Below are 57,671 nucleotides of genomic sequence, written 5' to 3'. Positions count from 1 at the left end.
GTTCAGCTGCTGCAGGTGGTGATCCCGCGGTTCGAGCAGTTGAAGAAGGAAGGCCAGTCCGGCCAGGCCAAGCTCACGCAGTACACCCGCTACCTGACGGTTGCGCTGGCCGTGCTGCAGGCCACGGGCATCGTCGCGCTGGCCGTGCGCGGGCAGCTCTTCCCGGGGTGTCAGCAGGAGGTCATCCCGGACAACTCGGTGCTGAACATGGTGGTCATCGTCGTCACCATGACCGCCGGTGCGGCACTGCTGATGTGGATGGGCGAGCTGATCACCGAACGCGGGGTCGGCAACGGCATGTCGCTGCTGATCTTCACCTCGATCGCTTCCCGCATCCCGGCCGAGGGCGGCAACATCCTGAACAACAGCGGCGGCTTCGTCTTCGCCGTGATCTGTTGCTTCGGTCTGGTCATCATCGCCAGCGTCGTGTTCGTCGAGCAGGCGCAGCGCCGCATCCCGGTGCAGTACGCCAAGCGCATGATCGGGCGCCGGATGTACGGCGGCACCTCCACCTATCTGCCGCTGAAGGTCAACCAGGCCGGTGTGATCCCGGTGATCTTCGGTTCCTCGCTGCTGTACCTCCCGCAGTTGCTGGGACAGCTCGCGGGCAACCAGAACACCTGGTGGTCGCGTTTCATCCAGACCTACATCGTCGATCCGTCCAGCTGGGTACACATCCTGCTGTACATGACGATGATCATCTTCTTCGCCTACTTCTACGTCTCGATCACGTTCAATCCGGAAGAGCGTGCCGACGAGATGAAGAAGTTCGGTGGTTTCATCCCGGGGATTCGTCCGGGCAGGCCCACCGCCGAGTACCTGAGTTTCGTGCTCTCGCGCATCACGTTGCCCGGCGCGCTCTACCTGGGCATCATCGCGGTGCTCCCGAACTTCTTCCTCGGGGTCACCGGTGGTCAGGGCGGTGCGCAGAACTTCCCGTTCGGCGGCACCGCGGTCCTGATCATGGTCAACGTGGGGCTGGACACCGTCAAACAGGTCGAGAGCCAACTCACGCAGCGCAATTACGAGGGCTTCCTCCGGTAGGCTCGAAGAGTCCTGGCGATGACGCCGTGGCCGCTGCCCGCTCGGTGGTCGATGACCCCGGGCGGCGCGGTTCCGCTTCGAGTGGTTTCCCACAGTTCGGGCGGTAATCATGGCGAAATCGGCCACGTCGGTTACGGTGTCGATCGCTCGATGTCCGCGTCGGCGGGATCGCCGCCGGGGGAGTTACTCCCCGGTGGCGCCGCGCGGTGCGGACGGCGATGACAGACGGGACGAAAGTGCCCGCCAAACGGTGGCGTGAGCCATCATCACGGATTCGGAGGCAGACCCTTGGTGCGATTGGTTCTGGTCGGCCCGCCAGGTGCGGGCAAAGGCACCCAAGCGGCCGTGCTGAGTGAACATCTCGCGGTCCCCCACATCTCCAGTGGCGATCTGTTCAGGGAGAACATCGACAACGTCACGCCACTGGGCAAGGAGGCCAAGAGCTACCTGGACGCCGGTGAGCTGGTACCGGACGAGGTCACCAACGAGATGGTGCGTCAGCGTCTTGCCGCCAGTGACGCGGCCGAGGGCTTTCTGCTCGACGGATTCCCGCGCACGACGCCGCAGGCCGACGTGCTCAGCGACATCCTCTCCGAGAACGGGATGGAACTCACCGCGGTGGTGCAGTTCGAGGTTCCCCGGGAGGAGTTGGTCCGGCGTCTGCTGGACCGCGGTCGCTCGGACGACACCGAGGAACTCATCCGGCGCAGGCTGGACGTGTACGACTCGGAGACGGCGCCGCTGTTGGACTACTACCGGAACAAGCTGATCACGATCGACGCGTTCGGGCCGGTCGAGGAAGTCACCTCGCGAGCCCTGGAGGCCCTGCGCGCTCGTGCCTGAGTGGTTTCGCTCCCCGGTTCGATCCGTTGCCCGTAGCCGGGCTGCCGGTCCCGGGGAGATGATTTCGTGGCCGGACCTCGCGTGAACTCGTTCCGCGAACGGCGGTGTTCGGCGCGACGGTACTCGGACCGCGGGGGTCGGTGACGTGTGGCGGAGCCGGAGAGGTCTCCGAGGCTCCCGGACCGCCCGACTCCCGCGGTGGCCGGGCCGCGGTGGGGGAGTGGCCCGGGACTCGGTACCGGGGCGAGAATCGTTCTTGTAAGGCCGTTGAGTTGACGAGAGGGGCAGCGGTGCTGCGTCGCGGTAAGGGCATCGAGCTCAAGAGCAGTGGTGAGATTCAGGCGATGCGCGCGGCCGGGCTCGTCGTCGCGCGCGCCCTCGCGGCGGTGACCGAGCAGGCGAAACCGGGGGTCAGCACCGCCGAACTCGACTCGGTCGCCGAGGGCGTCATCCGTGACGCGGGTGCGATTCCCTCCTTCAAGGGCTACCACGGTTTCCCGGGGTCGATCTGCGCCTCGATCAACGAGAAGATCGTGCACGGCATCCCCTCGACGACAGAGGTGCTCGCCGACGGCGATCTGATCTCGGTCGACTGCGGAGCGATTCTGGACGGGTGGCACGGTGACTCCGCCGTGACCATCCCGGTCGGTTCGGTCGGTGAACGTGAACTGGCGTTGTCCGCCGCCACCGAGCGGGCGATGTGGGCGGGTATCGACAAGGTCGCCGCCGGGAACAGGCTGACCGACATCTCGCACGCGGTGGAGTCCGCGGCCAAGTCGGCCGCCGCCTCGGACGGAATCGACTACGGGATCATCGCCGAGTACGGCGGGCACGGCATCGGAACCCGCATGCACATGGAGCCCTTCCTCCCCAACCTGGGCAGGCCGGGCAAGGGGCCCAAGCTCCGGGAGGGAATGGCACTGGCCGTGGAGCCGATGCTGACTCTCGGTCCGCCGGAAAGCGAGGAGCTCTCCGACGAGTGGACCGTCGTGACAGCCGACGGCTCCCGGGCCGCGCACTGGGAGCACACCGTGGCGATCACACCGGACGGACCCTGGGTGCTCACCGCCGAGTGACATCGCGTGTCACTCGGGTCGCGTAGCTGGTTGAAGTGGCGGAACCTCTCGCACGGCTCTCGCTGTGGGTGCCCCGACATCGGGTAGGTACTGCACAACGTCGGGCCTTCCTCGCGAGAGCCACACGGGAGAACCCGCGGTCGGTCCTGCTGCGAGGGTGGTGGTAGCCCGCCCGCGGGAGTGGCGGGAGCTCGGCATCGGGGAAGCACCGCGGGACCGGCGATTTCGCGAGAAATCGACGCCCACCCGGGCCGGACCACCTCACGCACCGGGGTCCCTCGCTCAGCCGCGCGGCGATTTCGCGGGAAATCGACGCTGCCGGGGCCGACGGCTCACACGATCGGGTGGCGGCAGGTGTAGTGCAGCATCGGCGGGACACTTCGCCACGTGGTGTGCGTCAGCACCTCGCCGAAACCGGCCTCCAGACGATCCCGGAAGCGGCGCCCCCCGGGGCTGTGGCGCATCGGCAGGTAGGTCATGGCGGTGAACACCCCGTCGGGGGCCAGGCTCCGACGACACTGCCGAAGGACGTCGTGCTGCTCGTTCTCGTCGAGCAGTGACCAGGGAATGCTGGTCACGATCACATCCGCGCTGTCGATCCCGAGCTTGGGCAACGTCGATCGCAGTTTCCGCGCGTTCCCGTGCACCGTTTCCATCTCGGGGATCCGCCGGCGCAGGTGGCGCACCATGTGCTCGTCGAGTTCTATCCCCACGTGTCTGCCCGCGGCGGGGAGTCTTTTCCTTATCTCGACGCTGAGCGAGCCGGTCCCCGGGCCGAGCTCGACGACCACCGGTTCGCCGCGATCCGGCACGACGCGTCCCACGCTGTCCGCCACCGCGTTCGAGGTGGGGGTTGCCGCGCCGACCGTTCCCGGATGACGGATCGCCGCTGTGAAGAACCGTCGGTAATCACCGACAGGTGCCTTCCGCAGCCAACGCGTCGGTGAGAAACGGCCGTGGTGCTGGGTCGTCACCTTGTGTCTCCTCGGTGTGCCTGACCGGGGTGTCTCGCCGGACGACCTTCGATCATACCGGCACCCTCCCCGGAAGCGCTTCCTCCGGAGCGGCTGCCCCGTTCCGCTCGCCTCGGGCGTCCTCGAGGACACGGGGTCCGGTTGGTATCGGTGGCGGTGACACGCGTGGCTGTGGGACTCGTCTCCTTCGTTGAGCGGCGAAGGAGCAACGAGCGGTTATCACTGAATGTGTTTTCGGCGGCCCGCGGAGTGGCTGTCGGCTCGATGTCCAGCCCCGATTTGGGTGGCATTCGCGCGTGCGCGTACAGTGGAGTATCGGCGCACTCGTGGCGCCGGTTCGTCATGCCGTTCTGTTCGCAGGGGGCGTGGTCCGCTGGGGCGGGCAGCAGCGCGGTTTCCCGATCGCGGGACCGTGATTCCTGTGCATGTCCTCCGGGCCAGCTTGTCCGTGGGTGGTTGGGCTGCCGGACCGCGTCGGAGTGGGTCTGCCTTTGGTGCCGGCTCCGGCGTCAGCGGTAATAACGGTACGAGCTACCGAGAAGATGAACTGTCACCGTCACGAAACGCGGAGGACATGGGCAAAAAGGACGGGGCCATTGAGGTCGAGGGTCGGGTGATCGAGCCGCTCCCCAACGCGACCTTCCGTGTCGAGTTGGAGAACGGCCACAAGGTCCTCGCGCACATCAGTGGCAAGATGCGCCAGCACTACATCCGCATCCTGCCCGAGGACAAGGTCGTCGTGGAGCTGTCTCCCTACGACCTCTCCCGTGGGCGCATTGTCTACCGCTACAAGTGACCTCCACGGTGTCCGGGGTTACGGACACGCGTCGCGATCAGGAGAGCACGGCCGTGAAGGTCAAACCGAGTGTCAAGAAGATCTGCGATAACTGCCAGGTGATCCGTCGTCACGGACGGGTTCTTGTGATCTGCAACAACGGACGTCACAAGCAGCGTCAGGGCTGACCGGCAGCGACGCGGTCGCTACCGAGACAAACGAACCAGGCGATACAAGGGACCTCCCTGTGACCTGCCGACTCGGGAGTTGGGTCGGTTCACCCCCGGAACCAGGCCGGGGCTTCGTGTGGGTACGGGTTCCGGACGGGTTTTCGGTTTCGAAACGACTCCGCCCGGGCGAGCCCCGTGCACGAGGACGGTCGGGGAGTAGACCTGGAATGAAGAGTGAGGAGCACCTGCCAGATGGCAAGGATTGCCGGCGTTGACCTACCGCGCGAGAAGCGCATCGAGGTCGCGCTGACCTACATCTACGGCATCGGCCGCAGCAGCTCGCAGGAGATTCTGCGCAACGCGGATATTTCGATGGACACCCGCGCGAAGAATCTCGACGACGAGCAGCTCGCCAAGCTGCGTGAACACGTTGAGAACAACTACCGGGTCGAGGGTGACCTCCGTCGTGAGGTGCAGGCCGACATTCGCCGGAAGATCGAGATCGGCTCCTACGCCGGGATGCGGCACCGTCGCCACCTGCCGTTGAACGGGCAGCGGACCAAGACCAACGCCCGCACCCGCAAGGGGCCGAAGAAGACGGTCGCAGGCAAGAAGAAGGCCAGGAAGTAAGCCTCGCGAGGAGATAAGCAGTAATGCCACCGAAGGGTCGCGCCGGGACCGTCAAGAAGGTCCGGCGCAAGGAAAAAAAGAATGTAGCGCACGGACAGGCGCACATCAAAAGCACTTTCAACAACACGATCGTGTCGATCACCGACACCGTCGGTTCGGTGATCAGCTGGGCCTCCGCCGGTCACGTCGGCTTCAAGGGCTCCCGCAAGTCCACGCCGTTCGCCGCGCAGATGGCGGCCGAGAACGCCGCCCGCAAGGCTGCCGAGCACGGCATGAAGAAGGTCGACGTGTTCGTCAAGGGGCCGGGTTCCGGACGTGAGACGGCGATCCGTTCGCTGCAGGCCGCCGGCCTCGAAGTGGGAACCATCCAGGACGTGACCCCGCAGCCCCACAACGGCTGCCGCCCGCCGAAGCGTCGTCGGGTCTGAGAAGCGGGAGAGGAGTAGAAACGCAATGGCCCGTTACACCGGTCCCGCGACCCGTAAGTCCCGTCGGTTGAAGGTTGACCTCGTCGGCGGCGACCAGTCGTTCGAGCGTCGTCCGTACCCGCCGGGGCAGCACGGCCGTGGGCGCATCAAGGAAACCGAGTACCTGCAGCAGCTGCAGGAGAAGCAGAAGGCCCGCTTCACGTACGGAGTGCTGGAACGTCAGTTCCGCTCCTACTACGAGGAGGCCAACCGCAGGCCCGGCAAGACCGGTGACAACCTGCTGCAGATGCTGGAGAGCCGGTTGGACAACGTGGTCTACCGTTCGGGTATCGCTCGTACCCGGAGGCAGGCCCGTCAGCTGGTCAACCACGGTCACTTCCTGGTCAACGGCAGGAAGGTCGACATTCCGAGCTACCAGGTCGCCAAGTTCGACATCATCGACGTCAAGCCGAAGTCGTTGAACACGACGCCGTTCATCATCGCCAAGGAAACCCTGGGCGAGCGGCCCTGCCCGGCCTGGCTGCAAGTGGTGCCCTCGTCGTTGCGCGTGCTGGTGCACCAGCTGCCGGAGCGTGCGCAGATCGATACACCGGTCACCGAGCAGCTCATCGTCGAGCTCTACTCGAAGTGATACCGGGCGGAGCGGCTACCGCATCGATGGCTGCTCCGCGGCCCGGTACGGGTGGGGACGCGACGCGTCCCCACCTCGCCCACTGTTCGCAGCGGGCACGCCATCCCTTCGGCGTAAAATGGCGGGCGCCGTGTGGAAAGGAAAAACGACAGTGCTCATCTCCCAGCGACCCTCACTGTCCGAGGAGCCTATTTCGGAGACGCGCTCCCGGTTCACCTTCGAGCCGCTGGAGCCCGGCTTCGGTTACACCCTCGGCAATTCGCTCCGCCGTGCCCTGCTGTCCTCGATCCCGGGTGCGGCCGTGACCAGCCTGCGTATCGACGGTGTGCTGCATGAATTCACCACGATTCCGGGGGTCAAGGAAGACGTTACAGACGTCATCCTGAATATCAAAGAACTCGTGGTCAGTTCCGAGGACGACGAGCCCGTCACCATGTATCTGCGCAAGCAGGGACCCGGTGACGTCACCGCCGCCGACATCGTCCCACCGGCAGGTGTGACGGTACACAATCCCGATCTCCACATCGCGACCCTGAACTCCAAGGGCAAGCTGGAGATCGAGCTCGTGGTCGAGCGGGGTCGCGGCTACGTCCCGGCGGCACAGAACAAGGAGTCCGGTGCCGAGATCGGCCGGATTCCGGTGGACTCGATCTACTCGCCGGTGCGGAACGTTTCGTTCGACGTCACCGCGACTCGTGTCGAACAGCGCACGGACTTCAACCGACTCGTTCTCGATGTCGAGACCAAGCCGTCGATGACCGCGCGGGACGCGGTCGCCTCGGCAGGCCGCACCCTGGTCGAACTGTTCGGCCTGGCACGTGAGCTCAACGTCGACGCAGAGGGCATCGAGATCGGTCCGTCGCCCGCCGAGGCGGACACCATCGCAGCGTACTCCATGCCGATCGAGGATCTCGATCTCACGGTACGCTCGTACAACTGCCTCAAGCGCGAGGGTATCCACACCGTCGGCGAGCTGGTCTCGCGCAGCGAGGCCGACCTGCTCGACATTCGCAACTTCGGTGCGAAGTCGATCGACGAGGTCAAGATGAAGCTGGTCGGTCTGGGTCTGACCCTCAAGGACAGCCCTCCGGGATTCGATCCCTCCGCCGCTGCCGCCGAGTACCCCTCGGAAGGCTGGTCGGAGGAGCCGAGCATCTCCCAGGGGATGTCCGCCGGCGGTTTCGACACCGGTCTCGACAGCGGTTACGAAACCGGCTTCGACAACGGTTATGACGACGACGGCCAGGACTACGCGGAGACTGAGCAGCTCTGACGGCTGCGCTTCGCGGACTGGTTTCCGGCCGCACCTTGAGAGGAGCAACCGATGCCCAGCCCAACGAAGGGTCCGCGTCTTGGCGGGTCGCCGTCGCATCAGCGGCTGATCCTGGCGAACCTGGCCACCGCGCTTTTCGAGCACGGGCGGATCACCACGACCGAGGCGAAGGCCAAGCGGGTCCAGCCGCTGGCGGAGCGTCTCATTACCAAGGCCACCAGGGGTGACCTGCACAATCGTCGCGAAGTGCTGAAGACGATCCGTGACAAGGACGTTGTTCACAAGCTCTTCGCGGAGATCGGACCGTTCTTCTCCGACCGCCCCGGTGGCTACACCAGGGTGGTCAAGACCATGCCCCGCAAGGGTGACAACGCTCCGATGGCCATCATCGAGCTGGTCAACGAGAAGACGGCCACTTCCGAGGCCGAAGCAGCTCGCGGCACCAAGTTCGCGAAGGACCAGCAGGCCACGGCGGAGCCCGCCCAGCAGGGCGAGGAGACCGCCGAGGTCGACGAGTCCGCGGACGTCGACGTCGCGGAGTCCGCTTCCGACGCCTCCGAGACCGAGGGCACCAGCGACGAGGACGCCGAGAACAAGGACCGGTCCTGATTCCGTCGCGTGCCGAGGCCGCCGACGAACCCGCCGCTCCCGAACGGGAGGGCGGGTTCGTTCGCGTTCGTGTCGAACTCGCCTACGACGGCACCGATTTCTCCGGCTGGGCGCGCCAGCCCGGGTTGCGGACCGTGCAGGGACTGCTGGAGGACGCGCTGTGGAAGCAGCCGCCGGGCAGGGAGCTCGTGGGCTCGGTCGTAGTGGCCGGGCGAACCGACGCGGGCGTGCACGCCGACCGTCAGGTGGTCCACGTGGACGCTGTGCCGCTGGCGGCCGGGGATCGGCACCGGCTGGAGGTCGACGAGCACGGTGTGCCCGATCTGACGCGGTTGTGCGGTCGCTGGAACCGGATTCTGCCCGGTGACGTTCGGGTGCTGCGGGCCGAGGTCGCTCCCGCCGGCTTCGACGCGCGGTTCGCCGCGATGCGCCGGCACTACCGCTATCTGGTTTCGGACGCGCCGTGGGGAGTCGACCCGCTGCGGCGGCGCGACACCCTGGCCTGGAACAGGCCGCTGGACGTGCGGCGGCTGAAGCTGGCTTCGAACGACCTGGTGGGGCTGCACGATTTCGCGGCCTTCTGCAAGCAACGCGAGGGTGCGACCACCGTCCGGCAGTTGCAGCTGTTCGAGTGGGAGCGAGTCGACCGGCACCTGTTGGAGGCGACCCTCAGCGCGGACGCCTTCTGCCACTCCATGGTTCGGAGTCTGGTGGGGTCTGTGCTGATGTCCGGTGATTCCAGACGCGGTACCGAGTGGCCGGCGGAGATGCTGCGTGAGGGGAGCAAGACCAGCGCGGTGGCTCCGGCGCACGGCCTGACGCTGACCGGGGTCGACTATCCGCCCGACGACCAGCTGACCGAGCGGGTCAGAACCACCCGGGCGCGGCGTTCGCTGTGACCGTCGGTTTCGCCGGAGATCGACGCCGCCCGGTCCGTTGGGTTCTTCCCCGCCCACACAGCGCCGCGATTTCGCGAGAAATCGACGCCGCTCGGGCAGTGTGTGCCTCTCCCACGCGGCGATTTCGCGAGAAATCGACGCTCACACCCTTCCCAACGCCGTCCCGACCCGCCGCACGAGTTCGTTCGGCGCCTCGAACAGCTCCCGCGCGGTGACCACGAGCACCCGCCAGCCGCACTCCGCTATGCGTTGTCTGCGCATTCGGTCGCGGCGGTACTGTTCCGCGTCCGCGTGCCAGGCCCCTTCGTACTCCAAGGCGACCTTGGCGTCCTCGTATGCGAGATCCACTCGCGCCACGAACCTTCCCCGGTACACGATGTTCAGTTGCGGGGTCGGTGGCAGGCCCCGTTGCACCAGGAGCACGCGCAGCATCGACTCCGGAAGCGACTCAGCTCTGCGATCCAGCAGTTCGAAAGCGGCTCGAGCCTGGCGAATCCCGTAGTGGTTTCGCCCGCCGAGGAAGCGGCGGAGCTGGTTTTCCTCGACCATTCCCTCGTGCAACATCCGGTCGCAGTTGGCCACCGCCCACCTGAGCGGATAGCGGGCGAGCATCTCGAAGGAACTCCGGCAGGGGGAGGCGAGCCTGATTCCGTTCCAGGCGGAGTGCTCATCGGTCGATACGCTCCGCGCCCAACATCTCAACCCCGCTCTTCGGTTCACGTACTTGTCGTTGACGAGTACTTCGACCGCGTCGTTGTGGTCGGCGAGTCGCGTCCCGTGCAGCGTGGCGGCCGACCTCCCCGTGATCACCGCGTCGGACGGCAGGAGCCGTGCCGCTGCCTGGCACCTCAGTTCGTGGCTCAGCGGAACCTCGGCCGGGGTGTAGAGACCGTGGAGTACCCGGCGGTATGCCCCGGACTCCCGTAGCGCGCGGTCCGTTATTCCGGCTTCCAGCGCTTCGGCGCGGGTGAAAAGTACCGGCTCCCGGGGTGCCGGTTCCGGGCGCGTTGTCGATGCGATGTCTGCCATACCCGCCAGTATCGAAGCGACGAACCTCTCTCTGCCCGGTGTTTTCCGGGGGATGTGGACCACTGGAGGTGGTGTGGACACGCTTGCCGCGATTTCGCGAGAAATTGACGCCCCCAAAGCGTCAATTTCTCGCGAAATCGCCGGGGAGGTGAGGTCAGTCGCCGCGCCGAATGGGTCCCAGGAGCTCCCGTTCCGCGTGGTTGGTCACGAGCCGGATCGGGCTCCACAGCATGTTGCCCAGGGCGATGATCCCGTCGTCCTGCAGCGCGGTCAGCTGCTGCACCTGCGGCGGGTGCAGGTGCCAGATCCGCCCAGCCAGCTGGGCCTGGTTCATCGGGATTCGCTGCAGCAGCACCAGATCGGCCGTGTTCGCGGCGGTACCGTTGCCCACCTGCGGATGCAGGTACGGCAACACGTACATGGTGGTCTGCCACGCCGAACGCGGCGGGAACAGTTCCTGGGGAACGGCTCCGCCGTCGTGGATCACCAGCAGCGGGGCGTCCTCGCTGGAACGCGGCAGGTCGAACGGGGTGAGCCGTCGGATCTGCACCAGCGGCACCGGGCTGCCGTCGGGGGTGTGCCCGGCGGCGGTCGCCAGGTTCTCCCAGGAGTCCGGCCGCCCGGTCGCGATGATCACCCAAGCGCCGGTGGCCATGGCGCGCAGCGCGATCTGTCGAGCCAGGTAGAGCCCGCCCACCGTGACCATCCTGGTGGGCTGCGGACGAAGGATCGAGGTGGAGATGGGTTCGCCGTGCGGTCCGGAACCGATGATCATCCCGCCGCGGTCACCGGAGGGGCTGACCGTGTCCAGCGTTTCCGGGGGAACCAGGAACTCCGGAACCCTGTCGCGCAGATCGTCGGGTGTGTCGATGGTCCTGCTGCGGCTCATATCGAGCCTCCCAACGGCAGAGTCGCGTTGAATCCGGCCAGCTGCACGCCGCCCAGCGGGGTCAGCGTGACCCCGAGTCGATTGCTGATACCGCGCAACTGCTCGTCCGCGGTGTCCAGCTCGTCGGGAGTTCGGGCGCTGACCCTGACCAGGCTGCGCAGCCCGACCTCACTGCTCTCACCGGTGGGGGATATGGACATCGCCACCGTGGAGGACAGCGCACGAACCCCGGTGAGCGCGTTCAGGTTGTTGCTCATCTGCGAGGGCCAGCCGGTGATCGCGTAGCTGGAGTGACCCACTCCGCCTGCCGTGACCCCGTCCCAGCGTTCCTTCAGTCCGACCGAGCGCTGCGATCCCAGCACCGACTGCAGCTCGGCCGAGGCGATCCCCGCCTGCAGCAGTTCGTCCGGATCCAGCGGCCGGGTCGGTACCGATTCCCGCTCCAGGGCGCTGCGCACTCGGGACAGCGCACCGATCAGCGCGCGGTGCGCACCCACTATGCCGCCGCCTCGTTCGCCCACGGCCTTGGCGCACCGCTTCGGATCCAACCGCACCGTCACCCACGTGGTACGACGAGCCGCCGCCGGTAACGGTCCCAGCACCTCCATGTACGAGTTCAGCGCGGGCGATTTCGAGGGCAGCGCGGCACTGCCGGGGTAGCAGTGCCAGATCACCTGGATCGCGTCGAGGACCACGCCGCGGTCCTCCAGGCAGTGGGTCAGCGAGCCGAGCGGGAGGTTCGGTGCCTTACCGATCTCGGTGACCAACGACGGTGTGGGTTCCACCATGAGCACGGCGGTCCACTTGCCGTCGTTGAACGCCATGCCGACGTGGTTGCGGTCGTGGTCCTGGCCGTGTGCCACGACCAGGTCGGGAACGACCAGCCGCAGCAGTGAGACCCGATGGTTCTCCTCCGGGCCGATCACCCCGTCGCCGTTCTCGTCCCCACCGTCCGTCAGACCCGGCGTGACTGGTGTGACCACGCTGGTGTGGTTGCGGAACTTGTAGCCCAGCACGAGCCCGAACATCTGGGTGAACCACCGGCCGCGCCTGCGCAGCAGGGCGATGATCACGGCCAGTCCGGCCACTCCCGCCGCGACCGGCCACAGTGTCCGATCGATGCCGACGAGGACCAGTGCGGCCGCGATACCGATCTCCATGACGACGAGGTTGGCTACCGGCAGCGCCCCCAGACTGGCACCACTGGTCCGTCGCCTTGTCTGGATTCGTGCCCGCGTCGCGTTGGTGGGCCCGGTGCCGGACGATCCCGATGCTTTCGGTGGCGCCGAATGCTGTGTGGTCACGGACATCCGTTGGGTCTCTCCCCCTCGCAGGTAGATGCGTCTGCCCACTGTGGGTGCGGGCGAGTGTAGGTAGCGGTAACCGATCGAAGAGAATACTGCGGTGAGTCGGTCGAACCGGACCCACGCGGCAACCTTTCCCGGCTACCCTGCTGAACGGTACCTCGCACGGGAGAGCTTTAGGCGAAGAATGGCATCAACACCCACCACCAAATCACAAGTCCAGGCGTACAGGTTCGTCATACGCCGTATGGAATCGGCGCTCGCCCGCAGGGACGCGGTGATGCTGCACGATCCGCTCGGTTCGCACAAACGCGCCACCATGGCGGGTGCGATCATCGCCTGTATCGGGATGATCGGATTCCTGGTGTGGGGGTTGTTCGGCGGCCAGGGCACCGTCCCGAAACCGGGATCGGTGGTCATCGCGAAAGGCAGCGGCAGTGTCTACGTCGTCACTTCCGACGATCAGGCCGACAAGCGCCTGATTCCGATGCTCAACATGGCCTCGGCGAAGTTGCTCGTCATGGCCAAGGGCAACGGTCAGGGGCAGGCGATCGAGCCGACCAAGGTCGACCAGGCAGCCCTGGCGGAATTACCCCGCGGACCGAAGACGGGAATGCCCAACGCGCCGGACTTCCTGCCCGAGCCGGGACAGGCGGCCACTCCGGCATGGGCGATCTGCGACGTGGCCGAGCTGAACAAGGCGTTGGACACCGAGGACATGCTCGGCACCGCCGAGGTGGAGACCACCGTGCTGGGCGGAGTGACCGGCCGGGGCCGGGAAATCGGGCGTGACGAGGCGCTCTACGTGCGGGACTCCGCCTCGCGGCGGACGTATCTGGTCTATCGCGTGCGCTCCGACAACAGCACCGGAGCCAGGGTGGTCAAAGCCGCTCTGCCTGCCGAGGAACCCGCGGTGACGGAGATGTTCGGTCTCGACGACGCGGTTCCGCGCATCGTCAGCACCAACATGCTCAACGCGATCCCCGAGGTGGACTCGCTCGCGGTGCCGGAACTGTCGGAAACCACTCCGGAGTACGACAGTGGCGGTTACGGGGTGGGTGATGTTCTCGAGCGCAGTGTGCCGGGGGACTCCCCGCAGTTCTTCGTGCTGCGCCAGAGCGGCAAGCAGCACATCACTCGTGGTGCTGCCGCGGTGCTGCACGCTTCCAGGTACAGCTCCAAGGAGATTCCCAACGCCACGGGAATGCTCACCGACATCGGTGGCGCCGACGCGGCCGACGAGCTCGACGTGGACCACTTCCCGGTGGGGGTTCCGCAGCCGCTCTCGTTCGCGGACGCCAACCGTTCCTGCCTGAGCTGGTCCGACGCGTCCGGGGAGCAGCGGGTCACGGTCACCGTCGGTTCGGGTACGCCCGCGCCCAAGGCGCCGGTGAAGCTCGCCCAGTTCGACGGCACGGGGCCGCGCGTGGACTACTTCTACATGCCGCCGGGCAAGGCGGCCGTGGTGCGCGGGAGCACCGGACCCGAAACCGCCGAGGGCGGTCCCCTCTACCTGGTCTCCAACCGAGGGGTCACTTACGGGATCAAGGACGTCGCCACCGCCAAGGGGCTGGGCGTCGTCAACGGCACCGGGGACATCGGAGCGGCCCCCGCCTCGATCCTGGGGACGTTGCCCTCCGGTGACTTCCTGGATCCGGCGCAGGCCAGCTTCGTCTACGACTCCATACCCGTCGAATCGGACGCCGGTGTCAACCGGGCGCCGGAGGAGGAACAGCAGCGGGCCGACACCGGAGCCACCGCCGACTAGCTCCACGGGCGGCCACCGCCACGGATGGTCACCGCCTCGGGCAGCAACGCGGCCCGGAGCCGAGCCGGTTCCGGGCCGCGAGTTCGTTCGGACGCTTCCTGGCGAGGCTCCGCCGAGCGAGCGATCCGCCTACCCGACCGGAAAACCTCGATCAGGAGGTTTCCGACACCACCGGGGACTCGCCCCGGTTCCGTGCCCGAACCCGCCGTACCGCGTTGAGCAGGAACGCCGTGAACAGCACTGTGGCCAGCCCGCCGATGGTTCCTCCCATCGCCACCGCGATGGCGGCCCAGTTCCGCTCCGGGAAGACGTGCGCTTCCAGGCGTCGTGGCTCGACCGGGGCGGCAGCCGCGTCGTGCTCGGCGGGGATGACGTCGTTGAGCGCGGCCATCGGGTTGATCATCCCGTAGCCGATGATGTCGTTACCGCCCTCGCTGCCGCCGTGGTGCTGCGCGGTTTCGGTGATCCGGTGCATCACCTGAGCCGCGGAGAGCTCCGGGTTCTTCTCCTTGATCAGCGCGGCCAGCCCGGAAACGTAGGGGGCCGCGAAACTCGTGCCCTGCAACGGCTGTGGTTGGCTGCTCGAGTCGCGGGCGACGCGGTTCACCAGTCCCTTGCCGCCGATCCCCGGATCGAGCGAGATCAGGTCCTCGCCGGGTGCCGCGACGTCCACCCACGGCCCGGGAATGGTGAATTCGGACGGTGCGCCCTGCCGGTTCACCGAAGCCACGGTCAGCACGTAATCGTCGAACCAGGCGGGCAGCACAGCGGTGCTCGGATCGCCGGGCTCGTTCCTCTCGCACTTGCCGCCGACGTTGCCCGCCGCGGCGACCACCACGACGTCCTGCTCGTAGGCCTGTCTGACGGCTTTGCGCAGTTCCCAGTTCGGCTTGTTGGGCGAGAGGGCGCGGGAGAGCGTCTGACAGGAGGCCTGCGAGATGTTGATCACGTCGGCGCCCTGTGCCACGGCACTGGCGACGGCCTGGGCCATGGTCGACGTGTTGCCGACCGTCTCGCCGGACTGTTCCTTCTGGTAGATCGAGGACGACTGTCGGATGGACAGGATGTCGCTCTCCGGTGCGACGCCGACGAAGCCCGTCTCCTCCGAGTCGCTCGCGGCGATGATGCCCGCCACCACCGTGCCGTGCCCGTCGCAGTCCCGCAACGCACCGCTGGGGATCTTGGAACCGCCGTTGCGGAGCCGTGATCCGATCCTGGGATGTTTGTTCACACCGGTGTCGATCACGGCGACCGTTTGTCCTGCCCCGGTGAGTCCCTGCTCGTGGGCACGGCCGAAACCGAGCACCCGTTGGCTCCAGGGCTGTCGTCTGATCCGTGATCCGCTCTCGTTGGCGGCCAGGCATGCCTGCTGCCGGCTGAAGCCGTTGTCCGGTGAGAGTCTTCCGGAGGACACCGACAGATTCGTGCCCGCTGGGACCGGGGGAAGTCGCAGCTCCTGCTCGTTCTCGGCTCCGGTCTCGTCCTCGTCCTGAGCGGTGACCGGTTGCACCGGGCCGCACACCAGGAGAGTGGCGGTCGCGGCCGAGATCGCCAGCGCACGCCGGAGGTTGCCACGGTGCACAGTTGTGGTTGAACGCATCACGCTTCCTTCGCGGCGGCTGTTCGGCGAATCGACGGAAGCTCCATCAGAACAGGCTGATGTTGAGATCGCGGATCGTCATGTACACGTCCATGACCCCCAGCGCCAGCGGAAGTACCAGCGCGATCAGCACCGCCTCGATGATGTCCACACTGCGGCGCTGCACCGGTGAGAACCGCCGGTTGGGGAAGACGACGCCGAACACGATCGCCGCCACTCCCAGCAGCAGCAACGGCCAGAACAACCAGGTGAGCTTCTGCTGCGAGGTGGTCACCGTGGGAAGCACCAGCCAGATGGTCATGCCCAGCGCGGCGATCAACCCGCTGAGCAGCAACGCGATCGCCTGGCTGCCGTTGGCGTAGTTGCGCCCACGCAGCATCAGCACGGCCGAGACCACCCCGGCCAGCAGCGGGCCCCAGATGTTCGGTGCGGTGGTGGCGATCATCGCTCCGAGCGCGGCCGTACCGCCACATCCCACGATCAGGCCGGTCATGTACTTGTGCGCGAGACCGGACTGCCGCTGGATCTGGTGGTAGTCCGGGAAGCCGCCGTCCTCCTTGAGGTCCTCGGCGTTGCCGGGAACGTGCGGCAGCGGCAGCTTGGCCAGCTGGATCGTGATCCGGGGGAGCATGGAGATCCCCGCGAGCCCCACCGCCGCGGCGCCCGAGGCGACTCCGGCGGCGGTCGCGGCGGGAACCAGGGTGGCGACGAGGAATCCGATCACGGCGAACAGCGAGATCGTCGCGGCGGCGATGAAGTGGATGATTCCCGCCCCGATCACCATGAGCGACACCGAGGCGAATATGAGCACCAGCGCGCTGGCCAGCAACAGTTTCGGCCGCATGTCCTGGCCGGGGACGATGTTGAGCCCCGCCACGAAGGCCATCGGCAGTCCGCCCGCGGCGGCCAGCACCGTCCCGGTGGTCGCGGCTCCGTAGGCGCGGGCGACTATCGCGCCTATGCCGGTGGCGAAGATCGCGACCGCGAGCCCCACCACGGCGGCGATGATGTGGAAGATGATCCCTTGCGGCACGGCGGCCATTCCCAGGGCCACGGCCGAGGCGATCATCGCCAGCGCGCCCGCCGCGTGGCCGGTTCTGGCGGCCGTCTCCTTGGTCCAGGGGCGGTAACTTCCCGGTTCCGCCTCGGCGAGCGCGTCCACCACGTCGTCGTACAGCGGCGGTGGTGGATCGTCGGACTTGCGTCGCAGCTGGAGCATGTCGCCGTCCACGATGCCGAGTGCCGCGAGAGTCTGGCTGGTGTCCAGCGGTGCGTCACCCAGCTTCGCCAGGCACCAGCCGCCGTGACGTGCTCCGCCGTCCGGGGTGGCCTCGTGTGCCATGTCCAGCAACATCGGCAGCAGGTCCGCCACCGAGACGTCCGCGGGTAACGCGAGGTCTATGCGCGTCTTCGGCGCGACCACCGTCACGCGGCTGAATACCGTGGTCCCGGTCGCCACTTGGGCCCCCTAATCCCTCGTCCTTCGATATCGATCCGTGTGTGCTCTACGCGCTCGGTTCGATCCAACCAAGCGGGGTGGGATTCCGCGAAATCACCCCACTCGGACGCGTGGTCCTCTTAGTATGGCCGTACGAACCGGGGCGCGGGTTCGGTTTGCCAGAACTGTTCCGCGCCGGTTCCGTGAGGATCACCGTGAGCGGGCTGTCCTGTGGCCGCCTCGTCGTTTCCGCCCCCGCGGCGGGGTGCGGCCCGGCCGGTTACAGAATGCTGCTTGCGCAGTTGACGACAGATCGCCGACAACATGGAAGGGTGCTGCTGTCCGGTGAGCACGCTGCAGTTCAAGCGACCGCCACGCATGGCCGCTCCAAAGCCGCCGGGTGGCGAGGTTCATCTCGAGTCCCCTCCCGAGATTCCGCGAGCGGTCCCCGGAAACATCGTGCAGAAGCTCCTTCCGGCCGTCATGATCGTGGCATCTCTCGGAATGATGGTCTTCATGCTTCAGCGGGCCAGAAGCAACCCGATGATGATGATGATGCCGATGATGATGCTGGTTTCCACTGTGGGCATGATGGCCGGTGGTAATCAGGGCGGTGGGCAGAGCAAGGCCGAGATGAACGAGGACCGCAAGGACTACCTGCGGTATCTCGGACAGATGCGGGAACGGGCCAGGCAGGCCGCGGACGAGCAGCGGCTGGCTCGGACCTGGGTTCATCCCGAACCGTCGACGTTGTGGTCGATAGCCACCAGTCGCCGGATGTGGGAACGTCGCGCGGGCGACAGCGATTTCTGCCAGATCCGGGTCGGCCTGGGGTCGCAACGGTTGGAGACCCGACTCGTGCCGCCGCAGACCGGTCCCGTCGACGAGCTGGAGCCGATAACCACCCTGGCGTTGCGTCGGTTCGTCCGTGCTCACTCGCTGGTGTCGGAACTGCCGGTGGCCACCTCGCTGCGCGGTTTCGCGGCCATCGGGCTGCAGGGGGAGCGCGAGACCACGCGCGCGCTGACCCGGGCGCTGCTCGCGCAGTTGGCGACTTTCCACACCCCGGACGACGTGGTCATCGCCGTAGCCAGCGGTGGTCGTTCCAGGGTGGAGTGGGACTGGGTCAAATGGCTGCCGCACTCGCAGCACCCCGAGCTCACGGACGGGATCGGCCAGCAGCGGTTGATGGCCGGTTCGTTGCGTGCCATCGAGGAGATGCTCGCCGACCAGCTGGACGGCAGGCCCCGGTTCAACCGCAACAACGCGCCGCCGGACGGTCCGCACGTGGTGATCGTGCTCGACGACGCCGAGATCAGCCGTGAGGAGCAGATTCTGCTCGAAGGCGGCATGACCGGAGTCACACTGATCGATCTGTCCGATGTGCTCGGTGCGCTGACGACCAAGCGGGGGATGCGCATGGTCGTCGAACCCGAGCGTGTCGGTGCTCGTAGCGGCAACAACGTCGAGTGGTTCGGTGTGCCGGACGCCATGACCAAGGAGGAGGCCACCGCGCTGGCGCGGCAGCTGTCCCCCTACCGCATGATGTCGGCCCGTACCGGCCAGACCGAGACCGAGAGCAGCGGGCAGGAGCCGCTCACCACCCCGCTCAACTACATCGAGCAGCTCGGGCTCAGCGGCGACCCGATCTCGTTCGACCTCAACGAGGCGTGGCGGCCCCGTCCCATACCGGAGCGCTACAAGGTCGCCATCGGCCCGGGCGAGGACGGTCAGGTCGTTTCGCTGGACATCAAGGAGACCGCGTCCGGCGGCATGGGCCCGCACGGGCTGTGCATCGGCGCCACCGGTTCCGGTAAGTCCGAGTTCCTGCGCACCATCGTGCTCGGCCTGATGGCCACGCACTCCTCGACCGCGTTGAACTTCGTGCTGGTCGACTTCAAGGGTGGTGCGACGTTCAACGGGTTCGAGGCGGCTCCGCACGTCTCGGCGACCATCACCAACCTCGCCGACGACCTCACCCAGGTCGACAGGATGCAGGACGCGCTGGCGGGCGAGCTCAACCGACGCCAGGAGGAGCTGAACAAGGCGAAGGTCAAGAACGTCTGGGACTACGAGGAGGCCCGCCAAGCCGGGTCGGACCTGGCGCCGATGCCCGCCCTGTTCGTGGTCATCGACGAGTTCTCCGAGCTGCTGTCCACCAAGCCCGAGTTCGCCGAGCTGTTCAACATGATCGGGCGATTGGGACGTTCGCTGCAGGTGCACCTGCTGCTCGCCTCGCAGCGCCTGGAGGAGGGCAAGCTGCGGGGGCTGGACTCGCACCTCTCCTACCGGATCGGGCTCAAGACCTTCAACCAGGCCGAGTCCCGTGCCGCGATCGGTGTTCCCGACGCCGGTGACCTGCCCGCCACCGGTGGCCACGGTTACCTGAAGCATCCGGGCGGTATGGAGCGGTTCCGCGCGGCCTACGTCTCCGGTCACATGCACCAGGGCGGGGGCAAGCGCCGTACGGTCGCCGCTTCGCCGGTCACGGGTGAGAAGCGTCCCCGGTTCTTCGTGCCGGACTACATCGAACCGCCGGCCGAGCCGGACCAGTCCGCGCAGCCGGAGCCGGAACCCGAGTCGGACCAGTCGGGCATGGTCGACAACGACGGCGACGGCCTGCCGGACAGCGACTTCCAGCTCGTGATCAACAAGGTGCAGGGGCAGGGGCCGCCCGCGCACCAGGTCTGGCTTCCCCCGCTGGACGCTCCGCCCACACTGGACTCGGTGCTGCCGCCGCTCTCGGCGACCGAGGAACGGGGGTACACCCCGGTCGGCAACGTCGGAAACGGGAAGCTGCAGGTTCCGGTCGGCATCATCGACATGCCCTACCAGCAGCGCCAGGACCACATGGTGGTCGACCTCGGCGGCGCCAACGGGCACGGTGCCGTGGTCGGCGGGCCGCAGTCGGGCAAGTCCAACCTGATGCGGACCCTGATCTGCTCGATGGCGCTGACCCACACACCGCGGGAGGTGCAGTTCTACTGCGTGGACCTGGGTGGCGGTTCGATGGCCGCGTTGCAGAACCTGCCGCACATCGGTGGTTTCGGCGGTCGTCGTGACCAGGACGTGGTGCGCAGGACCATAGCCGAGATCAAGCAGCTGGTCGCCGAGCGCGAGGCGCGGTTCCAGCAGCTCGGCGTGGACTCGATGGCCGACTTCCGCAAGCGCAAGGCGGCGGGCAGCGTAACCGACGACCCCTACGGTGACGTGTTCCTGGTCATCGACGGTTGGGGCGCGTTCCGCAACGACTTCGAGACGTTGGAGCAGGACGTGCTCGACCTGGCCGCGCAGGGGTTGACCTTCGGGGTGCACGTGTTCGTCTCGGCCAACCGCTGGGCCGAGATCCGCCCCGCCCTCAAGGACCTGATCGGTACCCGCTTCGAGCTCAGGCTGGGCGATCCCAGCGAGTCCGAAGTGGATAGAAAGGTGGCGGTCAACGTTCCCTCCGGAAGGCCGGGACGCGGACTGCACCCGAGCAAACTGCACTTCCTCACCGCCATCCCCAGGGTCGACAGCGAGAACCTCGGTGACCGGGTCGGCTGGGAGGCCTACAACCAGGACCTTTCCGACGGTGTCGCGGACCTGGTCACCAAGGTGCGCAATTCCTGGCAGGGCAGGCCGGCACCGAAGGTGCGGTTGCTGCCCGACGTGCTCCCGCACGAGCAGCTGCCGGCACCCGAACAGCAGCCCAAACAGCGGTTGGTGCCGATCGGCATCAACGAGGACGGGCTGCACCCGGTCTACCTGGACTTCGACGCGGAGCCGCACTTCTACGCCTTCGCCGAACGGGAAGCGGGCAAGACGGCACTGCTGCGCACCATCGTGCGCGGTATCACCAACCGCTACAGCCCCAAGGAAGCGCTGATCCTGCTGGTGGACTACCGGCGAACCATGCTCGGTTTCCTGGACACGGGGCACCTGATGGAGTACGCCGTCTCCGCCGACCAGCTCAAGGGCAACATCAACGACGTCTGCAACGCGCTGAAGAAGCGGTTGCCGGGACCGGACGTCACGCAGGAGCAGCTCAAGAACCGCTCCTGGTGGTCCGGTCCGGAACTGTTCGTGGTGGCCGACGACTACGACCTGGTGGCTCCGCAGGGCAACAACCCGATGCAGCAGCTCGCCGAGTTCGTCCCGCAGGCCAGCGACGTCGGCCTGCACGTGGTGCTGGCGCGCAACTCCGGTGGTGCCAGCAGGGCGTTGTTCGAGCCGATCATCGGCAAGATGCGCGAGTCCTCGGCACCGGGGTTGGCCATGAGCGCGAACAAGGACGACGGCCAGCTCATCGGCAACATCAAGTCGCGGCAGTTGCCGCCCGGCAGGGGGACTCTGGTCAGCCGGAGTCTCAAGGGCGGTCCGCAGTTGATCCAGACCGCCTACATCCAGCCGGATTAGAACCCCTTCCGGACACCTCGGGGTGGCTCGGTTCTCGAACGCGGGCCACCCCGAGGACAGGGGGATCGGCTGGCCGTGAACACCGTCGGGAACGAGCGGAGAACTTCAATGGAGTGCTGATCGTAACCGGTGGTCGACCGGCGCCGGTGTTGAAAAACCGGCGGCACCGAAGGAGTTGTGCTTGACCCTGCACGTCGCGGTGGACTTCGGTACCTCCAGTACCTGCACCGTCGCCTCGCTCGACGGGGCCGAACCACACGTGGTGGTCGTCGACGGTCATCCGTTGCTTTCCTCGGCGCTGTTCGCCTCGGCCGACGGCACGCTGTTCGTCGGTCAGGAGGCGGAGCGGCAGGCCGCGGTCGATCCGGCCCGCTTCGAGCCGCACCCCAAACGCCGCATCGACGAGGTCGAGCTGTTGCTGGGCGGCACCGTGCTCGCCGTGGGCGACGCCATCCGCGCGGTGCTGACCCGGGCGGTCGACGAGGCCCGGCGCTACGCGGGCGGAGTGGCCGTCGATCTGCTGGTGCTGACCCACCCCGCCGACTGGGGGACGGTGCGCACCGGCAGGCTGCGCCACGCGGCGGCCGGGCTGGCCACCGAAGTCGTGCTGCTGCCGGAGCCGGTCGGGGCGGCGGTGTTCCACGCCGCGGGCCACGGGTTGCCCGACGGCGCCGCGTTGGCCGTGCTCGACCTCGGCGGTGGGACGGTGGACGCGAGCCTGGTGCGCCGGACCGACGAGTCCTTCCGGGTGCTGGCGACCCGTGGCAAGCCCGATTTCGGTGGGGCGGACATCGATCAGGCGCTGCTGGAACACGTCGGAAGTACGGTCGAGCCGGCCGATCCCGCGGGCTGGCGACAGCTCGTCGAGGGCCGCGAGATAGCCGACAGGCGTCGCAGACGGGTGCTCCGGCAGGACGTGCGCGGCGCGAAGGAGACGCTCTCCCGACACAGCTACACCGATGTCCCGCTGCCACCGCCGTTCTCGGACACCCTCGTCACCAGGTCCGACCTGGAGTCGCTGATCGTGACCTCGTTGAACGGCGTTGCCGATCTCGTCCCCGGTGTGCTGGCCGACGGAGGTGTGACCGAGCGGGAACTCGCCGCCGTCTTCCTTGTCGGTGGTTCCAGCAGGGTGCCGATGGTCGCGCGGTTGATCCACGAGCGAACCGGGATCGTGCCGACCACGCTGGATCAACCCGAGACCGTGGTGGCCCGCGGCGCGCTGCGTGGCGTGCGGGAGGACCCGACTCGTGAGGTCACGCGTGCGCTGCGCGTGCCCCCGGGCTCCGGGCGGTTGACGAGCGGTTCGCCGGTCGGGAGAGGCGCACCGGTCCCGCCACCGCACTCCGGCGGTCCGCCCGTCCCCGGGCACCAGCCCACCGGTTCCGCGCCGGGAGCTTGGTCGAGCGGAACCACGACACCGCTTTCCGGCGCGACCGTCTCCGGTGCGGCCGACCACGGCGGCACCGGTTTTCCGGGTGCACCCGGGTTTTCCGGTGCCCCCGGCGGGAAGACCTCGCCCCGAAACACCGAACCGGCACGACGCGGGGGCTCCTCCCGGTGGAAGTGGTTGTTCGCGGTCGCGGCGGTGCTCCTGGTTCCGGGGGTGGTGGCCACGCTGGCGATCACGCTGTTCCTGCCCGCGGCGGGTGGTGGTCATGTGGCTCGTTACGGCTACGAGTTCGAGTACCCGGTGGGTTGGGGACAGGGTGGTGGCGACCCCGAGCTGTGGGAGACGCGCATCCGGCCGCCCGACTCCGGGGGTGACGAGGTGATCTCGGTGCGCGCGGGCAGACCGGGCTACGACGTTTCGGCGAATCGTCGGCGGTCCGTGCGCGAGTTGCGGGAGAAGTTCGACGGTTCCGACAGTGAACTGTCCGATTTCGAACCGGACACCCGATTCGCGGGTGAACGGGTGGTTCACTATCGCGAACGATTGTCCGGTTCCGTTGTGGACTGGTACGTGCTGCACCGTTCGAGAACCAGGATCAGCATCGGCTGTCAGTACGACCCCGCCGGGAAGCGGCGCGTGACGGCCGGTTGTGAGCGGGTCGTGCGCAGCGTCTCGGTGCGCTGATCCAGCTCCCTCGGGTTTCGTTCCCGGTCGTGGCGTCCGGAACGGGTTCGCGCGGGAGTGGTGCGCCCGGGGCGTTTACATGAGCAACGTGATCCGCGGAAAACCACGACACCGGTGGAACCGTTCTGGCAATGTCTGCGTCGGAAGTTCGACCGATCTTTCAGCGACGGATTGAAGGGGGATTCCCAAATGGGTCAGGGATTCGGGGCCGATGTCGAGCTGATGCAGCGCTCCGCTGCTCAGGTCGAGGAGGTCCGCAACAACGTCGACCAGGCGATCTCCAAGCTGCAGGGCGAGATCGACCCGGTCATCGCCTCCTGGGAGGGCACCGCGAGCCGGACCTTCCAGAAGCTGATGGACCAGTTCCGGCAGAACGCCGACGTCATCACCACGCGGCTGCAGGAGATCAGCGAGAACATCAAGTCCTCGGGTCAGGACTACGCGCAGCGCGACGAGGAGCAGGCCGCCGAGGTCTCCAAGATCGAGGGCATGCTCAACGGCTGAGCCGGTTTCCGGGTTTTTCGAGTCCGATAATCTTCACAGAGGGGAACAAGTCTCATGAGTTCGATCAAGGTTGACTTCGGTCAGCTCAGTGCCGGTGCCGAGAGCCTGAACCAGGCCGCGACCAAGATCCAGGCGGAGCTCGACGAGCTGGAGCAGATGCTCAAGCCGCTGATCAGCACCTGGGAGGGCGCCGCGCAGGAGCAGTACTACGCCGCGCAGAAGGACTGGGACAACGCCGCGCAGAACATGCGTGAGATCACGGCCAAGATGGGCATGGCCATCAACGCGGCCAACGAGTCCTACCAGGCCGGTGAGCGTGCCAACGCCGCCAAGTTCGGCGGCTGAACCGCGCCGACCCGGCCACGTGCCCCCTGGATCGCAACGGGTCCAGGGGGCACGTCTTCGCCGTGCCACCCGTCCGATATCATGGCGGTGGTGCTGAGATAGGCCGAAGCTGGTCCTTGCCGCCGCTGTAGCTCCCACGCGGGGCGTGGCGGGTGTTCGGGGACCCGTTTCGACCCGCTTGTCAGCCACCGAGTACTCTCATCCGTTGTTGTGCGGTGGGTGTGTACGACCGCGAGATGACTCGGTGACCGGCCGAGGTGGAAAGCCCCGGGGGCGGCTCGCACGAGGTGACGGTCTCGATCGCTCGTGGGACGTACCGGTTCCCACGGGGTGAATCGGATCGCGATACGCCCCGACGTGATGGGCGACGGGACACGACTGCCGCACCGAGACTCCAACGCGAACGACGACGAGGTAGACCCGTGCGCACGTACAGCCCGAAGGCCGGCGAGGTGACCCACGCCTGGCATGTGATCGACGCCGAGGACGTAGTGCTCGGCCGGCTGGCCACCCAGGCCGCCACGCTGCTGCGTGGCAAGCACAAGCCGACCTATGCTCCGCACATGGACACCGGCGACTTCGTCGTCATCGTCAATGCCGAGAAGGTCGTCCTCACCGGTAAGAAGCGCGACCAGGCCTTCGTCTACCGGCACAGCGGTTATCCCGGCGGCCTGAAGAAGAACTCCTTCGGCGAGATGCTCGACAACAAGCCCGAGCGTCTGCTGGAGCAGACGATCAAGGGCATGCTGCCCAAGGGGAAGCTCGGTCGCGCGATGGCCAAGAAGCTCAGGGTCTACGCCGGGCCGGATCACCCGCACCACTCGCAGCAGCCGCAGCCCTTCGAGATCGAAACGAAGGCCAAGAAGTGACCGAGGGATACGAGGAAGAGCACGTGAGCACTCCAGAGACCGACGAAGCCCCGGCTCCCGAGGTCCTCGATTCAGAGGTCCCGGCCGACGAGCCGGCCCCTGAGGCTTTCGCTCAGGGCGTGGCGCCGTTTCCGTCCAGCAGGCCCATCCAGACCGTCGGGCGTCGCAAGAAGGCGATCGTGCGGGTTCGGTTGGTCCCCGGCACCGGCCGTTTCATCCTCAACGGCAAGCCGATGGACGAGTACATGCCCAACCGGGTGCACCAGAACATCGCCCGTGAGCCCATGGAGCTGGTGGAGCGCACCGAGGGCTTCGACGTTTTCGTGAACCTCAGGGGCGGTGGCCCCTCCGGTCAGGCCGGTGCGCTGCGCATGGCGCTCGCCCGTGCCCTGGTGGCCTACCAGCCGGAGGACCGGCCCACCCTGAAGAAGGCCGGCATGCTCACGCGTGACCCGCGGGCCAAGGAACGCAAGAAGTACGGCCTCAAGAAGGCCAGGAAGTCCCCGCAGTACAGCAAGCGGTGACTTTTCCCGGGTTCGCCCGATTCGGCGAACCCGGTTCGCCCCGCCCGCCCCTCGCGGTGGCAGGAGCGGGGCGGTGCCGACATCCTGTGGGAGCAGTCTCGGTAGTCCGTCGGGCACCGGGGCTGCTCCCGTGGTGTTTGGTCGGCGGAGTTCGGTGTTCGAGTGCGCGGTCGCACCGGGCCGAGAGGTTCCGGACGAGCCGAGTCGGACGTCGTCGTGAGGCAGCGGGTCGGGTGGCGCGGTTGGCCGCTCCACGCGTCCCGGGGCTCCGCCAGGCGCCGCACCGGTTCGGTCGACCATCCCACCAAGTCTCAAACAGGCCCTACATGTGCCGTGAGCATCAGGAGGAAGCGGTTGTCCCGTCTGTTCGGCACCGACGGGGTGCGCGGTCTGGCCAATTCCGATCTCGGCCCGGAGCTGGCGATGTCCCTGGCGAGCACCGCTGCCCGGGTGCTCTACGACCGGGACGACTCACGTCGACGGATCGCCCTCGTGGGGCGGGACCCCCGTGCCAGCGGTGAGATGCTGGAGGCCGCGGTAACAGCGGGGCTGACTTCCGCCGGGGCCGATGTGGTGCGTGTCGGGGTCCTGCCGACACCCGCGGTCGCGCGGCTGGTGGCCGACACCGGGGCGGACCTGGGTGTGATGATCTCGGCCTCGCACAACCCGATGCCGGACAACGGGATCAAGCTGTTCGCGGCGGGCGGGAACAAGCTCGCCGACGCCCTCGAGGACGAGATCGCGGAGCGGATGGCGGAGAACCCGGGCCGTCCGGTGGGCGAGCACGTCGGTCGCGTGCGGGACATGCCCGAGGCGCTGGACCGCTATGTGGACTACCTGCTGGCCGCCACGCCCGGCTCGCTGCACGGGCTGCGGGTGGTGGTCGACTGCGCTCACGGCGCCGCCTTCCGGGCCGCTCCCGAGGCGTACCGACGCGCCGGTGCGGAGGTCGTGGCGCTGCACGCCGAGCCCGACGGACTCAACATCAACGCCGATGTCGGCTCGACCCGACCGGAGCGGTTGCGGGCCGCCGTGGTCGAGCACGGCGCCGATCTGGGCATCGCCCACGACGGGGACGCGGATCGCTGCGTGGCGGTCGACGCCGCCGGTGAACTGGTCGACGGCGACCAGCTGCTGGCGATACTCGCGCTGGCGATGCGGGACTCCGGGGAGTTGACTGGGCAGACCGTCGTCGCCACGGTCATGAGCAATCTCGGGCTGCATCTGGCGATGCGCGAGCACGGGGTGGAACTCCGTACCACCGCGGTCGGGGACCGCTACGTGCTGGAGGAACTCCGGGACGGTGGGTTCTCCCTCGGCGGGGAGCAGTCCGGGCACATCGTGCTGCCGGACCACGCCACCACCGGTGACGGACTGCTGACCGCACTGCGGTTGATGTCGCGGATGGTGGCCTCCGGGGCTCCGCTGGCCGAGCTCGCGGGCACGATGACCAGGCTGCCGCAGAGCCTGGTCAACGTTTCCGTGTCGGACAAGACCACCGCGGTCAACGCTCCGGCGGTCTCCGAGGCGGTCGCCGACGCCGAGTCGGAGCTGGGTGAGCAGGGCAGGGTACTGCTGCGTCCCTCCGGAACCGAGCAGCTCGTGCGGGTGATGGTGGAGGCCCCCACGGCCGAGTGCGCCAAGCGAACCGCGGAGCGACTGGCCGAGGTCGTTGGCTCGATCAGATGAATATGTGATCAAAGTCTCGCATTCGGCGCCCAGTTGTGAGAGCCTCGTCACATGGGTGCCATTGTTGTCACCATGTTGGTCGCGCTGTTCGCGATCAGCCTGGTCGCAGGTCTTGTCGTGTTGTCCGCTCTCGCCGTCGCGGGTGCCAAGGCAGCCACCTTGGCGCACGACGGCAGTAACTGGCTGGTGGAGCACTGGCCACGCCGTGCCAGGCCCTGACCCCGTCTTGTCGATCCCTGATTCGCCGGGCCGAGTTCTGACTCGTCGTTCTGGTCTCTGAACTCGTGGCGCGGTGAATCGACTCCCGTATCCGACCGCTCGGTAACCGGTGGGCGTGATCCGTCATGCGTTACTTCGTCGGAGATCTGCTCTACGTCCTGCTCCTTCCGCTCGTCGCGATCGCTCTCGGGGCGATCGCCGCGGTGGTGCTCGTGTCACCACCGACCTGAGCAACAGTTCTGTTGGCTCGAGTACCGCCGGTTCCGGCGTGCCGCTTCGCGGCGGCCGGTTTTCGTAGTAGCCGGTACTCGCCGCTTTGCGTGTGCAATGACGTCGCTGAACCCTCACGGCGACACCGCACGGTCTGGGATGATCCACGGTGCGCCGTACGGTCACGTTCTCGTGTTTCGCGTTACGGACGCTGGTCGGAACGAGCGGTTTAGGGGGACGACGTCATGGGCCGGTCGAACGGCTCCGCCGATTACGACGGCGAGGCGATGAAGCGGGTCGCCAACAGCACGCGGAACCTGGCGGACGCCTTCAACGCGGGAACGAACCTCGCCGAGTCGATCGATTCGGGAGAGGGCACTTTCGGCCAGGTCGGCAAGGACATCGGCGTCGGTGCCGTTTTCGAGACCGCCTGTCAGGGGTTCGCCGGTTCACTCGGCAAGGCGCGGGATCACTTGAAGGGGCTGGCCGGGGACGTCGAGTCCTCCTTCAGTGACATGGAATCACGGGACCAGGCCCAGGCCGAGAACGTGTCCAATGCCGGGGAGGGGGCGTAAACCGTGAGTGGTGCTGACAAGTCGAACTTGAGCAGACCTCCGTCGCCGGACGACAGTTCTTCGAACGACGCCCGGACCGGCAACGGTTCCCCTTCCGGCCAGGGGAATTCGGATTTCCACCTGGACAAGCTGAACGATCTCGAGAAGGTCATGCGCGACGGCGCATGGGGCAGGGTCTTTCGGAGATGGCGTGCCCACGAGGGCGCGGCCAAGAAGTATCCCGGCGACGAGTACGCGGTTTACGGCACCGGAGCCACCGAGACGCACGATCTGCCGAAGTTGCGCGGCATCAACTGGGGGATGCTGGAGTCCGCCTCGGGCAAGCTCTCCGAACTCGCCGGTAATCGGGAAGCCTGGCTGAACCACCTCGACTCGCTGGAGAAGGGGATCGACCAGGCGTGGCAGGGTTCGGCGGCCGACGCCGCGCGGCAGCGGTACACGGGTGTCAAAGGGCCGCTGAACAAGTACTGCGACGACCTGAACGCGACCGGCAGAGCGCTGCACGAGGCGGCGAAGGTTCCCAAGAACCGCATCGGCCCCGGTGGGCTGTCCGACTTCAAGGACAAGAGCAGCTTCTACAAGCACTACGGCGAGAACGACGAGTCCGAGAACATGCTCCAGGACCTCGACGGCATGGAGAAGATGGTCCGCGAGGGCTTCGAAGCGAGCAAGGACGAGCTGGACGAGATGGGCGAGTTCGGAAAAGCGCTCATTCCGCGGCTCAGACAGAAAGTTGACCTCAGCCAGGAGGGAGCTCCCGGGGACAACAAGGCGGACAAGCAGGTCATGGTCGAGGTGACCTGGGATGATCTCCGGAAGCCCGGTGCACCGGGTTGTCAGGACGGTGGTGGCACCGTTGCCAACAAACGCATCAGGTGGCTGGACGACTTCTGCGGCTGGTACGCCCACGACGTCAAGGCGCTGCGCAAGGAGATTCACGACGCCTACAAGCACACCGAGAAGGCATTCTCCGCGCTGCGGGACCAGCTGACCAAGCTGGACGACGACACCTTCGACAAACTCGGCGAGCGGGGATCACAGCAGGACAGCGGCCTGCGGGAGAGTGGACAGCAGGGCGAGCGGCGGGCTCCCTCCGACGCCGGAGTGAGCAGTCGGTCCCAGGGCACCGGCGGCACCGGAGGTGCTCCCGGTGGTGGTGGCGGACCAGTCGGCACAACGGGCGGTGCGGGTGCGCCGGGCGGGCAGCGAGCCGGAATGCCCGAGCAGCCGGAGACTCCCTCGCCGGAGGAGATTCGCTCCCAGCTGTCCGAGCAGGGTGGGGAGACCGCTTCGGCGGCTCCGAACGGAACCGGCGGTGCCCGGGCCGAGCCGGAGCTGGATCAGGTGACCATCGGGGAGGGTGCCGAGCGGATCGCCGTTCGCGAGGCCGACTCGCAGGGCCTTACCCAGCTGACGGTGCTGGACGAGCAGGGCCAACCCCGGAACTACCGGATCCCGTTCGGTGAATCGGGCGGTGCGACGGGTTCGGATTCCGTCGCACCGGCAGCGATGGAATCTTCCCGTGCTCCCGGCCAGCAGGGTGTGCCGCCGACTGCGGGCGAGTCCACGAACGTTACCGGAGGTTCGCGCGAGCCGACCGTCATCCGGCCGAACGAGGACGGCACCGCTGTCATCCGTGAGGGTGACCGCACCATCGGCGTGGCACGCGATGCCGAGGGCGGGCTGCGCGTCACGGTCGATGACGGGAACGGCCAACCGAGAACTCAGACCGTCGACTTCGGTCAGGATCGATCGGCGACTCCGACCGATGCGGTGACGGCCGCCGAGCGTGCTGCGGAACAGGGTGCCGCCGAACGGGAAGCGTTCCAGCCGCCGACGGGCCGGCCGCAGGTACCCCAGCAGCAGGTGCCCCAACAGGACGGGGTGCCGGGTGAGGACGCCAGACGGGAAGCGCCACGGTGGGAGAACGCCGCCGAGACGGACGGAACACCGCGTACGAGTGCGGCGAACTTCGCCGGTGACCCCGCGGCGGAGGTACAGGGTTCCGAGGGGACGCGGCAGAGCGACGACCCGTACGAGGCCGCGGCGAGAACCGCTTCGCAGTGGGCGGGCGCCGGAGTGTTCGGCGATTCCGAGCAGTTGTCGGGTCGGCCCACCTTCACCGCGTTCTCCGGTGACCTGTTCAGCTCTCCGGAGGACACCGGCGGAAGTATCTGGGGCGGCGGTCGTTCCGAGAACCAGCTCGGCGACATAGCCGGTCAGGCTGGGTTGTCGACAATGGGTGGGAAATCGGACACGACGGATTCGCAGGGAGCCACCGGGCTGGCCTCCATGGGTGAGTCGGGCGGTACGTCCGGTCAGAGCGAGCAGGGCGGTGCCCGGGGTGGAATGATGCCCATGGGCGGTATGGGCGGTGCGGGTCAGCAGGGTGGCGGCGACGAGGAGCGCAGCAACGACAGTCCCTGGCGCACCGAGGGAGATCTGTTCGACGACGGCCTGGACGCGGACACTTTCTGGCAGTATCAGGCCGTGCTGGGCGAACCGAACGAGAAATAGACCGGCCGAGTGAGGAATGATCGCTCGCCGATCGTCGTGCTCCCCGGATTCGGGGGAAGGCGTGGAAGAGGGGAATGTACGGGTCCGAGGTGTCGGTCGCCGAGATCGAGGCTGTGGTGGAGCAGTCCCGGCGCAGCAAGGACGAGTTGGACAGCGAGTACGAGCGGGAGACCGCGGCCGTGCAGGCCGAGGTGGACGAGCGGGAACGCGTCTTTCAGGAACAGGAGGAGCGGGCCCGACGCGAGGAGGAGCAGCGGCGGGAGGCCGAGCGGGCGGTGCTGTGGGAACGCGCCCGCAGGGAGCAGATCAGCATCGGTGAGCGGGAGGACGAGGACCCCTTCGCTCATCAGGTGAGTTCCAGCGGCTTCCCCAGTGGCCCGACACCTGGTCCGGCCGCTGCTCCGGGCGCGGCCGGAGCACAACCGCCGCCCGCGCGGCCGGAAGTTGGCTGGAACGTCGCGGCCGGGCGGTTCGGCAGGTCCACGCCCGAGGAGCCTCCGCCCGAGGAGCCCCCGGTCGAGCAGCAGCCGGATTCGACACCGTCCCGGCCTTCGGAGCGGCGTCCCGATCCCGCGCCGCGCCCTCGTCGGCGGCCCGCCGCCGACGACTGGGACGACGAGGAGGAGGACTTCTCGCAGCGCAGCTGGCTGCGCTAGTGGCCGTCCGCCGGAGACCCCCGGCTGGGGAGCCCTGCGGTCGGAATTCTGGGGGCGGAGTGGGACTTTGTTCGGCCCGTGAGACGGTTCCGCTCACGGGCCGACGCCGCCCGTCGGTGTCAGTAACCGGTGGGTGTGCCGTAGTAGTACTGCTGCTGCGGCGGCTGTGGGACCGGTTTCCGGCGCAACGAGTGCAGCACGGAGGGCAGGAAAACCAGCATCGCCACCAGGATCGAGCAGTAGAACATGATTCCGTCCGCGGTTTCCATGGTGTAACCGACATTCAACGGCGTCCGCCAGTCGTACACGCCGAGCCCGAAATCGAATACTCCCAAGCAGACTGCGATAGCGGATACTGCCATGCCGCCCACGGCGATTCCCTTCACGAGGTGCGTACGCGTCAGCAGCATTATTCCCAGTACGAGCAGTACTGCTCCGTCCAGGATCCATATCGTTGTGACCGCTTTGACCATGTGCCACGTTGTTATCTGGCTCACCAGGTGTGTAACGGAAATCGCCAGGGCGATACCGGAGATGACAATTGTTGCTATTCCCAGGATTGTGGGAGCCGGAGATTTCCCGCTCCGCCGGGGCGTGGCTGGAGTGGGGCCCAGCGGTTGTGGTTGTCCGGGATAAGCGGGGTGGGGGCCGGCAGGGGTCGGTTGTCGCGGTGGTTGTTGCTGCTTCGGTTTCGTGCGCAGCGTGCGGGATGTTCCCGGGAGTAGTGCGAAAACGGCGGGAATCAGATAGAAAGCGTTACCGGAAAGCTGGATCCAGCTGTAGAAGTACTCGTAAAGGTGCTCTATGTGATCCGGCGTCCAGATGAAATAGAAGATTACATCCATGACGTACAGCGTCACCGTCAGTGCTATTACCGCTGTGGCGAAGAAACGCGCCTTGTGTCGCCTGGCGAACAGCAGTATGCCGACTGTGACCAGCGCCGCCGCGTCGAGCAGGGACAGGAAGTTCCACGATTCCCAGGCGATGGTCATCGGCACGGTGGAGTAACCGCCGTACTCCATCCAGAACTGAACCATGTCGATGGGGTAGTCGATCAGTGTCCGCAGCCCCGCGATGATCGCCCAGACGGCGATGATGATCGCCAGTGGCCTGCCGGTGTCGTCGACCGGGCCCGCTGCCTGTCGCTGGACGGGTGACTGCTGGTGGGCGGCGCCGTACTGCCACCCGTGACCCGCGTTGGGAGCCGGATAGCCGTAGGCCCCGGTTTGACCAGTTCCGGCAGGCTGCTGTCCCCAGTTCTGCTGTCCCCCTGGCTGCGCCCCGGGGTCCGGGTAGCCCCAATACGGCACCTGCTGCCCCTGCTGCGGCATCGGTGGCGGTTGCTGCGTAGGGGGCTGTTGCGGGTAGGGCGCGCCGCCCGGTTGGGGCTGCTGCGGTACGCCGGGCGGCGGCTGTGGCGTGCTCATGATCCGTCATTCTGGTGGATCAAGCCGCTGCCGTGTTCCGTCCGGAGTTTTCCGTCACGCGGCGGCCAGCGCCCCCTTGCTGTGCTCGCCGTCGATCCCGGCGCCGGAGACGTCGTTGGTCAGCAGCTCCTGTCCCCGCTTGTCGCCGGTCAGCGTGCGCAGGAAGAAGGCAGTGAGCAGCGCGCGCGAGAGCCGTTGCGAACCGTAGTGCGACTTGCCCTGCAGCAGCAGCTCGCTCCAGTGCCTGCCCTCGGTGAACGCGAGGTGACCCGCCTTGCGCACGGTTCGCAGCTGCGCCGGACCGCCCCAGGCGCGGGTGATCGGTTCCGCGTTGGAGCGCGCGGCGGCCAGCAGGTCGCGTTCCCCGGCCAGCTGCAACCCCGGCGTGCTCACCCGCCCGGCGGCCGCGATCGCCGAGGGCATGGTCTCGGAGGTGCCCAACCCCGCCACCGCGCGGATCCGGCTGTCCTCGGCGGCGGCCAGCACGGCACAACCACCGCCCATGCCGTGTCCCGCCACCGCCAGCCGACGTTCGTCGACGCTGATGTCGCCCTCGCCGAGCCGCACGTTGACGCAGATGTCCAGCGCGGTTCGCAGGTCGGCCGCGAACATCCGGTGCGAGGCGAACGGCCCGGTGTGCGTGCTCGGCGCGGCCACCACGAATCCCCAGGAGGCCAGGTGGCGCAGCAGCCCGGTGTAACGCCGTGCCGGTTGCAGCCAGCCGTGCCCGAACGCGATGGCGGCCAACCCCCGCCCGCCGCGCGGCGCGCAGACGATGCCGGGCAGGCCGACGAGCGCGAGGTCACCGTGCAGCACGTCGTGGGGTCCCCGTCGCGCGAGCTCCTGGAGCGCCTTCTTGGCGTTGTGGGCCATGACTCGTCACGGTAGCGGATACTTCCCGTCACCCGTGGCAGTGACCGGCCGGACGATCGAGCGACACCCGGGTGGAGGACAGGTGTCAGGTTCAGACCATCTCCGCTGGCTATGCTGGGTCGAGTGTGCGGCATTGTGGGTTATCTAGGACATCGCTCGGCCCTCGACGTGGTGCTCCAGGGGCTGGGGCGGTTGGAGTACCGGGGCTACGACTCGGCGGGCGTCGCCCTGCTCGACGGCGACGGCTCGCTGGCCGTGCGGCGTTCGGCCGGTGCGCTGTCGAACCTCGAACAGCGGGTCACCGAGGACGGGCGCGAGCACTTCGTCGGTACGGCGGGTATGGGACACACCCGGTGGGCCACCCACGGCGCCCCCACCGACCGCAACGCCCATCCCCACCGTGACTCCACCGGCAAGGTGGCGGTGGTCCACAACGGGATCATCGAGAACTTCGCTGAGCTCCGCGCCGAGCTGGAGAACGACGGCATCGAACTGAGCAGCGACACCGACAGCGAGGTGGTCGCACACCTGGTGGGCAGGGCGTATGCCGCCGGTCCGGCCGCCGGTGATCTCACCGCCGCGCTCGGGACCGTGGCCGCCCGGCTGTCCGGCGCTTTCACGCTGGTGGTCACGCACGCCGACCAGCACGACAAGATCGTCGCCGCCCGGCGCTCCTCTCCGTTGGTCGTGGGCGTGGGCGAGGGCGAGACCTTCGTCGCCTCGGACGTGGCGGCCTTCATCGAGCACACCAGGAACGCCGTCGAGCTGGGGCAGGACCAGCTGGTCACCATCACCCGCGACGGCTACCGGGTCACCGATTTCGCGGGTACCGAGGTCGAGACCAGGCCGTTCAGCGTCGACTGGGACCTGTCCGCCGCCGAGAAGGGCGGGCACGACTACTTCATGCTCAAGGAGATCGAGGAGCAGCCCGAGGCGCTGAGCAACACGCTGCGCGGGCACTTCGCCGACGGCGGTGTGGTGCTGGACGAACAGCGGATCAGCGAGCAGGATCTCCGGGACATCAACAAGGTCTTCGTGGTCGCCTGCGGCACCGCTTACCACTCCGGGTTGCTCGCCAAGTACGCCATCGAGCACTGGTGCCGCATCCCGGTCGAGGTGGAACTCGCCAGCGAGTTCCGCTACCGCGATCCGGTGCTGGGCAGGGACACGCTGGTGGTGGCGATCTCGCAGTCCGGCGAGACCGCCGACACGCTGGAGGCGGTGCGGCACGCCCGTACCCAGCACGCCAGGGTGCTGGCGATCAGCAACACCAACGGTTCGCAGATCCCGCGCGAGTCGGACGCGGTGCTCTACACCCACGCGGGTCCGGAGATCGGCGTGGCCGCCACCAAGACCTTCCTCGCTCAGATCGCGGCGAACTACCTGGTGGGGCTGGCCCTGGCGCAGGCACGCGGCACCAAGTACACCGACGAGCTGGAGCACGAGTTCTCCGAACTGGCCGCGATGCCCGAGGCGGTGCGCTCCGTGCTCGAGACCGTCCCCCAGGTTCGGGAGCTGGCCACCCGGATGTGCGATGCCAAGGCGGTGCTGTTCCTGGGCAGGCACGTCGGATACCCGGTGGCGCTGGAGGGCGCGCTCAAGCTCAAGGAGCTCGCCTACATGCACGCGGAGGGCTTCGCCGCGGGCGAGCTCAAGCACGGGCCGATCGCGCTGATCGAGGACGGTCTGCCGGTCGTGGTGCAGATGCCCTCTGCCAAGGGGCACTCCCAGCTGCACGCCAAACTGCTGTCCAACATCCGCGAGATCCAGGCGCGGGGTGCGCGCACCGTCGTCATCGCCGAGGAGGGTGACGAGGCGGTCCGGCCGTTCGCCGACGAGCTGATCGAGATTCCCGCCGTGCCGACCCTGCTGCAGCCGCTGGTCTCCACCGTCCCGTTGCAGGTGCTCGCCGCCGAGATCGCCCGCCACCGTGGCTACGACGTGGACAAGCCGCGTAATCTCGCCAAATCGGTCACCGTGGAGTGATCCGAATCGTCCTCCCCGCCGAGTCCGCATCCTGCCGAGTCGGCGACCCGCCGAGTCGGCAACCGGCGGGGAGGAACGGAAACGTCGACAGTGGAACCGCCAGGAGGCTCCGACTTGCACGGTGTGTGGACCCCCGACCAGGTGCGCGCGGCGGAACAGCGGTTGTTCCGAACGGTGGCGGAACCCGTGGTCATGCGGCGCGCGGCCAACGGGTTGGCGCTGTGGGTGCGCCGGTTGCTCGCCGAACGTCTCGGCCGCGTCGCGGGCCGACGCGTCGCACTGCTCGTCGGGGCGGGCAACAACGGCGGTGACGCGCTCTGGGCGGGTGCCCTGCTGCGCGACCGGGGCGTGGGGGTCACGGCGGTACTGCTCTCCCCCGAGAAGACCCACCCCGAGGGGCTGCGTGCGCTGCGTGCCGCAGGAGGCCGCGTCGTGGCGGCGGCGGATGCCGCCGACGATCCCGGGCTGGCCGATGTCGCCGCCGAGGCGCTGCGACGCGCCGATGTGGTGGTCGACGGGATAGTCGGCCTCGCCGCGCACGGCCCGTTGCGTCCGCTCGCCGCTGCCGCCGTGAACCGGGTGAATGCCCCGGTGGTCGCGGTCGACCTGCCCAGCGGAGTGGATCCGGTGACCGGTGCCGTGGACGGCCCCGCCGTCTCGGCGACCCTGACCGTCACGTTCGGTGGACGCAAACCGTGCCACGTGCTCGGTGCGGGGCTGGTGCGCTCCGGTGAGGTGGTGGTGGTCGACATCGGGCTCGACCCGCACCTGGAGGAACCGGACTGCTCGGTTCCGGAAGCGGGCGAGGTGGGACGGTCCTGGCCGGTTCCCCGTCCGGCGGACGACAAGTACAGCCAGGGGGTGCTCGGGGTCGCCGCGGGGTCGGCGAACTTCCCGGGCGCCGCGATGCTCGCGGCGGGCGGAGCGGTGCACACCGCCTCGGGGATGGTGCGTTACGCGGGACCCGCCGCCGATGCGGTGCGGCAGCGTTGGCCCGAGGTGGTCGCGGTCGGTTCGGTCGGCGACGCGGGCCGGGTGCAGGCGTGGTCGGTGGGGCCGGGGATCGGCACCGGGGCGGCCGGTCGTGAGGTGCTCGCGGCGGTGCTCGACGACGCCAAGCCGGTGGTGGCCGACGCGGACGCGATCACGCTGTTCGCCGGTGACGAGACGTTGTGGGACGTGCGGGACCCGGACGTTCCGCTGGTGCTCACCCCGCACGAGGGCGAGTTCGCCCGGTTGGCCGGGCAGCGTCCGGCGGATCGAGTGGCGGCGGTGCGCGAGGTGGCTCGGCGCTGTTCGGCCGTGGTGCTGTTGAAGGGCAACACCACCGTGATCGCCGACCCGGACGGGCGTGTCCTGGTGCACCCCTGCGAACAAGCCTGGCCCGCCACGGCCGGCTCCGGCGACGTGCTCACCGGCATGATCGGAAAGCTGCTCGCGGCCGGGACGGATCCGCTGTGGGCCTGCGGCAGCGCCGCGCACGTGCACGCGCGGGCCGCCGAGATCGCCGCCGCCGGTGGCCGCGCCCCGACCGCTTCCGCCGAGCCCTGCGACGCCGATCCGGTGGGGGCACCGATCGGCGCCTCCGCCCTGCTGGACGCGGTCCCCGACGCCGTCCGCGAGGTCCGTGCCGTGGCCGCGACGACTCCCTGAACCCAACCCGGTAGCGAGTGTTTTCCAGGGAGGTCGCTGGTGCCGCGGCATGTCCTGTTCCGCTGACGCATCGCGGTGCCCTTCGGTGCGCGAGGTTCCGCGAAGCGAGTAGTGCCGCAGCCGAGCGGGGACGCTCATGGATTGTGCGATTATGAGCAGGATGAACGAACGTCCCGCGCGCCGTGCCGATCTGCGCATCGATCTCGCGGCCATCCGGCACAACGTGGCCGTGCTCTCCGGACACGCGAGCGAGTCCGGCGCGCGGACCATGGTCGTGGTCAAGTCCGACGGCTACGGCCACGGTGCTTCGACCGTTGCCGAGGCAGCACTGCGTTCCGGGGCCGATTGGCTGGGCGTCGCCTCGATCCCGGAAGCGCTCGAACTGCGGGAGCGTGGGATCTCCGCCCCGCTGCTGTGCTGGCTGTACCAGCACGGTGACGACGTCGCGGGCGCGGTGCGCGCCGGGGTGGACCTGTCGGTGTCCTCCGAGACGCAGCTGCTGGATGTCGTGGCAGCCGCCGAATCCACCGGGCACACCGCCCGGATCCACCTCAAGATCGACACCGGGCTGCACCGCAACGGCGCGCCCGCCGAGTCGTGGGAACGGCTGGTGGCGCTGGCCGCCAAGGCCGAGGCCGACGGCGCGGTGGAGGTGTTCGCCGTGTGGTCGCACCTGGCCTGCGCCGACGAACCGGGCCATCCCTCGATCGAGACGCAGGCCGAGCGGTTCCGGCACGCCCACGAGCGAGCCCTGGCGGCCGGGCTGCGCCCGCTGCGCCACCTGGCGAACTCCGCCGCGTTGCTGACCCGACCCGACCTGCGCTTCGACATGGTTCGCCCCGGCATCGCGGTCTACGGGCTCGACCCGGTCCCGCAGGAGGGCGACCACGGGCTGCGCCCCGCCATGACCTTCCGCTCCTCGGTGGCGCTGACCAAACGGATCGCGGCTGGTGAGAGCGTCTCCTACGGTCACAGCTGGACGGCCCCCACCGACACCAACCTGGCGCTGGTTCCGGTCGGCTACGCCGACGGGGTGCCGCGTTCGCTGTCCGACCGGTTCTCGGTGCTGCTCGGCGGCGAGCGCCGTCCCGTGGTGGGCCGGGTGTGCATGGACCAGATCGTGGTCCGCTGCGACGACGATCGGGTCGCCGAGGGGGACGAGGTGGTGCTGTTCGGGCCGGGCGATCGCGGTGAGCCCACGGCCGCGGAGTGGGCCGACGAACTCGGCACCATCCACTACGAGATCGTGACCGGTATGTATCGTCCGCGCGTGACCCGAACCGTGGTGGCGGAGGACACGCTATGAAGCCGTGGCACGCGCTCGCCTGGTCCGCCGGGATGGTGGGTGCCGTGGTGACCGGTACCGCCGTGAGCCTCGCCTCGTACAGCTCGCGGATCGCCGTGCAGCGCAGGAACGGCGCCGAGGACGACCCCTACCAGGGCGAGGCGCTGGGCAGGCTCGAACCCGACCGCGGGTCCACCGTCGCCGCCGACGACGGGGTGCCGCTGGCGGTGCAGGAGGTAGGTCCCGCCGACGGCGGGGAGGCCGAGCTGACCGTGGTGCTCGTGCACGGCTACTCGTTGGACTCGCGGTGCTGGCACTTCCAGCGCAGGGATCTGCCGCGGCTGTCCGACCCCAACGTGCGGTTGGTGCTCTACGACCAGCGCAGCCACGGGCGCTCCGGCCACTCCAGGCGGGCCAACTGCACCATCGAGCAGTTGGGCAGGGATCTGGACGCGGTGCTGCGGGCGACCGCGCGGCGCGGGCCGGTGGTGCTGGCCGGGCACTCCATGGGTGGTATGGCCATCATGGCGCTGGCCGAGCAGCGGCCCGAACTCTTCCGAGACCGGATCGCCGGGGTGGCGCTGCTGTCCACCTCGGCCGGGCAGGTGGGCGCGCGGGGGCTGCCGAAGCCGTGGTTGTCGAAGAACAACCCGCTGACCAGGACTATGGGAGTGCTGGCCCAGTGGCAGCCCAACCTGGTGGAAAGCGCCCGCCGGAGCGGTTCGCACGTGGCCTGGAACGCGGTCCGCAGGCTGGCCTTCGGCGATCGTGACGTCGACACCGCGCTGGTCGACCTCACCGACGACATGATCGCCTCCACCACGGTGGAGACCGTGACCGACTTCCTGGACACCCTCGGTTCGCACGACCGCACGGCGGCGCTGGCGGGACTGCGGCACTCCGAGGTGCTGGTCATGGGCGGTGATGCCGACCGGCTCATCCCGTTCTCGCACTCGGAGACGATCGCGGCGCGACTGCCCGACGCCGAGCTCGTGCGGCTGGAGGGGGCCGGTCACATGGCGATTCTGGAACGGGCCGAACCGGTGACGGAGGGGTTGAGCGAGCTGGTTCGGCGAGTGGCACGGAACGAGCGGACCGAGGGGACCGCGGAGAAGGTGAGCGGCAGTTGAGTTCCGATGTGGTGAGCTGGACCTACGAGCTGGCGACCGTGGACGACACGTACCGGTTCGGCGCCGCGCTCGGTGCCGTGCTCGGCGCCGGGGACCTGGTGCTGTTGGACGGTCCGCTCGGGGCGGGCAAGACCGCGCTCACGCGCGGCATCGCCCAGGGGATGGGGGTGAGTGGCCGGGTCACCTCGCCCACCTTCGTGCTGGCGCGGGAGCACTACGCCTCGGACTGGCGTCGTCCGGCGCTGGTGCACGTGGACGCCTACCGGCTCACCTCGCTGGCCGCGCTCGACGATCTGGACCTGGACACCGAGCTGACCGAGGCCGCCGTGGTGGTCGAGTGGGGTGGCGGTTTCGCCGAGCGGCTGGCCGAGGACAACCTGCTGGTGCGCATCGAGCGCCGCGCCGACGAGACCCGCGAGATCACGCTGTACCCGCAGGGGAGGCGCTGGGAGGAACGCCTGCCGCCCGACTTCGAGTGAGAGTCCTGCCGGGGGCGAGGCCGCGTGCCGCCGTCGGTTCCTCGGTTGATTCGAGGGTGGTCGCGGTGAGTCGGGATCATGTCGGTGTGGGCGGTGCTCTGTGAGGACCGCGGGCCGAAGGAGTGAGGAGTCACGATGAGCAGCAGCGGAAACCGTCCGAACCCGGTGCTGTGGCTCTGGTACGTCTACGGTGGACGCCTGCCCGAGCGCTACCGGGAGTGGGTGCTGCACGACGTCACCTGCCGCACCTGGGCGCTGCGGCACATCGCCCGGGTGTTCGTGCAGGTCTCGCCCGGACTGCTCGTGCTGCTGCTGCCCGGGCCGCTCTGGATCACCGCGATGTGCGTCGTCGGCGGGCTGCTGATGTCGCTGCTCTACTCCACGTCGTCCATGGTGGAGAGCTGCGAGACCCGGCTCGTCAAGCACGGCTACCCGCTCGGGACCGGACGGGAGAAGCGCGCCGAGCGTCAGGCCGAGAACGATGCCGAGGCGTGGCAGCGCTACGTCGAGCGGTACCGCTCCTGAGCGCGTCGGGCGGAGATCCGGCAAGCAGTGTGGCGACAACGGTCACGGCTCACATGCCGCTGTACAGGTCGGTATGACTACTTCGCACGGAGTGGCGTCGTGACGTGATGACGCCGCTGTACAGAAGATCGACAAGACCGGAAATGTACATTCTTGTACTTCGTTGTACGCTCATGCTATGAGCGACAGCATTTTAATCAACGAGGATGGAGTCGCCGAGGTCAGCGTGTCCGACGCTCGGAAACATCTCCCCGCGATCCTGGATGCCGTCGAGGAACACGACGCGTTCGTGTATCTCACCCGTTCCGGACGCCGCGTCGCGGCGGTCATGCCGCCGGACATCGCCGACAACTATGAGGCGATCGAAGACGCGTACTGGTCACAACGCGCTGAACAAGCCCACGCCGAGGTGCGTTCCAACACCGACACCACCATGTCGTGGGAACAGGCACTGGTGGATCTGGAGGGCAAAGCGGAGGCGTGAGCTACAACATCGACATCACGCGCAACGCGCAGAAAACTCTGGCGAACCTGGATCGCCAAACGCGCCGTCGAATCGAATTCGCCATCGACAACCTTGCGAACGAGCCCCGCCCCGATGGTTGCCGCAAGCTCTCCGGGGTGAGCGATACGTGGCGGATCCGAGTCGGCCAATATCGGGTGCTTTACACGATCAAAGACCATCACTTGTTGGTGACCGTGATCGAACTAGGCCATCGCCGAGAGGTGTATCGGTGACCACTCCGTCGCGAAAAGACCGTCAGCCGTAGCGGGCGAGCTTCCTGCACGCTCGTTGTCAGGGCCGGTTCGCGATCTGCTGGACGGCAGCTACCCCGTCCTGCGTTTGCCGGCCAATCCGCTGCATCTGCCGCCATCCCGTCCACGCGTTGGTTGAGACCCTGCGCGACGCTGTCGAGGCGCCGGTGGACGTTCCGAACGGTCCACCTCCACGCCCGTGGAGAGCACGTCACCCAACTGCGCAACGGGTTCGCCGCGCACGGTCCACCTCCACGCCCGTGGAGAGCACAGGGACACGATCCGCGGTGTTTCGGCAGTGAGCGGTCCACCTCCACGCCCGTGGAGAGCACGTGGGGTGTAGGAGTGTCGGTCATGCGTGCTCCGGTCCACCTCCACGCCCGTGGAGAGCACCCTCTGCGACCTGCGATGTTATGACCGCCGTTGCACGTTTTCGTGCCACCGCGACATCGCACCTCGGATGTGGTCTGAGTACTTCTCGATCGGTTTCGATCGGGAGTCATCGTAGCGTCGGCAGCCGAAAGTCTCGATCCCGGCACACCACGACCAGCCCTCGTGGCCGGAGACGCGTGAAGTCCCGCCCGGTACGCCGAGCGGGACTTCACGAAACAGGGTCAGCCGTCGAGGCGGTCGCTTTTGATCGCGTCGAGGAACGAGGTCCACGCGGTGCTGCTGAACGGCAGGACGGGACTGTTTTCGCCGAGTTTGCTGTCGGCGACACCGGTGGCGGTGGGCACGTGCGCCACCATGACGCACGCTCCACCGCCGCCGTTGCTGCGACTGGACTTGTACCAGCGCGCCTGACTGAAGTCAGCGGTGGTCATGACATGCTCCCTTGCCGTGCTCATCCTTCCTCGACAAGCGTACGGATAAGCTCGATGGACGCCCTCGGTGCCAGTGCCTGATCTGCTATGGCGGTGAAGTTCAGGCTGTACGATTCGACTTCCTTCGGGGTCTCCACGTAGACGCAGCCTGTGAGGTACTCGGCGAAGCCGACGTCAGTGAACTCGGGGTCGGGGAACGAGAGAATGATGAACGGTGAATCCATCGCCGGGTGAGCCCCTGCCGTGAAGGGCAAGACCTGGATGGTCACGTGTGACAGTTCGGACATGGACAGCAGGTGTTGGAGCTGGGGCCGCATCACCTCGGGGCCGCCTACCTGCTGGCGTAGAGCGCACTCGTGTACGACCGCGTGCAGAGCGAGGGGTTGTTCACCGTAGAGGTTGGCTTGATGTTGGGCACGTAGCGCTGCTCGTTCCTCTGCCACCGATGGCTCCACACCTGGCAGCCATGCCCGCATGAGTTCGGTGGCGTAGGACTCGGTCTGGAGCAGACCGGGGATCAGCTCGAAGCAGTACTCCTTGAGCAAGGATGCTTCCGATTCCAGTCCTACGTACTCGTCGAAGTCCTGTTTCAGTGCTTCCGTACCATAGCTTTGCCACCAGCCTCGTTGGCGTGCTTGGACGGCAAGAGCCATGTACTGATCTCGCTCCTGTTCGGATATGCCGTAGATGGTCGCCAGAGCGATGATCTCGGCTGTTCCGGGAATCTGTTCGGCGTTCTCGTACCTGCTGACCTTGGCCTTCGACCATCCGAGCACATCGGCCACGTCTTCTTGCCGCATCCGCGCGTGTTCTCGCCAGCTACGCAGGCGTCGAACGAGCTTGCGAAGTCGGACTGTTGGGCTGATGCGTTCGTTCACCGCTACCTCCTGCGCATGGTCCGAGTAGAGGTTATCTGCCGATGTGCTCATCCTGTTACTCCAATCAGGTGTATTAGCGAGACTTCCTGTTGATCAGGGTTGCACAAGTGAGAGTTTCATTCCAGTATGGATACACCTTGGGAGGTTGATTCGATGACCTTACGGAGAAACTTGGTGGCCTCGCAGGAAAGAACCTTCACTGGGGCTGTCCGCCTGGCTCGGAAGCACGGCATGACACGTACGGCGTGCCGGATCAGTCCGGTTTCTGCAGGCGAGGCAGGTTTTCGGAGGCTGCCAGGGTGCCCTTTGTTCCGACGCCGAATGACTGGACTGCCGTTGGTTAGAGGCGTTCACTCGTGCCGTGCTGACTGCGTTAGTGCGATCCCGTACAGCGCACCCGGCGCGTTGTCCGACTTTTGACCACTCGTCCGGTGGTGGGTGCCACCGGACGAGTGGGTTCCGTGTCCGAAGCCGCCAAGCACAGGGACACGGGGGAACTCCATCAGCGTGTGATTACTGAAGTGGAGCGTTGTTGATGCTATCGCCTGGTATGAGGCGCGTCGCTACGTGTCTCGGTTCGCCGCACCATGGCCTCTTGGTGGGGGTGGTGTGAGGTGGGGGTGTTGTTTCCGCGTGGCCTGGTGTGTGTGGTGTTGGCGGCGACGGAGGCCGATCACCGGTACAGCCAGACACCACGGTTGCACGCGATTGAGCGTCATCCGGGTGAGTACACGGCCTCGTGGGTACTGTCGCTGTGTCACGTTTACCTGGGGTTGGGCGAGATGGCCGCGATCACTGCCCCGGAGGCCGATCCGGAGCTGTGTTCGCAGTGTTGTTCCATGATCGCGTGGTCGGGTCTGCGGGGGCGGGTGGTGCGCCATGCCGTCGCTCGGTGAGCTGTCCGTGCCGCCGCCCCGGTTCGTCACCGGCACCGATTCCGGGGCGATTCATGCCACCGCGTTCTACAAACGCACCGAGTCCGCCCGGGCGGGCCAAGGGCTCGTGGCGTGTTTCTGCGGCCAGGCGATCGAACTCGCCCCGCACCCGCCGGAACGCATCTTGGGCGGGTGGCATCACTACTGCCGGGTGTGTTTGCAGTATGTGATCGGCGGTGGTGAGGCCCACCCGCCGAGCCCGGTCCATTCCTACGAGCCCTGGCTTCGTGACCTGGCCCAGCTCGACGTTTCGGCCACTGTGGACGGTGTGTCGGAGTGGTCAGTCGTCCCGTGTCGGCAGCAGCGCCACGGCCGAACGGTGCTGCGGCTCAAACCCACAGCTCAAGGCGTGGCCCTGTTGGCGCCCGCGCGGGGCGCGGTCTCGCTGTTCACGCTCGCCGAGGCGCGGCAGCTGCGGGACGCGTTGGAGGAGGCCATCGGTGCCAGAGCGGGGTGGTCCTGGTGACGCTGACCCTGCTGCTACTCGCGCTGCGCCACCTGGTCAGGAGGGGACGTGTCCGAGTTCGAGATCGCGGTGCTGCTGCTGGCGCTGCTGACCCTGGTGTTGGCGCGGCTGGCCTGGGGATCGAACCACTGAACACCAGTAGTGGGCACGCCTGGTTCTCCAGCGTGTTCGAGTCCCGCTGGCACGCCTGCCCCGCCAACACACCAGCGGGAAACCACGGGCTGCGGGCGTTGTGCGGGCACCTGTCCCGACGCGGTCCCTACCGCGCTCGGGCCAGCAGCAGCCCGCCCGTCGAGGACGACCGGTCGGTCTGCGACGCCTGCCTGCACAGCATCGGGTATCTGCCGCCGCGTGTACCACGACTGCGTCCAGTGCGCCTCGGGGACGAACAACCGGATCCGGGCTGGCCCACCACCGACTCTGACGAGCCCAGCGGCACTACCCCCGCACCCTCTCGACCGCCGAACAGCAGGCACCGGCATACACCGCTGGCGGCCTGACTGCTCTGTCCAAGCCCGGGCGCGTGTCGTGAAACCCCCGACACCTCCGGCATGCGCCCGCCCGGCCCGCACACCGCCGTGCGGGGCCACCCACACCGTCAATTTCGCGAGAAATCACCGCAGCGGCGCCGTCAATTTCTCGCGAAATCGCGGCGGCGGCACCGCCAATTTCTCGAGAAATCGCCGCGAGGGAAGCGATGCCCACCCCAGACCGGTGCCGCGCCGGAGTTCTCTCCCCCGCGGGACAACACAGTCCCGTCCGGCGCGGCACCACCCCGGCCGGGAACGGGGCCGCTCCCACCCCACCCCGGCCGGGGATCTCGCACCACACCCAATCCGTCGAACCGAAGCGGACCCATCGCCATGTCCCGACTCTCCCCGGTCACCACGATCCTGCTGCGCGAATGCGCCGGAACCGGGCTGGCCGTAGCGGCTTTCGCCTACAGCGGCTGGATCACCGTCGTCCTGAGCCTGTCCCTCGTCTCGACGATCACCCACCCCGGCGGTCCGGGCGTCGAACTCCACGCTTTCTTCGGCGCACTGGCCTGCCTGCTGTGGTGGACAGGCGTGGGCGGACTACGCCTCGCCGGATGGCGACCCAACTGGCCCACCCGCATTGGCCTCGCACTCATCGCCGTCCACACGATCGAAGTAAGCACAGTGTGGGCGATGGTTCGCTACGACTGAAACGCGAAAACGAAAGGTCAAGGCGAGATGGGGAAGGCGTAGCAGAGGTCGGCCTCGTCATGTTCCTCATCCTCGCTGCCGCCCTTGTTCGCCATAAGAAACCCCCCCCGTGAAACACGTTCTAACACGGGAGCATTTCAGAGGATCACAGTTCGGCGTACCGTAACCGCCAAGATCCTAGTACTGCTGTTGCCAGCAGGGTCGTCAGAATTACCATGAAAGAAGTCGTCCATCCCAATGTGAAGTGGTCCGGACCGAAATGGATATTGTAGAACATTTGATAGAGGGGATCCAGGCGTGTCCAGCCGGTGCGGCTAGCCAGGGGAGCGAGTACCCCTCCCAGTAGCACCCAGAGGAGGCCGGCTACTGCAGGCGTCAGAGGATGGGGCATCAAGGTCGAGATCAGCATCACCACGGCACCGACGGCCCAGAGCGCCAGCGCGGCGTAGAGCATGACTACCAGGACGAACACCGGCATCGGTAGCTCGGTCCAGCGGGGGTAGAGCTCGCTTCGGAGGGCTGTTGGGCTAGCTGTGGCGCTCCATCCCAGTTGAAGCCCGCCGAGCAGCAGCATCGCTACGAACACCAGAGTGCTGTAGACGACGGAGAGCACGCCGAGCGCGCAGAGTTTGGCGCTCCACCAGTGACCGCGAGAGGGAGCTCGCAGCACGGTCATGGAGGCGACCCCGAGGGTGCGGTCCCGCACGTACAAATCGCCGGTGAGGAACACGAACCCCAGCACGAACACGAACAGCACAAGGATCGTGTTGGTAAACAACCCCGGCACGGCGTCCCAAACATTGACGGGACGTAGTCCGCCGCCATCGTAGTCGTAGCGCACGTACCCCAGGGACAGGTACACGGCGGCGAACCAGGCCGGAATCGCCACGAGCCAGCGGTAGGTGCCCAGAGCCCGGGACAAGTCGGCACGTGCCAGCCGTAGCGTGGCCCTCACGAGACGCCCTCGCTTTCGGAGCCGGTCAGTTCCAGGAAGCGCTGTTCCAGTGAACGCTGAGTACGGTTGACGGCCTCGATACGCACTCCGGCACGGATCAGGTGCGCAAGCGTCTCGGGCACGTCCGAGGTTGCCAGCTCCACAGTGGGCCAGCGAGTGTCATCCTGGTCGGTCAGGGCGATACCGGCGTGGGCAGCCCACTCGCGCAACGCCGCCACATCGTCGGGGCCGGTGACGCTAACTCGTACCGTTTCTTCCTGGAAGCAGTGCAAATCAAGTTCTTCCAGCACTCGCCCGCGGCGCACGAACAACACCCGGTCGCAGACCTGCTCGAGTTCGGTCAGCAAGTGGCTGGCCACGAACACTGCCACGCCCGCCGCGGCCAGCTGCCGGATGAGCTCGCGGAACTCGACGATGCCGCGTGGGTCGAGCCCATTGGTCGGCTCGTCCAGGAACAGCAGCCGCGGACGCTCCATCAACGCTTGGGCCACCCCCAACCGCTGCCGCATACCCAAAGAGTAGCCGCGCACAGCCCGTCGATCCTGCGGATCCAAACCAACTCTGCGTAGAGTTTCGGCGATATCCTCGTCGCTGGCCACATTGCGGATACGCGCCAGTAGCCGCAAATTCTTCCGTGCCGAAAGGTACGGCACGAACCGCGGATGTTCGGCTACCATGCCGATGCCGTCGGGACTGCGTGTTTGCCTCGTCAAATCGGTATCGAGTACCTCGATCTTGCCGGTGGAAGCCGTCGACAGACCGGTCATCATCCGAATGAGGGTGGTCTTACCCGCCCCGTTCGGGCCAATAAACCCCACGACCTGCCCGAAATTAAGATCGAGATCGAGATCCTGCACCGCCCAGCGCGAGCCGTACCGCTTTCCCACTCCGCGCAGTTGAGCGGCCTTCGCCGGATCACTCACTGAGCCTCCCTTCGCACGAACAATCCTGTCGCTACCGCTACGGTCAGCACCGCCAAAACACCCCAGTACAGCAGCACCGCACCCGTTGAACCGGGTCCCGGACTCGTGTCCAGCTCCAGATAGGTGTATGGGCTCAATCGTCTCGCCGGCCCTTCCAATACGAGTGCGCTGCCCACGACCAGCAGGAAGGGAACGGCTGCAGCCAGGTACTCATTGGCAATCAGAGCGCCCACTACCAAACCGGTCAGCGACAAAACACCGGCGGCCACACTCAACATCGCCACCAGCATCAGGTCGTGCATGGCAGGCGCTGCTACGAAGAGCTCCGGAGCCAGGTGATTCCCCAGCAGGTGCTCCGCTCCAACCGGAGGTGCCGTGGTTCCCCACGGAAACACCACGGTGGCCGTGCAGAACACGATCAGCTGGGACATGAGAAATGCAGTGACAGTAGTCAGGAACATAGCCACGGCCTTGACACCCAGGAAACGTCCCGCTCCGACACCACGGATAAGAATCCACTGCGGATAGTCGCGGGCTCGATCCTCGGCCAATGATCCCGCTGCGGCCACGCCCGCCATGAGTGGAACCAGGAAGGCGTAGACACCCAAAAAGGACTCACTTAACGCGCCGAACACGTGAATCTCATACAGTGAGCCTCTGCTGCCGGCTACGGGATTCATCCCCACCATTACCACGGCCCCTACCACCCCGGCGAGCAGCACCGCCACGGCGAAGCGGTACCGCAGCAGCAGTCGCCACAGCTCACACCACAACAACCGCATCATCATCACCAACACAGCATGCATTTCGAACACGTAGCGATCAAATCGTCGGTGTACTCGGAGTGGCAATAGTGAACCATGACAGAAACGGTACCGTATTGATCACTCGTAGAGCACGCTCGGTCACTGTAGCCCGGCGGGCTACAGTGACCGAATATCATGCAGCACGTTAGACGAACGAGCTTTTCAGGATTTACAGCGCCATCAGTAGATGTTCACGTTGCCGAGAGCCTGAATAGTGACAATCGCAGGTGAAGCGATTGCCATGCGAACCTTTCTTGAATTGGGAAACCCGTTTTTCCAGGCGATGCGAGTATATCCTTCCTGGAGGTTGAGTGTTTGATTATTGTACTGTTGGCCTGTTCCGATGTCGTTCAAGTTGACATCGACACGTTTTCCTCCCGATTCGTTCAGGGTCACCTCTACGGTTTCGCCGGGTTCGACCCAGAAAGTCAGACATTGGTCTGCCCAGCCGAACTCGGGGATGATGCAATTAAAGGAAATGTTTTGCTGAGCAGTGCGAAGCGTGGATGCTTCCTGTTTGGGAGTTTCCGCTGCGGCAGGAGTAGCTCCGAAAGGCAACATGACAAGAAGGCCGCTTGCCATGGCAACGCTCAGACGTCTCACTAACATGAGCATAGGTGCTCCTTGCGGGGTCAACAACCGCACGCGTACACAAAACGAATACAGGGATTGGGTATCCAATTTCAGCAATCATCCCAGTGTTGCGCGTCGAAGTTGTGCAGTTTTATTCAGCCTTGGTGATCTTGCCCGAATGCTCTCCATTGGTCCAATCAGCCAAATGGGGGTAATTCACACCACTCGTCTTCGTCTCGTGGTTGTTTTTCATCGAGAGCAAGCGGGTATTGGTCTCTCCGTGGAACGGTGGTCTGTGCTTGAGCACGTGGAGACGGTCGAAGTGTGGATATGCCATCAAGGGTCATAAAATGTGAATAATGGCAATGAGAATCGTAGGAGCGCAATAGGAGTGTTGAGCCGTTACGACACTGCTTTCAGCGGACATTCCCCAGCGGCGGTATCGGGCGGTTGGTGTGCAGCAGAGCGTCCGGGTCGTAGCGAGCCTTCAGCTCCGCGAGTCGCCGGTAAGTGGCCGGGTCGAAGGCGGTGCGTACCCGTTCCGGTTCGAGGGAGCCGTAGCTGAAGTTGAGCGAGTGCCCGAGCGCCCGTTCCTCGAAAGGGGTCAGGATCTCGTCGTGCGAGTTCCGGACCTCTTCCTCGCCCGAGCCGGGTTCGAGCGGCGACAGCACCCCCAGCGAGAACCCGGCCGTACGGTGTCCGACCGAGTCGGGAACCTCCGGCTTTCGGGCCAGCGCGCCGCCGAGATGCCGGATGCCGGTCACGCACATCACCGGTGCCGACGGTCCGGTGCGTTCGACCAGATCGGACAGTTCCCGGTCGCCGAGCTCGTCGAGGAGCAGGTTCCTGCCCCGGTAGCCGTGCGGTTGGTCGGGCTCGTCGAACACCGCACCGGACTCGGAGTACGGCAGTTCGCGCAACGTGTCACCCAGCGGTTCCCCGAGACCGCGCAACGGCTCGACCAGTCGTTCGCCTTCCTCGGCGGCCCCGAGGTAGCTGAACTGCAACTGCGCCACGTGCCGCCCGCGCAGCGACTCCGGAACTCCAGGAACGTCCGGGTAGGGCAGCATCGTCACCGCCGAGGTCATCTCCTCCGGGACGGTGCCGGTCCAGTCCCGCCAGGCGCGCGGCACCTCGGGCACCCGCGCGAGGTCGAAGAACAGCCCACCGCCGTAGATCCGTTCCACCGGCAGCAGCCTGATCTCCACACCGGTGACCACTCCGAAGTCGCCACCGCCGCCACGGAGCGCCCGGAACAGCTCCGGCTCCGCTTCCGCCGTCACCCGGCGGTACGTCCCGTCCGGGGTGACCACGTCGAGACGGTGCACGTGGTCCGAGGCGAAGCCGTGGCGGCGGGCGAGCAGCCCCACCCCGCCACCGAGGGTGTAGGAGATCGCGCCCACCCCGGGAAAACTGCCCGAGAGCGGCGCCAAGCCGTGCGGCGCCGCCGCCTCGATCACTCCTCGCCAGTCGGCGCCCGCCTCGATCCACGCCGTGCGTGCCCGCGGATCCACTCGGGCCCCCGACATCCGGTGCGTGTCGAGCAGCACCCCACCGCGCAGCGCGGTGCCGCGCCCGTGGCCGGTGGCCTGCACCGCCAATCGCTTACCGGAGTGGGCGGCGAACTCGACAGCGGTACGAACATCGCGCTCATCCACTGCCTCGAGGACCACCTCGGGGCGGTGCGGATCGAGTAGTTGGAAGCCGGTCGTGGAACGGTCGTATCCGCTGCCTTCCGGTGTGATCACCCGCCCTCGGACGTGGCGGCGCAGTGCGGCAACGGTCGGTTTCGGGTTCGTCGTGTCGGTCATGTCGGCACGCTACGAACCGTTGCGGACAACCGGTGTCCGCGAGCGACGGCAGACTGGAAGACGTGGAACCGGAACAGGTGCGCGCTGACCCACTGACACGCGTGCTGCGATTGCTCACGCTGCTGCAGCGCAGGCGGGAGTGGTCCGGTGCCGAGCTCGCCGAGCGGCTCGGAGTCACCGGCCGGACCGTGCGCCGTGACATCGACCGGCTGCGCGCCCTCGACTACCCGGTGGTCGGCACGACCGGCACCGCCGGTGGTTACCGGCTAGCCTCCGGTGAGCGGCTGCCACCGCTGGTGCTGACCGACGACGAGGCCGTCGCCGTCGCGGTGGGACTCGTGCGGGCGAGTGGCAGCGCCGTCACGGGTATCTCGGAGAGCTCGATGCGTGCGCTGGCCAAACTCGAACGGATGCTGCCCGCCCGGTTGCGTTCCCGGCTGACTGCGCTGGCCGAAACGAGCACCGCGGTCGAACGCGGCGAGCGGTCTCCGGTGGATGTGAGCGTGATGGCGGTGTTGGCCGGTTGCGCTCGGGACCGGGAGATCGTTTCCTTCGACTACCGGGACCGCCACGATACGCCGAGCGGTCGACGCGTCGAACCGCACAGCCTGGTCACCGTGCATGAGCTCTGGTACCTGCTCGCCTACGACCCCGATCGCGCCGACTGGCGCACCTTCCGGGTGGATCGCATCGAGCGACCCACCCGCACGCATCGGTCCTGTCCCTCGCGTCGGTTGCCCGCACCGGACGCGGCGAGCTACCTGAAGAGCTCGTTCGCGACCGCCTCCTACCGCTACACCGCGCGGATGGACGTGCGGCTCCCCGCCGAGACCGTGCGCGCCGGGGTGTTCGGGCCGATCCCCGGCGAGATCCGGGAGGACGGCGCGGAGCGGTGCGTGGTGCGGCTCAGCGCCGAGTCGCCGGAGCTGGTCACGCAGTACGTCGCGGTGGTCGCCGGGCTGGACGGCGAGTTCACACTGGACACCTGCGAGGAGATCGCGAGTCGGCTGCGCAGGCTGGGGAACCGGTTCGCGGCGTAGCCATGCTGCTCCACTCGGAGGTTCCAATCCGGCACGAGATGTCGCCGGGATCCGATCTAGTTCGGGCTGCCGTCAGCACCCCTTCCGCGTCGTACCCGCCGGAACAATTCGACGATCATTGCCGCGACGACCCCTGTTCCCACGATGGCCGCCCCCATCGCACGAACCCCGGCGACAAGGAGTCTCGCTCCGAAGTGGCGGTCAGCAGCAGCGAGAGAACCGCGAGCGAGCCCGATACCGAACAGAGCGCGAGGATCTTCGTCTGAGTTCCTCCCCACCCGCCCATGACTGCCCCGAGTTTTCGGAGATGGGCCCGGGGGAAATTTCTCTGATCGCCGCTGTAGACATGGTGGCTTGGTGCTGTTATGGTTTCTACCAGCAGACGGAGAGCACTGAAGCGCCATCACCGACGAATCGGCGCCGTGAGTGATGAGAAGGCAGTTGCAGGCCCCCGGGTGGTTCCGTTGGTCCTCACCCGGGTTGTGAAGGTAAGTCCGTGATCTGCACGCGTGTGAGAAGGGGGTAGTCGAGTCAGTTGTTTTCCGGCCGCCCCCATTTTCCCGTGTTGGTGGGTGGAGGCACGGCCTGAGCAGTGAGTAAGTATCCCTCCGCGGCCCCCGGCACACTCGTGGTGTGCCGGGGGCCTTGTCGAGGGAACGGGGAGCGGTAGTGGATCAAAATCGGCCTGGAGCCGAGGAGAAGTTAGACGACGAGGACTATCCCGCCTACACCATGGGGCGGGCCGCGGAGATGTTGGAGGTTACCCAGCCGTTCCTGCGGTCCTTGGAGGAGGCGGGGTTGATCGCCCCGCAGCGCTCCGGCGGGGGACATCGCCGCTACTCCCGCCGCCAGCTGCGGCGGGCCACCCGCGCCCGCGAGCTCGTCGACCAGGGCACACCGGTGACGGCGGCTTGTCGGATCATCAGCCTCGAGGACCAGCTCGCCGAGTACACCGATCGGCAGGAGCCGGGCGCGCAGGGTTAGATCGCCCCCGTCGGCGCGGGTCGTGGGTGGGGTGTGTAGGGTCTCTTGTGGTCGTTGAGTTTCTGGGTTCGTGTTGTGTGCATGCTCGCAGGATGTTGATGCGGGCGAGCTTCTTTCTTTGGTTGTAGCTGGAGCGAGTCGCCGTCTGAGATCCCCGGCCCGGGCTTCCGCACGGTGTGGTGGCTCGTAATAACCCCAGCTCCCGAAGGAGACTGACATGACTAACGGAACCGTGAAGTGGTTCAACTCGGAAAAGGGCTTCGGCTTCATCGCACCTGACGAGGGTGGCCCGGACGTGTTCGTGCACTACTCGGCCATCGATGCCTCCGGCTTCCGTACTCTCGATGAGAACCAGCAGGTGGCCTACGACGTCAGCCAGGGCCCCAAGGGGCTGCAGGCCGACCTCGTGCGGGCGGTCTGAGTACCGCTTCTCTTCTTTCCAGTAGCTCCCCACCCCCCGGGTGGGGAGCTACTGGCGTTTCCGGCCCGGACGGGCGGACACATCAAGTCTGTCCGGTCACATCCTCGCGGAGCGCCCGCGTCGAGCGCCCCCACCTCTTCTCACGCGCCGGAGTAACTCGACGAGCCCGATGCCGAACTGGGCACGAGAATTCCGGAAGGTGCACGGGACATGCCGGTTCCTCCTGTGCCGCGTTGTCGATCATTCGAGCTCGGTTCCGGTTCTCACCGCAGTATGCCGACCCCGGCGTAGGCGTTGCTGCGTGCGGCGTACTCCTCGGACACCGGCTCGTCCGGGCGCCACCGCGCGCTGGGGACCACACCGGGGTCGAGCAGTTCGTAGCCCGCGAACATCTCCAGGACCTCCCCGTGGTCCCGGGTCCGCAGCGTGGGTGTGGTGGTGGTCTCGAAGACCTCCTGCGCCCCGTCGACCTCCTCCTCCGAGATGTCCAGCATCGCGGAGTTCGAGATCGCGAGCGCGCTGCCCGGCACGCAGGCATCCCGGTACCGCGCCATCAGCGCCGCCGGGTTCTCGACGTCGAGGATGTCCAGGATCGCCACGGCGAGTACCGCGATCGGCCGGTCGAAGTCCAGCAGTTCGGCCACTCCGGGAGCGTTCAGCACGGCCTGCGGGTCGGTGATGTCGGCCTGCGTCATGGTGGAGAGCGGATCGTCGGCCAGCAGCTGCCGGGCGTGGGTGGCCGCGATGGTCTCGATGTCGACGTAGGCCACCCGAGCGGCCGGGTTCACCTGCTGGGCGATCTCGTGCACGTTCCCCTTGGTGGGAATGCCGGAGCCCAGATCGAGGAACTGGTCGATCCCAGCCTCGGCGCAGACGCGGACGGCGCGGCCCAGGAAGGCCCGGTTGATGTGGGTCCACTCCACGTTGCCCGGAAACGCCCGCAGCAGTTGTTCGGCCGCCTCGCGATCGGCGACGAAGTTCGCCGAGCCGCCCAGGAAGTAGTCGTACATGCGGGCGATGTTCGGGGTGTGCGCGTCGAGCCCACCCGCTTCCGAGTCCGCATCCGTACCAGTCTCGTCGTGTTCGCGCATCGGAAACAGCCTGCCACGCCGCGAAGCGGTTCGGCTATTCGGATGTGGAGTTTTCCGCACTTGTCGGGTTTCCCCGCACGATCACCCTCCCGGTGAGGGCGGAGAGGCGGTGCAGCGCCCACTCCAGCGGCCCGCGTCCCAGGAACCGGCGCCAGAGCGCGGCGCACAGCAGCGCCCCCACGGCCAGCACCAGCCACAACCCGTAGGAGTGTCCGCCTATGAGACGTGCGAGTCCTCCCGGCCCGAACGCCCGCAGCACGAGCAGGTGCCCCACGTAGCAGGTCAGTGCCAGCGCGCCGACCGCGGCGAGCGGGAAGAGTGTGGTGCGCGACCGCTCGGCGAACAGGCACAGCCCGATCACGGTCAGGGCGACACCGGTGGCGCCGATGATCTCGAAGGGAGTTCCGCTGTGCGCCCCGGCGGTGAGCAGATAGACCGGATCCTCCGTGGGAACCGTTCCGAGGTTCGAGGCCAGCAGCTCCTCGACCACTCGCGGCGGGAACTTCCCCCGGTAAAGCCCTACGATCCGCTCTAACCCGCCGAAGACGTACAGGGCCAGCCACGAGACACCGTAGCCGAGCAGGGCCAGCCCGATTCCGAGCGCCACCAGCGGTTCCTTGCGCCCGAGCGGCCCGAGACGGCCCAGCGCCATACCCGCCAGCAGGAACGGAATCCAGGTCAACACGGGATAAGCGCCGGTGAGCACGATGGCCCGGAAGGCTTCCGCCACCCCTTCGATCGAGGTGAAGTCGGCGAGGTCGGGCGTGTAGCCGAGCCGGTTCGGGATGGGGATGTCGCTCCGGATCAGAAACGACACCAGCGGAGTCACCACGGCGAGGACCGCTGCCAGCACCGCCAGCCAGGTGGCCCGCAGCGGTAACAGCGGGATCGCGAGCACGAACAGCACACCGTAGAAGGTCAGAATGACCATGGCGGGCACCTGCATGCTGGTCAACACCAGGCCGAGCACGAACAGCACCACGGCACGCACCGCGATCCGCACGGCCGAGAGGGTTCGCCGTCTCCCGGTGTGCGGTTCGGTGCCGCCGCTGAGCAGCGCGATCGACACACCCGCCAGCACGGCGAACAGCGCCGAGGAGCGTCCGGACACCAGCGTGTACAGCCAGCCGGGTGGGACGGTGTGCGCGGCGAACATCCCCAGCACGGCCAGTCCGCGAGCCATGTCGATGCCCACCAGGCGCCCGGTTCGCGCGGCGGGGGAGTGAACTGTGGGCAGTGGCCCTGTTCCGGGGGAGGCGGTCGGTTCGGTCACTTCTCGATGATGACGGCTCGCCCGTCACCGCCGGATCGGCCGAACGATCATGTCCGTCCACCACTTTCCGCCGAGACACGCCGACCTCGAACCCCGAGGGGAAGAACCGGCGGCGTGCGTGGGCTCCCGGGTGTGGTGGTTCCCCGTCGCGGCGCCGTCGATTTCCCACGAAATCGCCGGGCTGGTGGGGTGGTGCGGCCCCGCCCACCGTCGATTTCTCGCGAAATTGACGTCCCGCTGGGGCGGTGCTGGGGCGGTGTGGCCCCGTGTGCGTCGATTTCTCGCGAAATCGCCGGGACTTCGCTGCGGGAGCATCCCGCCGCCCCGAGCGGAACACTTCGATCAGGAGACGCTGACGACCGGTTCGCCCGACTCCTCGCTGCCCTCCGAGAGCCGCATGGCCTCCTCGATGAGGGTTTCCACGATCTGGTTCTCCGGCACGGTCTTGATGACCTCGCCCTTGACGAAGATCTGTCCCTTGCCGTTGCCCGAGGCCACCCCGAGGTCGGCCTCGCGGGCCTCGCCGGGGCCGTTGACCACGCAGCCCATCACCGCCACCCGCAGCGGAACCTCCATGCCCTCCAGACCGGCGGTGACCTCGTCGGCGAGCTTGTAGACGTCGACCTGCGCCCGCCCGCAGGACGGGCAGGACACGATCTCCAACTTGCGCGGCCGCAGATTCAACGACTGCAGGATCTGGGTGCCGACCTTGATCTCCTCCACCGGCGGGGCGGACAACGACACACGGATCGTGTCCCCGATCCCCTGCCGCAGCAGCGATCCGAAGGCCACGGCCGACTTGATCGTGCCCTGAAAAGCCGGACCCGCCTCGGTCACCCCCAGATGCAACGGGTAGTCACACCGCTCGGCGAGGATCTCATAAGCCCGCACCATCACCACGGGATCGTTGTGCTTGACCGAGATCTTGACGTCGTGGAAGTCGTGCTCGGCGAACAGGCCGGCTTCCCACAACGCCGACTCGGCGAGCGCCTCGGGCACGGCCTTGCCGTACTTCTCCATCATGCGCGGGTCGAGCGAGCCCGCGTTGACGCCGATGCGGATCGGGGTGCCGGTGTCCTTGGCCGCCCGGGAGATCTCCTTGACCTGATCGTCGAACTTGCGGATGTTGCCCGGATTGACCCGGACCCCCGCGCAGCCCGCCTCGATCGCCGCGAAGACGTACTTCGGCTGGAAGTGGATGTCGGCGATCACCGGTATCTGGGACTTCCGCGCGATGATCGGCAACGCCTCGGCGTCGTCGGAGGTCGGGCACGCCACGCGCACGATGTCACAGCCCGACGCGGTGAGCTCGGCGATCTGCTGCAGCGTTCCGTTGATGTCGGTGGTGTTCGTCGTCGTCATCGTCTGCACCGAAACCGGGTGATCACTGCCGACACCGACCGGCCCGACCTGTAACTGGCGGGTTT

Annotated in this window: 56 protein-coding genes (1 of these 56 running past the window's edge); 38 read left to right on the top strand and 18 right to left on the bottom strand. The window is 67.2% G+C overall.

The features are described 5' to 3' along the window. The 3 genes from secY to map form a co-directional block, all read left to right on the top strand. Window positions 1-1,044: the 3' portion of a preprotein translocase subunit SecY gene (secY, locus tag BM150_RS08400; protein ID WP_092925836.1), read on the top strand. It extends 267 nt beyond the left edge of the window; only the last 1,044 of its 1,311 coding nucleotides appear in the window; the start codon falls outside the window, past its left edge; the stop codon is at window positions 1,042-1,044. Between the two features lie 288 nt (window positions 1,045-1,332). Continuing rightward, complete coding sequence (locus BM150_RS08395) at window positions 1,333-1,887, top strand: adenylate kinase (RefSeq protein ID WP_092925834.1); 555 nt, start codon at window positions 1,333-1,335, stop codon at window positions 1,885-1,887. 290 nt (window positions 1,888-2,177) lie between these two features. Beyond that, window positions 2,178-2,963 carry a type I methionyl aminopeptidase gene (map, locus tag BM150_RS08390; protein ID WP_092925832.1) on the top strand — a complete coding sequence of 262 codons (786 nt, stop codon included), beginning with the start codon at window positions 2,178-2,180 and terminating at the stop codon, window positions 2,961-2,963. 332 nt (window positions 2,964-3,295) lie between these two features. On the opposite strand, the gene BM150_RS08385 is transcribed toward map, so the two are convergent. After that, on the bottom strand, window positions 3,296-3,937 hold the full coding sequence (locus BM150_RS08385) for a class I SAM-dependent methyltransferase (protein WP_092925830.1): 642 nt from the start codon (window positions 3,935-3,937) through the stop codon (window positions 3,296-3,298). Window positions 3,938-4,511: 574 nt separating this feature from the next. Between BM150_RS08385 and infA the strand changes: the two genes are divergently transcribed. The 8 genes from infA (at window position 4,512) to BM150_RS08345 (ending at window position 9,352) form a co-directional block, all read left to right on the top strand. Next, window positions 4,512-4,733 (top strand): translation initiation factor IF-1, encoded by a 222-nt coding sequence (infA, locus tag BM150_RS08380; protein WP_017976785.1) that lies wholly within the window; start codon window positions 4,512-4,514, stop codon window positions 4,731-4,733. A gap of 53 nt (window positions 4,734-4,786) precedes the next feature. Then, window positions 4,787-4,900 (top strand): 50S ribosomal protein L36, encoded by a 114-nt coding sequence (gene rpmJ, locus BM150_RS08375; protein WP_092626791.1) that lies wholly within the window; start codon window positions 4,787-4,789, stop codon window positions 4,898-4,900. A gap of 234 nt (window positions 4,901-5,134) precedes the next feature. Further along, on the top strand, window positions 5,135-5,512 hold the full coding sequence (gene rpsM, locus BM150_RS08370) for a 30S ribosomal protein S13 (RefSeq protein ID WP_092925828.1): 378 nt from the start codon (window positions 5,135-5,137) through the stop codon (window positions 5,510-5,512). Window positions 5,513-5,535: 23 nt separating this feature from the next. After that, window positions 5,536-5,940, top strand: coding sequence for a 30S ribosomal protein S11 (gene rpsK, locus BM150_RS08365; protein ID WP_092626192.1), 405 nt, complete (start codon window positions 5,536-5,538; stop codon window positions 5,938-5,940). Between the two features lie 25 nt (window positions 5,941-5,965). Further along, entirely contained in the window at window positions 5,966-6,571 is a 606-nt protein-coding gene (gene rpsD, locus BM150_RS08360) for a 30S ribosomal protein S4 (RefSeq protein ID WP_092925826.1), read from the top strand. A 151-nt stretch (window positions 6,572-6,722) separates the two neighbouring features. Then, window positions 6,723-7,844 carry a DNA-directed RNA polymerase subunit alpha gene (locus BM150_RS08355; RefSeq protein ID WP_092925824.1) on the top strand — a complete coding sequence of 374 codons (1,122 nt, stop codon included), beginning with the start codon at window positions 6,723-6,725 and terminating at the stop codon, window positions 7,842-7,844. 51 nt (window positions 7,845-7,895) lie between these two features. Then, window positions 7,896-8,453 carry a 50S ribosomal protein L17 gene (rplQ, locus tag BM150_RS08350; protein ID WP_092925822.1) on the top strand — a complete coding sequence of 186 codons (558 nt, stop codon included), beginning with the start codon at window positions 7,896-7,898 and terminating at the stop codon, window positions 8,451-8,453. Next, window positions 8,450-9,352, top strand: a complete 903-nt coding sequence (locus BM150_RS08345) for a tRNA pseudouridine synthase A (protein WP_092925820.1) — start codon at window positions 8,450-8,452, stop codon at window positions 9,350-9,352. The genes rplQ and BM150_RS08345 overlap by 4 nt, the downstream gene beginning before the upstream one ends. A gap of 141 nt (window positions 9,353-9,493) precedes the next feature. On the opposite strand, the gene BM150_RS08340 is transcribed toward BM150_RS08345, so the two are convergent. From BM150_RS08340 to eccE, 3 genes are all read right to left on the bottom strand, one after another. Further along, on the bottom strand, window positions 9,494-10,381 hold the full coding sequence (locus BM150_RS08340; RefSeq protein WP_092925818.1) for a DUF559 domain-containing protein: 888 nt from the start codon (window positions 10,379-10,381) through the stop codon (window positions 9,494-9,496). A gap of 154 nt (window positions 10,382-10,535) precedes the next feature. Continuing rightward, a complete protein-coding gene (locus BM150_RS08335) occupies window positions 10,536-11,270 on the bottom strand; it encodes a hypothetical protein (protein ID WP_092925816.1) in 735 nt (244 codons plus the stop codon). Then, window positions 11,267-12,580, bottom strand: a complete 1,314-nt coding sequence (eccE, locus tag BM150_RS08330; RefSeq protein WP_092925814.1) for a type VII secretion protein EccE — start codon at window positions 12,578-12,580, stop codon at window positions 11,267-11,269. The genes BM150_RS08335 and eccE overlap by 4 nt, the downstream gene beginning before the upstream one ends. A 181-nt stretch (window positions 12,581-12,761) precedes the next feature. On the opposite strand from eccE, the gene eccB reads away from it, so the two are divergent. After that, complete coding sequence (eccB, locus tag BM150_RS08325; RefSeq protein WP_092925811.1) at window positions 12,762-14,342, top strand: type VII secretion protein EccB; 1,581 nt, start codon at window positions 12,762-12,764, stop codon at window positions 14,340-14,342. A 151-nt stretch (window positions 14,343-14,493) separates the two neighbouring features. Here eccB and mycP read toward each other — a convergent pair whose 3' ends face one another. Together mycP and eccD are read right to left on the bottom strand one after the other, a co-directional pair. Further along, window positions 14,494-15,942 carry a type VII secretion-associated serine protease mycosin gene (gene mycP, locus BM150_RS08320; protein ID WP_092925809.1) on the bottom strand — a complete coding sequence of 483 codons (1,449 nt, stop codon included), beginning with the start codon at window positions 15,940-15,942 and terminating at the stop codon, window positions 14,494-14,496. 46 nt (window positions 15,943-15,988) lie between these two features. After that, entirely contained in the window at window positions 15,989-17,401 is a 1,413-nt protein-coding gene (eccD, locus tag BM150_RS08315; protein WP_092925807.1) for a type VII secretion integral membrane protein EccD, read from the bottom strand. Between the two features lie 324 nt (window positions 17,402-17,725). Between eccD and eccCa the strand changes: the two genes are divergently transcribed. From eccCa to BM150_RS08265, 11 genes are all read left to right on the top strand, one after another. After that, window positions 17,726-21,778: a type VII secretion protein EccCa gene (gene eccCa, locus BM150_RS08310; RefSeq protein ID WP_092925805.1), complete on the top strand. Its 4,053-nt coding sequence runs from the start codon at window positions 17,726-17,728 to the stop codon at window positions 21,776-21,778. Between the two features lie 181 nt (window positions 21,779-21,959). After that, window positions 21,960-23,855: a type VII secretion-associated protein gene (locus tag BM150_RS08305; protein ID WP_092925803.1), complete on the top strand. Its 1,896-nt coding sequence runs from the start codon at window positions 21,960-21,962 to the stop codon at window positions 23,853-23,855. A gap of 189 nt (window positions 23,856-24,044) precedes the next feature. Then, complete coding sequence (locus BM150_RS08300; protein WP_092926259.1) at window positions 24,045-24,359, top strand: WXG100 family type VII secretion target; 315 nt, start codon at window positions 24,045-24,047, stop codon at window positions 24,357-24,359. 54 nt (window positions 24,360-24,413) lie between these two features. Further along, on the top strand, window positions 24,414-24,704 hold the full coding sequence (locus BM150_RS08295; protein ID WP_092626167.1) for a WXG100 family type VII secretion target: 291 nt from the start codon (window positions 24,414-24,416) through the stop codon (window positions 24,702-24,704). A gap of 422 nt (window positions 24,705-25,126) precedes the next feature. After that, window positions 25,127-25,573, top strand: coding sequence for a 50S ribosomal protein L13 (gene rplM, locus BM150_RS08290; RefSeq protein ID WP_092626165.1), 447 nt, complete (start codon window positions 25,127-25,129; stop codon window positions 25,571-25,573). Next, a complete protein-coding gene (gene rpsI, locus BM150_RS08285; RefSeq protein WP_092925801.1) occupies window positions 25,570-26,097 on the top strand; it encodes a 30S ribosomal protein S9 in 528 nt (175 codons plus the stop codon). Before rplM ends, rpsI begins: the two co-directional genes overlap by 4 nt. 354 nt (window positions 26,098-26,451) lie before the next feature. Next, complete coding sequence (gene glmM, locus BM150_RS08280) at window positions 26,452-27,786, top strand: phosphoglucosamine mutase (RefSeq protein ID WP_092925799.1); 1,335 nt, start codon at window positions 26,452-26,454, stop codon at window positions 27,784-27,786. Window positions 27,787-27,837: 51 nt separating this feature from the next. Continuing rightward, window positions 27,838-28,005 (top strand): hypothetical protein, encoded by a 168-nt coding sequence (locus BM150_RS24075; protein WP_165400703.1) that lies wholly within the window; start codon window positions 27,838-27,840, stop codon window positions 28,003-28,005. Window positions 28,006-28,460: 455 nt separating this feature from the next. Continuing rightward, on the top strand, window positions 28,461-28,790 hold the full coding sequence (locus BM150_RS08275) for a hypothetical protein (protein ID WP_092925797.1): 330 nt from the start codon (window positions 28,461-28,463) through the stop codon (window positions 28,788-28,790). Window positions 28,791-28,817: 27 nt separating this feature from the next. Beyond that, complete coding sequence (locus BM150_RS08270) at window positions 28,818-31,307, top strand: WXG100 family type VII secretion target (RefSeq protein ID WP_139219482.1); 2,490 nt, start codon at window positions 28,818-28,820, stop codon at window positions 31,305-31,307. Between the two features lie 74 nt (window positions 31,308-31,381). Next, the gene (locus BM150_RS08265; RefSeq protein ID WP_092925793.1) at window positions 31,382-31,963 is read left to right on the top strand and encodes a hypothetical protein; all 582 of its coding nucleotides are present in this window, start codon (window positions 31,382-31,384) and stop codon (window positions 31,961-31,963) included. Between the two features lie 119 nt (window positions 31,964-32,082). On the opposite strand, the gene BM150_RS08260 is transcribed toward BM150_RS08265, so the two are convergent. Both BM150_RS08260 and BM150_RS08255 read right to left on the bottom strand, forming a co-directional pair. Further along, window positions 32,083-33,390 carry a hypothetical protein gene (locus BM150_RS08260; RefSeq protein ID WP_139219481.1) on the bottom strand — a complete coding sequence of 436 codons (1,308 nt, stop codon included), beginning with the start codon at window positions 33,388-33,390 and terminating at the stop codon, window positions 32,083-32,085. Between the two features lie 54 nt (window positions 33,391-33,444). Then, a complete protein-coding gene (locus BM150_RS08255; protein ID WP_092925789.1) occupies window positions 33,445-34,263 on the bottom strand; it encodes a dienelactone hydrolase family protein in 819 nt (272 codons plus the stop codon). Window positions 34,264-34,386: 123 nt separating this feature from the next. On the opposite strand from BM150_RS08255, the gene glmS reads away from it, so the two are divergent. From glmS to BM150_RS08215, 8 genes are all read left to right on the top strand, one after another. Then, window positions 34,387-36,249: a glutamine--fructose-6-phosphate transaminase (isomerizing) gene (gene glmS / locus BM150_RS08250; protein ID WP_092926257.1), complete on the top strand. Its 1,863-nt coding sequence runs from the start codon at window positions 34,387-34,389 to the stop codon at window positions 36,247-36,249. Window positions 36,250-36,363: 114 nt separating this feature from the next. After that, a complete protein-coding gene (locus BM150_RS08245) occupies window positions 36,364-37,902 on the top strand; it encodes an NAD(P)H-hydrate dehydratase (protein WP_092926255.1) in 1,539 nt (512 codons plus the stop codon). A 160-nt stretch (window positions 37,903-38,062) separates the two neighbouring features. Continuing rightward, window positions 38,063-39,208, top strand: a complete 1,146-nt coding sequence (gene alr / locus BM150_RS08240) for an alanine racemase (RefSeq protein WP_092926253.1) — start codon at window positions 38,063-38,065, stop codon at window positions 39,206-39,208. Beyond that, window positions 39,205-40,317, top strand: coding sequence for an alpha/beta fold hydrolase (locus BM150_RS08235; protein ID WP_092925787.1), 1,113 nt, complete (start codon window positions 39,205-39,207; stop codon window positions 40,315-40,317). Before alr ends, BM150_RS08235 begins: the two co-directional genes overlap by 4 nt. Next, window positions 40,314-40,796, top strand: coding sequence for a tRNA (adenosine(37)-N6)-threonylcarbamoyltransferase complex ATPase subunit type 1 TsaE (gene tsaE / locus BM150_RS08230; RefSeq protein ID WP_092925785.1), 483 nt, complete (start codon window positions 40,314-40,316; stop codon window positions 40,794-40,796). Before BM150_RS08235 ends, tsaE begins: the two co-directional genes overlap by 4 nt. Before the next feature lie 135 nt (window positions 40,797-40,931). Further along, window positions 40,932-41,321, top strand: coding sequence for a DUF5313 family protein (locus BM150_RS08225; RefSeq protein ID WP_092925783.1), 390 nt, complete (start codon window positions 40,932-40,934; stop codon window positions 41,319-41,321). A gap of 178 nt (window positions 41,322-41,499) precedes the next feature. Further along, window positions 41,500-41,805, top strand: coding sequence for a type II toxin-antitoxin system Phd/YefM family antitoxin (locus BM150_RS08220; protein ID WP_092925781.1), 306 nt, complete (start codon window positions 41,500-41,502; stop codon window positions 41,803-41,805). Continuing rightward, window positions 41,802-42,059 carry a type II toxin-antitoxin system RelE family toxin gene (locus BM150_RS08215; RefSeq protein WP_092925779.1) on the top strand — a complete coding sequence of 86 codons (258 nt, stop codon included), beginning with the start codon at window positions 41,802-41,804 and terminating at the stop codon, window positions 42,057-42,059. Before BM150_RS08220 ends, BM150_RS08215 begins: the two co-directional genes overlap by 4 nt. Before the next feature lie 632 nt (window positions 42,060-42,691). Here BM150_RS08215 and BM150_RS08210 read toward each other — a convergent pair. Both BM150_RS08210 and BM150_RS08205 read right to left on the bottom strand, forming a co-directional pair. Further along, window positions 42,692-42,901: a DUF397 domain-containing protein gene (locus BM150_RS08210; RefSeq protein WP_092925777.1), complete on the bottom strand. Its 210-nt coding sequence runs from the start codon at window positions 42,899-42,901 to the stop codon at window positions 42,692-42,694. Window positions 42,902-42,921: 20 nt separating this feature from the next. Continuing rightward, on the bottom strand, window positions 42,922-43,830 hold the full coding sequence (locus tag BM150_RS08205; RefSeq protein ID WP_281243670.1) for a helix-turn-helix domain-containing protein: 909 nt from the start codon (window positions 43,828-43,830) through the stop codon (window positions 42,922-42,924). A gap of 563 nt (window positions 43,831-44,393) precedes the next feature. On the opposite strand from BM150_RS08205, the gene BM150_RS08200 reads away from it, so the two are divergent. The 4 genes from BM150_RS08200 (at window position 44,394) to BM150_RS08190 (ending at window position 46,367) form a co-directional block, all read left to right on the top strand. Further along, window positions 44,394-44,675: a hypothetical protein gene (locus tag BM150_RS08200; RefSeq protein ID WP_245755365.1), complete on the top strand. Its 282-nt coding sequence runs from the start codon at window positions 44,394-44,396 to the stop codon at window positions 44,673-44,675. Continuing rightward, window positions 44,659-45,180: a hypothetical protein gene (locus BM150_RS24070; protein WP_175496738.1), complete on the top strand. Its 522-nt coding sequence runs from the start codon at window positions 44,659-44,661 to the stop codon at window positions 45,178-45,180. The genes BM150_RS08200 and BM150_RS24070 overlap by 17 nt, the downstream gene beginning before the upstream one ends. Continuing rightward, window positions 45,177-45,680: a hypothetical protein gene (locus tag BM150_RS23665; protein ID WP_139219480.1), complete on the top strand. Its 504-nt coding sequence runs from the start codon at window positions 45,177-45,179 to the stop codon at window positions 45,678-45,680. The genes BM150_RS24070 and BM150_RS23665 overlap by 4 nt, the downstream gene beginning before the upstream one ends. 363 nt (window positions 45,681-46,043) lie before the next feature. Further along, entirely contained in the window at window positions 46,044-46,367 is a 324-nt protein-coding gene (locus BM150_RS08190; protein WP_092925771.1) for a hypothetical protein, read from the top strand. Window positions 46,368-46,512: 145 nt separating this feature from the next. Here BM150_RS08190 and BM150_RS08185 read toward each other — a convergent pair whose 3' ends face one another. From BM150_RS08185 to BM150_RS08175, 5 genes are all read right to left on the bottom strand, one after another. Further along, the gene (locus tag BM150_RS08185; protein WP_139219479.1) at window positions 46,513-47,256 is read right to left on the bottom strand and encodes a hypothetical protein; all 744 of its coding nucleotides are present in this window, start codon (window positions 47,254-47,256) and stop codon (window positions 46,513-46,515) included. A gap of 62 nt (window positions 47,257-47,318) precedes the next feature. Continuing rightward, window positions 47,319-48,245 (bottom strand): ABC transporter ATP-binding protein, encoded by a 927-nt coding sequence (locus BM150_RS08180; protein ID WP_175496737.1) that lies wholly within the window; start codon window positions 48,243-48,245, stop codon window positions 47,319-47,321. After that, complete coding sequence (locus tag BM150_RS24065; protein WP_175496736.1) at window positions 48,242-49,060, bottom strand: hypothetical protein; 819 nt, start codon at window positions 49,058-49,060, stop codon at window positions 48,242-48,244. Before BM150_RS24065 ends, BM150_RS08180 begins: the two co-directional genes overlap by 4 nt. Before the next feature lie 171 nt (window positions 49,061-49,231). Beyond that, complete coding sequence (locus BM150_RS23660; RefSeq protein ID WP_139219478.1) at window positions 49,232-49,654, bottom strand: hypothetical protein; 423 nt, start codon at window positions 49,652-49,654, stop codon at window positions 49,232-49,234. 386 nt (window positions 49,655-50,040) lie between these two features. Further along, window positions 50,041-51,435, bottom strand: coding sequence for an FAD-binding oxidoreductase (locus tag BM150_RS08175; RefSeq protein WP_092925765.1), 1,395 nt, complete (start codon window positions 51,433-51,435; stop codon window positions 50,041-50,043). 77 nt (window positions 51,436-51,512) lie between these two features. On the opposite strand from BM150_RS08175, the gene BM150_RS08170 reads away from it, so the two are divergent. The 3 genes from BM150_RS08170 to BM150_RS08155 all read left to right on the top strand — a co-directional run bounded on the left by BM150_RS08170 (window position 51,513) and on the right by BM150_RS08155 (window position 53,880). Next, on the top strand, window positions 51,513-52,475 hold the full coding sequence (locus BM150_RS08170; protein ID WP_092926251.1) for a WYL domain-containing protein: 963 nt from the start codon (window positions 51,513-51,515) through the stop codon (window positions 52,473-52,475). A 669-nt stretch (window positions 52,476-53,144) separates the two neighbouring features. Then, entirely contained in the window at window positions 53,145-53,459 is a 315-nt protein-coding gene (locus BM150_RS08160) for a MerR family transcriptional regulator (RefSeq protein ID WP_245755364.1), read from the top strand. A 217-nt stretch (window positions 53,460-53,676) separates the two neighbouring features. Further along, the gene (locus BM150_RS08155; protein ID WP_092925761.1) at window positions 53,677-53,880 is read left to right on the top strand and encodes a cold-shock protein; all 204 of its coding nucleotides are present in this window, start codon (window positions 53,677-53,679) and stop codon (window positions 53,878-53,880) included. Window positions 53,881-54,143: 263 nt separating this feature from the next. Here the strand turns inward: BM150_RS08155 and BM150_RS08150 are convergent, their stop codons facing one another. From BM150_RS08150 to ispG, 3 genes are all read right to left on the bottom strand, one after another. After that, entirely contained in the window at window positions 54,144-54,971 is an 828-nt protein-coding gene (locus BM150_RS08150; protein WP_092925759.1) for an SAM-dependent methyltransferase, read from the bottom strand. A 34-nt stretch (window positions 54,972-55,005) separates the two neighbouring features. Continuing rightward, window positions 55,006-56,244 (bottom strand): DUF418 domain-containing protein, encoded by a 1,239-nt coding sequence (locus BM150_RS08145; RefSeq protein ID WP_245755363.1) that lies wholly within the window; start codon window positions 56,242-56,244, stop codon window positions 55,006-55,008. A gap of 342 nt (window positions 56,245-56,586) precedes the next feature. Beyond that, the coding region (ispG, locus tag BM150_RS08140) for a flavodoxin-dependent (E)-4-hydroxy-3-methylbut-2-enyl-diphosphate synthase (protein ID WP_092925757.1) at window positions 56,587-57,671 on the bottom strand (1,085 nt) is incomplete at its 5' end.

The sequence above is a fragment of the Actinopolyspora alba genome, assembly GCF_900112765.1.
Lineage (GTDB): Bacteria > Actinomycetota > Actinomycetes > Mycobacteriales > Pseudonocardiaceae > Actinopolyspora > Actinopolyspora alba.
This window is presented reverse-complemented; position numbering and strand designations above follow the sequence as displayed.

Coding starts and splice junctions, on each gene's coding strand:
- BM150_RS08150 (WP_092925759.1), bottom strand. CDS start 54,971: ATGCGCGAACACGACGAGACTGGTACGGATGCGGACTCGGAAGCGGGT.
- BM150_RS08275 (WP_092925797.1), top strand. CDS start 28,461: ATGGGCCGGTCGAACGGCTCCGCCGATTACGACGGCGAGGCGATGAAG.
- eccE (WP_092925814.1), bottom strand. CDS start 12,580: ATGTCCGTGACCACACAGCATTCGGCGCCACCGAAAGCATCGGGATCG.
- BM150_RS08265 (WP_092925793.1), top strand. CDS start 31,382: ATGTACGGGTCCGAGGTGTCGGTCGCCGAGATCGAGGCTGTGGTGGAG.
- BM150_RS08205 (WP_281243670.1), bottom strand. CDS start 43,830: ATGAGCACATCGGCAGATAACCTCTACTCGGACCATGCGCAGGAGGTA.
- eccB (WP_092925811.1), top strand. CDS start 12,762: ATGGCATCAACACCCACCACCAAATCACAAGTCCAGGCGTACAGGTTC.
- BM150_RS08235 (WP_092925787.1), top strand. CDS start 39,205: ATGAAGCCGTGGCACGCGCTCGCCTGGTCCGCCGGGATGGTGGGTGCC.
- BM150_RS24070 (WP_175496738.1), top strand. CDS start 44,659: ATGCCGTCGCTCGGTGAGCTGTCCGTGCCGCCGCCCCGGTTCGTCACC.
- BM150_RS08175 (WP_092925765.1), bottom strand. CDS start 51,435: ATGACCGACACGACGAACCCGAAACCGACCGTTGCCGCACTGCGCCGC.
- BM150_RS08340 (WP_092925818.1), bottom strand. CDS start 10,381: ATGGCAGACATCGCATCGACAACGCGCCCGGAACCGGCACCCCGGGAG.
- BM150_RS08220 (WP_092925781.1), top strand. CDS start 41,500: ATGAGCGACAGCATTTTAATCAACGAGGATGGAGTCGCCGAGGTCAGC.
- BM150_RS08335 (WP_092925816.1), bottom strand. CDS start 11,270: ATGAGCCGCAGCAGGACCATCGACACACCCGACGATCTGCGCGACAGG.
- BM150_RS08190 (WP_092925771.1), top strand. CDS start 46,044: ATGTCCCGACTCTCCCCGGTCACCACGATCCTGCTGCGCGAATGCGCC.
- BM150_RS08260 (WP_139219481.1), bottom strand. CDS start 33,390: ATGAGCACGCCACAGCCGCCGCCCGGCGTACCGCAGCAGCCCCAACCG.
- BM150_RS08155 (WP_092925761.1), top strand. CDS start 53,677: ATGACTAACGGAACCGTGAAGTGGTTCAACTCGGAAAAGGGCTTCGGC.
- rpsK (WP_092626192.1), top strand. CDS start 5,536: ATGCCACCGAAGGGTCGCGCCGGGACCGTCAAGAAGGTCCGGCGCAAG.
- BM150_RS24075 (WP_165400703.1), top strand. CDS start 27,838: ATGGGTGCCATTGTTGTCACCATGTTGGTCGCGCTGTTCGCGATCAGC.
- BM150_RS08300 (WP_092926259.1), top strand. CDS start 24,045: ATGGGTCAGGGATTCGGGGCCGATGTCGAGCTGATGCAGCGCTCCGCT.
- alr (WP_092926253.1), top strand. CDS start 38,063: ATGAACGAACGTCCCGCGCGCCGTGCCGATCTGCGCATCGATCTCGCG.
- rplQ (WP_092925822.1), top strand. CDS start 7,896: ATGCCCAGCCCAACGAAGGGTCCGCGTCTTGGCGGGTCGCCGTCGCAT.
- BM150_RS08210 (WP_092925777.1), bottom strand. CDS start 42,901: ATGACCACCGCTGACTTCAGTCAGGCGCGCTGGTACAAGTCCAGTCGC.
- BM150_RS08255 (WP_092925789.1), bottom strand. CDS start 34,263: ATGGCCCACAACGCCAAGAAGGCGCTCCAGGAGCTCGCGCGACGGGGA.
- rpsD (WP_092925826.1), top strand. CDS start 5,966: ATGGCCCGTTACACCGGTCCCGCGACCCGTAAGTCCCGTCGGTTGAAG.
- BM150_RS08295 (WP_092626167.1), top strand. CDS start 24,414: ATGAGTTCGATCAAGGTTGACTTCGGTCAGCTCAGTGCCGGTGCCGAG.
- BM150_RS08225 (WP_092925783.1), top strand. CDS start 40,932: ATGAGCAGCAGCGGAAACCGTCCGAACCCGGTGCTGTGGCTCTGGTAC.
- rpsM (WP_092925828.1), top strand. CDS start 5,135: ATGGCAAGGATTGCCGGCGTTGACCTACCGCGCGAGAAGCGCATCGAG.
- mycP (WP_092925809.1), bottom strand. CDS start 15,942: ATGCGTTCAACCACAACTGTGCACCGTGGCAACCTCCGGCGTGCGCTG.
- infA (WP_017976785.1), top strand. CDS start 4,512: ATGGGCAAAAAGGACGGGGCCATTGAGGTCGAGGGTCGGGTGATCGAG.